This is a genomic window from Acinetobacter sp. C32I, assembly GCF_023702715.1.
Classification (GTDB): domain Bacteria; phylum Pseudomonadota; class Gammaproteobacteria; order Pseudomonadales; family Moraxellaceae; genus Acinetobacter.
In genome coordinates this window covers 3,170,703-3,227,654 of record NZ_CP098480.1, presented here as the reverse complement: position 1 = coordinate 3,227,654, position 56,952 = coordinate 3,170,703, and the positions used below count along the sequence as shown (strand labels likewise).

64 protein-coding genes, 2 tRNA genes and 1 pseudogene (2 of these 67 running past the window's edge) are annotated in these 56,952 nt (G+C 43.5%); 21 read left to right on the top strand and 46 right to left on the bottom strand.

Annotated elements, in window-relative coordinates; all coding sequences use genetic code 11:
* Nucleotides 1-132, top strand: the end of a protein-coding gene (locus NDN13_RS15415; RefSeq protein ID WP_251116090.1) for a hypothetical protein. 630 nt of this gene lie to the left of the window's left edge; 132 of the gene's 762 nt are visible here — the last part of the coding sequence; its start codon lies beyond the left edge, outside the window; the stop codon is at nt 130-132.
* A gap of 47 nt (nt 133-179) precedes the next feature.
* Here NDN13_RS15415 and NDN13_RS15410 read toward each other — a convergent pair whose 3' ends face one another.
* The 4 genes from NDN13_RS15410 to def all read right to left on the bottom strand — a co-directional run bounded on the left by NDN13_RS15410 (nt 180) and on the right by def (nt 4,599).
* On the bottom strand, nt 180-1,367 hold the full coding sequence (locus NDN13_RS15410) for a hypothetical protein (RefSeq protein WP_251116089.1): 1,188 nt from the start codon (nt 1,365-1,367) through the stop codon (nt 180-182).
* Nucleotides 1,368-1,433: 66 nt separating this feature from the next.
* The gene (locus tag NDN13_RS15405) at nt 1,434-3,536 is read right to left on the bottom strand and encodes a TonB-dependent copper receptor (RefSeq protein WP_251116088.1); all 2,103 of its coding nucleotides are present in this window, start codon (nt 3,534-3,536) and stop codon (nt 1,434-1,436) included.
* Between the two features lie 75 nt (nt 3,537-3,611).
* Nucleotides 3,612-4,049, bottom strand: a complete 438-nt coding sequence (locus NDN13_RS15400; RefSeq protein WP_171552425.1) for a DUF2946 family protein — start codon at nt 4,047-4,049, stop codon at nt 3,612-3,614.
* A gap of 19 nt (nt 4,050-4,068) precedes the next feature.
* Complete coding sequence (gene def, locus NDN13_RS15395) at nt 4,069-4,599, bottom strand: peptide deformylase (protein WP_005319693.1); 531 nt, start codon at nt 4,597-4,599, stop codon at nt 4,069-4,071.
* A gap of 122 nt (nt 4,600-4,721) precedes the next feature.
* Between def and NDN13_RS15390 the strand changes: the two genes are divergently transcribed.
* From NDN13_RS15390 to tsaC, 3 genes are read left to right on the top strand one after another with little or no spacing between them, the layout of a single operon-like run.
* On the top strand, nt 4,722-5,873 hold the full coding sequence (locus tag NDN13_RS15390; protein WP_251116087.1) for a LysM peptidoglycan-binding domain-containing protein: 1,152 nt from the start codon (nt 4,722-4,724) through the stop codon (nt 5,871-5,873).
* Between the two features lie 10 nt (nt 5,874-5,883).
* Complete coding sequence (gene dprA, locus NDN13_RS15385) at nt 5,884-7,017, top strand: DNA-processing protein DprA (RefSeq protein ID WP_251116086.1); 1,134 nt, start codon at nt 5,884-5,886, stop codon at nt 7,015-7,017.
* A 36-nt stretch (nt 7,018-7,053) separates the two neighbouring features.
* Nucleotides 7,054-7,623, top strand: coding sequence for an L-threonylcarbamoyladenylate synthase type 1 TsaC (gene tsaC / locus NDN13_RS15380; RefSeq protein ID WP_251116085.1), 570 nt, complete (start codon nt 7,054-7,056; stop codon nt 7,621-7,623).
* 393 nt (nt 7,624-8,016) lie between these two features.
* On the opposite strand, the gene NDN13_RS15375 is transcribed toward tsaC, so the two are convergent.
* A complete protein-coding gene (locus NDN13_RS15375) occupies nt 8,017-8,937 on the bottom strand; it encodes a DMT family transporter (protein WP_251118247.1) in 921 nt (306 codons plus the stop codon).
* 103 nt (nt 8,938-9,040) lie between these two features.
* On the bottom strand, nt 9,041-9,694 hold the full coding sequence (locus tag NDN13_RS15370; RefSeq protein ID WP_416201943.1) for a TetR/AcrR family transcriptional regulator: 654 nt from the start codon (nt 9,692-9,694) through the stop codon (nt 9,041-9,043).
* Between the two features lie 138 nt (nt 9,695-9,832).
* Between NDN13_RS15370 and NDN13_RS15365 the strand changes: the two genes are divergently transcribed.
* The 6 genes from NDN13_RS15365 (at nt 9,833) to NDN13_RS15340 (ending at nt 15,306) form a co-directional block, all read left to right on the top strand.
* Nucleotides 9,833-11,056, top strand: coding sequence for an MFS transporter (locus NDN13_RS15365; protein ID WP_251116084.1), 1,224 nt, complete (start codon nt 9,833-9,835; stop codon nt 11,054-11,056).
* 303 nt (nt 11,057-11,359) lie between these two features.
* The gene (locus NDN13_RS15360; protein WP_251116083.1) at nt 11,360-12,574 is read left to right on the top strand and encodes an MFS transporter; all 1,215 of its coding nucleotides are present in this window, start codon (nt 11,360-11,362) and stop codon (nt 12,572-12,574) included.
* Between the two features lie 14 nt (nt 12,575-12,588).
* Nucleotides 12,589-13,362, top strand: a complete 774-nt coding sequence (locus tag NDN13_RS15355) for an AraC family transcriptional regulator (protein ID WP_065344155.1) — start codon at nt 12,589-12,591, stop codon at nt 13,360-13,362.
* Nucleotides 13,363-13,480: 118 nt separating this feature from the next.
* The gene (locus NDN13_RS15350; protein WP_251116082.1) at nt 13,481-14,026 is read left to right on the top strand and encodes a glutathione peroxidase; all 546 of its coding nucleotides are present in this window, start codon (nt 13,481-13,483) and stop codon (nt 14,024-14,026) included.
* A 177-nt stretch (nt 14,027-14,203) separates the two neighbouring features.
* Nucleotides 14,204-14,560: an RcnB family protein gene (locus NDN13_RS15345; RefSeq protein ID WP_251116081.1), complete on the top strand. Its 357-nt coding sequence runs from the start codon at nt 14,204-14,206 to the stop codon at nt 14,558-14,560.
* A gap of 149 nt (nt 14,561-14,709) precedes the next feature.
* Complete coding sequence (locus NDN13_RS15340) at nt 14,710-15,306, top strand: PM1805 family lipoprotein (protein ID WP_251116080.1); 597 nt, start codon at nt 14,710-14,712, stop codon at nt 15,304-15,306.
* Nucleotides 15,307-15,372: 66 nt separating this feature from the next.
* On the opposite strand, the gene NDN13_RS15335 is transcribed toward NDN13_RS15340, so the two are convergent.
* From NDN13_RS15335 to NDN13_RS15280, 12 genes are all read right to left on the bottom strand, one after another.
* Nucleotides 15,373-15,849, bottom strand: a complete 477-nt coding sequence (locus NDN13_RS15335; RefSeq protein WP_228704203.1) for a hypothetical protein — start codon at nt 15,847-15,849, stop codon at nt 15,373-15,375.
* Nucleotides 15,833-16,426: a hypothetical protein gene (locus NDN13_RS15330; protein ID WP_251116079.1), complete on the bottom strand. Its 594-nt coding sequence runs from the start codon at nt 16,424-16,426 to the stop codon at nt 15,833-15,835. The genes NDN13_RS15335 and NDN13_RS15330 overlap by 17 nt, the downstream gene beginning before the upstream one ends.
* Before the next feature lie 203 nt (nt 16,427-16,629).
* Nucleotides 16,630-17,049 carry a F0F1 ATP synthase subunit epsilon gene (locus tag NDN13_RS15325; protein ID WP_004656515.1) on the bottom strand — a complete coding sequence of 140 codons (420 nt, stop codon included), beginning with the start codon at nt 17,047-17,049 and terminating at the stop codon, nt 16,630-16,632.
* 28 nt (nt 17,050-17,077) lie between these two features.
* The gene (atpD, locus tag NDN13_RS15320; protein ID WP_004656517.1) at nt 17,078-18,472 is read right to left on the bottom strand and encodes a F0F1 ATP synthase subunit beta; all 1,395 of its coding nucleotides are present in this window, start codon (nt 18,470-18,472) and stop codon (nt 17,078-17,080) included.
* Between the two features lie 30 nt (nt 18,473-18,502).
* The gene (gene atpG, locus NDN13_RS15315; protein WP_005240419.1) at nt 18,503-19,372 is read right to left on the bottom strand and encodes a F0F1 ATP synthase subunit gamma; all 870 of its coding nucleotides are present in this window, start codon (nt 19,370-19,372) and stop codon (nt 18,503-18,505) included.
* 77 nt (nt 19,373-19,449) lie between these two features.
* Nucleotides 19,450-20,994, bottom strand: coding sequence for a F0F1 ATP synthase subunit alpha (gene atpA, locus NDN13_RS15310; RefSeq protein ID WP_004656522.1), 1,545 nt, complete (start codon nt 20,992-20,994; stop codon nt 19,450-19,452).
* Between the two features lie 42 nt (nt 20,995-21,036).
* Entirely contained in the window at nt 21,037-21,573 is a 537-nt protein-coding gene (locus NDN13_RS15305; RefSeq protein WP_005240421.1) for a F0F1 ATP synthase subunit delta, read from the bottom strand.
* Nucleotides 21,574-21,584: 11 nt separating this feature from the next.
* Complete coding sequence (locus NDN13_RS15300; RefSeq protein ID WP_004656525.1) at nt 21,585-22,055, bottom strand: F0F1 ATP synthase subunit B; 471 nt, start codon at nt 22,053-22,055, stop codon at nt 21,585-21,587.
* A 39-nt stretch (nt 22,056-22,094) separates the two neighbouring features.
* Complete coding sequence (gene atpE, locus NDN13_RS15295; protein WP_000424060.1) at nt 22,095-22,340, bottom strand: F0F1 ATP synthase subunit C; 246 nt, start codon at nt 22,338-22,340, stop codon at nt 22,095-22,097.
* 82 nt (nt 22,341-22,422) lie between these two features.
* Nucleotides 22,423-23,298: a F0F1 ATP synthase subunit A gene (gene atpB / locus NDN13_RS15290; protein ID WP_016542587.1), complete on the bottom strand. Its 876-nt coding sequence runs from the start codon at nt 23,296-23,298 to the stop codon at nt 22,423-22,425.
* Nucleotides 23,299-23,398: 100 nt separating this feature from the next.
* Entirely contained in the window at nt 23,399-23,797 is a 399-nt protein-coding gene (locus NDN13_RS15285) for an ATP synthase subunit I (protein WP_016660529.1), read from the bottom strand.
* A 170-nt stretch (nt 23,798-23,967) separates the two neighbouring features.
* Entirely contained in the window at nt 23,968-24,807 is an 840-nt protein-coding gene (locus NDN13_RS15280; protein WP_065344151.1) for a metal ABC transporter substrate-binding protein, read from the bottom strand.
* A 221-nt stretch (nt 24,808-25,028) separates the two neighbouring features.
* On the opposite strand from NDN13_RS15280, the gene NDN13_RS15275 reads away from it, so the two are divergent.
* The 3 genes from NDN13_RS15275 to znuB are packed head-to-tail and all read left to right on the top strand — an operon-like array spanning nt 25,029 to nt 27,100.
* Complete coding sequence (locus tag NDN13_RS15275) at nt 25,029-25,526, top strand: transcriptional repressor (RefSeq protein WP_023271000.1); 498 nt, start codon at nt 25,029-25,031, stop codon at nt 25,524-25,526.
* A complete protein-coding gene (gene znuC / locus NDN13_RS15270) occupies nt 25,499-26,287 on the top strand; it encodes a zinc ABC transporter ATP-binding protein ZnuC (protein WP_023271001.1) in 789 nt (262 codons plus the stop codon). Before NDN13_RS15275 ends, znuC begins: the two co-directional genes overlap by 28 nt.
* Before the next feature lie 3 nt (nt 26,288-26,290).
* Nucleotides 26,291-27,100 (top strand): zinc ABC transporter permease subunit ZnuB, encoded by an 810-nt coding sequence (gene znuB / locus NDN13_RS15265; RefSeq protein ID WP_016542582.1) that lies wholly within the window; start codon nt 26,291-26,293, stop codon nt 27,098-27,100.
* A 6-nt stretch (nt 27,101-27,106) separates the two neighbouring features.
* On the opposite strand, the gene NDN13_RS15260 is transcribed toward znuB, so the two are convergent.
* Nucleotides 27,107-27,733 (bottom strand): LysE family transporter, encoded by a 627-nt coding sequence (locus NDN13_RS15260; RefSeq protein ID WP_251116078.1) that lies wholly within the window; start codon nt 27,731-27,733, stop codon nt 27,107-27,109.
* A 157-nt stretch (nt 27,734-27,890) separates the two neighbouring features.
* Between NDN13_RS15260 and NDN13_RS15255 the strand changes: the two genes are divergently transcribed.
* From NDN13_RS15255 to NDN13_RS15245, 3 genes are all read left to right on the top strand, one after another.
* Nucleotides 27,891-28,811: a Dyp-type peroxidase gene (locus NDN13_RS15255; protein ID WP_251116077.1), complete on the top strand. Its 921-nt coding sequence runs from the start codon at nt 27,891-27,893 to the stop codon at nt 28,809-28,811.
* A 172-nt stretch (nt 28,812-28,983) separates the two neighbouring features.
* The gene (gene argS, locus NDN13_RS15250; protein WP_251116076.1) at nt 28,984-30,774 is read left to right on the top strand and encodes an arginine--tRNA ligase; all 1,791 of its coding nucleotides are present in this window, start codon (nt 28,984-28,986) and stop codon (nt 30,772-30,774) included.
* A 277-nt stretch (nt 30,775-31,051) separates the two neighbouring features.
* A complete protein-coding gene (locus NDN13_RS15245) occupies nt 31,052-31,663 on the top strand; it encodes an SPOR domain-containing protein (RefSeq protein ID WP_251116075.1) in 612 nt (203 codons plus the stop codon).
* A 57-nt stretch (nt 31,664-31,720) separates the two neighbouring features.
* Here NDN13_RS15245 and NDN13_RS15240 read toward each other — a convergent pair whose 3' ends face one another.
* From NDN13_RS15240 to guaA, 11 genes and pseudogenes are all read right to left on the bottom strand, one after another.
* Nucleotides 31,721-32,374, bottom strand: a complete 654-nt coding sequence (locus tag NDN13_RS15240; protein ID WP_251116074.1) for a glutathione S-transferase family protein — start codon at nt 32,372-32,374, stop codon at nt 31,721-31,723.
* Nucleotides 32,375-32,471: 97 nt separating this feature from the next.
* Nucleotides 32,472-32,870: an OsmC family protein gene (locus NDN13_RS15235; protein ID WP_251116073.1), complete on the bottom strand. Its 399-nt coding sequence runs from the start codon at nt 32,868-32,870 to the stop codon at nt 32,472-32,474.
* On the bottom strand, nt 32,867-33,814 hold the full coding sequence (locus tag NDN13_RS15230; protein WP_251116072.1) for a pirin family protein: 948 nt from the start codon (nt 33,812-33,814) through the stop codon (nt 32,867-32,869). The genes NDN13_RS15235 and NDN13_RS15230 overlap by 4 nt, the downstream gene beginning before the upstream one ends.
* Nucleotides 33,815-33,974: 160 nt before the next feature.
* On the bottom strand, nt 33,975-34,214 hold the full coding sequence (locus NDN13_RS15225) for a DUF2798 domain-containing protein (RefSeq protein WP_251116071.1): 240 nt from the start codon (nt 34,212-34,214) through the stop codon (nt 33,975-33,977).
* A gap of 44 nt (nt 34,215-34,258) precedes the next feature.
* Nucleotides 34,259-34,555: a DUF3861 domain-containing protein gene (locus tag NDN13_RS15220; RefSeq protein WP_251116070.1), complete on the bottom strand. Its 297-nt coding sequence runs from the start codon at nt 34,553-34,555 to the stop codon at nt 34,259-34,261.
* Nucleotides 34,556-34,574: 19 nt separating this feature from the next.
* Nucleotides 34,575-34,964 carry a Fur family transcriptional regulator gene (locus tag NDN13_RS15215; RefSeq protein WP_251116069.1) on the bottom strand — a complete coding sequence of 130 codons (390 nt, stop codon included), beginning with the start codon at nt 34,962-34,964 and terminating at the stop codon, nt 34,575-34,577.
* A gap of 14 nt (nt 34,965-34,978) precedes the next feature.
* Nucleotides 34,979-35,506: a PadR family transcriptional regulator gene (locus tag NDN13_RS15210; protein WP_251116068.1), complete on the bottom strand. Its 528-nt coding sequence runs from the start codon at nt 35,504-35,506 to the stop codon at nt 34,979-34,981.
* Nucleotides 35,507-35,809: 303 nt separating this feature from the next.
* Nucleotides 35,810-36,151 carry a hypothetical protein gene (locus NDN13_RS15205; RefSeq protein WP_251116067.1) on the bottom strand — a complete coding sequence of 114 codons (342 nt, stop codon included), beginning with the start codon at nt 36,149-36,151 and terminating at the stop codon, nt 35,810-35,812.
* Nucleotides 36,152-36,311: 160 nt separating this feature from the next.
* Nucleotides 36,312-36,398: pseudogene (locus tag NDN13_RS19905) on the bottom strand (OprD family outer membrane porin); the annotation flags it as partial.
* A 9-nt stretch (nt 36,399-36,407) separates the two neighbouring features.
* Nucleotides 36,408-37,190 carry an ANT(3'')-II family aminoglycoside nucleotidyltransferase gene (locus NDN13_RS15200; protein ID WP_251116066.1) on the bottom strand — a complete coding sequence of 261 codons (783 nt, stop codon included), beginning with the start codon at nt 37,188-37,190 and terminating at the stop codon, nt 36,408-36,410.
* A gap of 57 nt (nt 37,191-37,247) precedes the next feature.
* A complete protein-coding gene (gene guaA / locus NDN13_RS15195; RefSeq protein ID WP_251116065.1) occupies nt 37,248-38,816 on the bottom strand; it encodes a glutamine-hydrolyzing GMP synthase in 1,569 nt (522 codons plus the stop codon).
* A gap of 445 nt (nt 38,817-39,261) precedes the next feature.
* On the opposite strand from guaA, the gene NDN13_RS15190 reads away from it, so the two are divergent.
* Nucleotides 39,262-40,488 carry a DUF445 family protein gene (locus NDN13_RS15190; protein WP_171061146.1) on the top strand — a complete coding sequence of 409 codons (1,227 nt, stop codon included), beginning with the start codon at nt 39,262-39,264 and terminating at the stop codon, nt 40,486-40,488.
* A 52-nt stretch (nt 40,489-40,540) separates the two neighbouring features.
* On the opposite strand, the gene NDN13_RS15185 is transcribed toward NDN13_RS15190, so the two are convergent.
* Both NDN13_RS15185 and NDN13_RS15180 read right to left on the bottom strand, forming a co-directional pair.
* The gene (locus NDN13_RS15185; RefSeq protein WP_251116064.1) at nt 40,541-40,912 is read right to left on the bottom strand and encodes a NirD/YgiW/YdeI family stress tolerance protein; all 372 of its coding nucleotides are present in this window, start codon (nt 40,910-40,912) and stop codon (nt 40,541-40,543) included.
* A 145-nt stretch (nt 40,913-41,057) separates the two neighbouring features.
* On the bottom strand, nt 41,058-41,474 hold the full coding sequence (locus NDN13_RS15180; protein ID WP_251116063.1) for a DoxX family protein: 417 nt from the start codon (nt 41,472-41,474) through the stop codon (nt 41,058-41,060).
* 237 nt (nt 41,475-41,711) lie between these two features.
* Here NDN13_RS15180 and NDN13_RS15175 point away from each other — a divergent pair, with 237 nt between their 5' ends.
* On the top strand, nt 41,712-42,347 hold the full coding sequence (locus NDN13_RS15175) for a DedA family protein (RefSeq protein ID WP_251116062.1): 636 nt from the start codon (nt 41,712-41,714) through the stop codon (nt 42,345-42,347).
* 16 nt (nt 42,348-42,363) lie between these two features.
* On the opposite strand, the gene NDN13_RS15170 is transcribed toward NDN13_RS15175, so the two are convergent.
* From NDN13_RS15170 to NDN13_RS15150, 5 genes are all read right to left on the bottom strand, one after another.
* Nucleotides 42,364-42,954, bottom strand: a complete 591-nt coding sequence (locus NDN13_RS15170; protein WP_251116061.1) for a LysE family translocator — start codon at nt 42,952-42,954, stop codon at nt 42,364-42,366.
* Between the two features lie 210 nt (nt 42,955-43,164).
* Nucleotides 43,165-43,554 carry a hypothetical protein gene (locus NDN13_RS15165; RefSeq protein WP_251116060.1) on the bottom strand — a complete coding sequence of 130 codons (390 nt, stop codon included), beginning with the start codon at nt 43,552-43,554 and terminating at the stop codon, nt 43,165-43,167.
* A gap of 9 nt (nt 43,555-43,563) precedes the next feature.
* The gene (locus NDN13_RS15160) at nt 43,564-44,406 is read right to left on the bottom strand and encodes a ParA family protein (RefSeq protein WP_251116059.1); all 843 of its coding nucleotides are present in this window, start codon (nt 44,404-44,406) and stop codon (nt 43,564-43,566) included.
* An 84-nt stretch (nt 44,407-44,490) separates the two neighbouring features.
* Nucleotides 44,491-44,883 (bottom strand): SirB2 family protein, encoded by a 393-nt coding sequence (locus tag NDN13_RS15155; protein WP_251116058.1) that lies wholly within the window; start codon nt 44,881-44,883, stop codon nt 44,491-44,493.
* 8 nt (nt 44,884-44,891) lie between these two features.
* Nucleotides 44,892-45,200 (bottom strand): BolA family protein, encoded by a 309-nt coding sequence (locus NDN13_RS15150; protein ID WP_016542554.1) that lies wholly within the window; start codon nt 45,198-45,200, stop codon nt 44,892-44,894.
* Nucleotides 45,201-45,390: 190 nt separating this feature from the next.
* Here NDN13_RS15150 and NDN13_RS15145 point away from each other — a divergent pair.
* A tRNA-Gly gene (locus NDN13_RS15145) sits at nt 45,391-45,463 on the top strand.
* Between the two features lie 41 nt (nt 45,464-45,504).
* Nucleotides 45,505-45,580: transfer RNA gene (locus tag NDN13_RS15140), tRNA-Gly, on the top strand.
* A 65-nt stretch (nt 45,581-45,645) separates the two neighbouring features.
* Here the strand turns inward: NDN13_RS15140 and NDN13_RS15135 are convergent.
* The 8 genes from NDN13_RS15135 to NDN13_RS15100 form a co-directional block, all read right to left on the bottom strand.
* Entirely contained in the window at nt 45,646-46,017 is a 372-nt protein-coding gene (locus NDN13_RS15135; RefSeq protein ID WP_251116057.1) for a rhodanese-like domain-containing protein, read from the bottom strand.
* Between the two features lie 214 nt (nt 46,018-46,231).
* Complete coding sequence (locus tag NDN13_RS15130; protein ID WP_251116056.1) at nt 46,232-47,590, bottom strand: MFS transporter; 1,359 nt, start codon at nt 47,588-47,590, stop codon at nt 46,232-46,234.
* A 117-nt stretch (nt 47,591-47,707) separates the two neighbouring features.
* Nucleotides 47,708-48,733, bottom strand: coding sequence for an enoyl-CoA hydratase/isomerase family protein (locus tag NDN13_RS15125; RefSeq protein WP_251116055.1), 1,026 nt, complete (start codon nt 48,731-48,733; stop codon nt 47,708-47,710).
* Between the two features lie 13 nt (nt 48,734-48,746).
* Nucleotides 48,747-49,520 carry an enoyl-CoA hydratase gene (locus tag NDN13_RS15120; protein WP_251118246.1) on the bottom strand — a complete coding sequence of 258 codons (774 nt, stop codon included), beginning with the start codon at nt 49,518-49,520 and terminating at the stop codon, nt 48,747-48,749.
* Nucleotides 49,521-49,541: 21 nt separating this feature from the next.
* On the bottom strand, nt 49,542-50,669 hold the full coding sequence (locus NDN13_RS15115; protein WP_251116054.1) for an acyl-CoA dehydrogenase family protein: 1,128 nt from the start codon (nt 50,667-50,669) through the stop codon (nt 49,542-49,544).
* A 10-nt stretch (nt 50,670-50,679) separates the two neighbouring features.
* Complete coding sequence (locus NDN13_RS15110) at nt 50,680-52,329, bottom strand: AMP-binding protein (RefSeq protein ID WP_251116053.1); 1,650 nt, start codon at nt 52,327-52,329, stop codon at nt 50,680-50,682.
* Between the two features lie 78 nt (nt 52,330-52,407).
* On the bottom strand, nt 52,408-53,298 hold the full coding sequence (gene mmsB, locus NDN13_RS15105; RefSeq protein WP_251116052.1) for a 3-hydroxyisobutyrate dehydrogenase: 891 nt from the start codon (nt 53,296-53,298) through the stop codon (nt 52,408-52,410).
* A gap of 14 nt (nt 53,299-53,312) precedes the next feature.
* Nucleotides 53,313-54,830 carry a CoA-acylating methylmalonate-semialdehyde dehydrogenase gene (locus tag NDN13_RS15100; RefSeq protein WP_251116051.1) on the bottom strand — a complete coding sequence of 506 codons (1,518 nt, stop codon included), beginning with the start codon at nt 54,828-54,830 and terminating at the stop codon, nt 53,313-53,315.
* 165 nt (nt 54,831-54,995) lie between these two features.
* Here NDN13_RS15100 and NDN13_RS15095 point away from each other — a divergent pair, with 165 nt between their 5' ends.
* Nucleotides 54,996-55,877, top strand: coding sequence for a LysR family transcriptional regulator (locus NDN13_RS15095; protein WP_251116050.1), 882 nt, complete (start codon nt 54,996-54,998; stop codon nt 55,875-55,877).
* Nucleotides 55,878-55,941: 64 nt separating this feature from the next.
* Here the strand turns inward: NDN13_RS15095 and NDN13_RS15090 are convergent, their stop codons facing one another.
* Nucleotides 55,942-56,952: the 3' portion of an amino acid permease gene (locus tag NDN13_RS15090; RefSeq protein WP_033133740.1), read on the bottom strand. Its footprint extends 426 nt past the window's final position; the window shows 1,011 of its 1,437 coding nt (coding positions 427-1,437); its start codon lies beyond the right edge, outside the window; its stop codon occupies nt 55,942-55,944.

Genomic DNA, 56,952 nt, shown 5'->3' with positions numbered 1-56,952 from the left:
CGTGATGACCGTGTTGCGGAATACCTCAAAGCTAAAGGCTATGTGACCCAAGAGCAGATTGATGACTTGCAATGCGCATTGAATCCATTGTACTGCGATAGCTTAATGCCAAAACAGGACTGCTTGGCTTAACGAGCCGAAGCCACAATCAAGATTGTGGCTTCACTTTGATTTTTAGTTCAAGAAAGATCTTTTTCTAAACGCTGTTTATGAATCTGCATCACCACATCACTAAACTCATTTAAGACATAATTGACCCATAAACGGCTATACCAGTTATATTCAGTGGATAAACGATAATCAATGCTCAGAATCAACTTGGTGGTGTGCGCATCGATTTGTTCCAGTTGATAATCTGTTTTCAGCAAATCGAAATACTTTCCACCCATTTCCAGATGGTCATCCAATGACCCCTTCGGAAAAGAATCTGAAGCAAACTGGTATTTCCAAGACAGTAGATACGGCGCATGCGATGCGGTCACCTTTTCTTCAAACTTGATCCCACGTTCCCACTGGATGGTACGTATCAGCTCACCCCCATGCTGCTCAGTCATGCCAAAAACAGGTTTGGGAAAGCCCATGCTAAAAATAAAACTGTCTTTGACTTCCTCTGGTTGAATCTTGCCAATCTGGTTAATGGCCTGAAATACTTGCTGTGCTGGCGCACGAATCACGACCGAGCGCTGGGTTTGCCCATATTCAGTCTGGCTAAAATCAGGTAATAACAACCATAAAATTAGAGGCAGGAGTGCAAAAGAATAAATTTTGGCGCTAGGCTTCCATAGATAATGACAAATCAATCGCATGAAACCTGCACCCAACAGTAAACCAATCAGTAGAATGGGTAAGAGCATGATCAGACAGATAATACCTTCTCTTAACACGATCACGCAGAACACAATCACGATCACAAAAACAAGCGGTTGAATTTTGAAAAGCTTAGAGAGGAAAATGGGCTTGGGCTGTTGCCGAATCATAAAATATTCGAATAATGCTCCGAGTATTGCGGGAATAATCAAAACAATAACAAAGGACATCAGATCTTGAGAATAACTGCTGAAAAGGACTGTCACCGCAATCAGGCTCACTGCCAAAATTAAAGGTAACACCTTTAAAAAAGAAGTTCTGGGGGAATAGTCTTTTTCCAACTGATAAGGAAGCTTAGAAGCGCTCCCTTTGAGTACAATCAGATAATCGTGTGGCTCATTCTTGATTTTATGAAACTGATAATCTTGAACACCTGCCTGCAACAACATTTTGACCAGACTGTCACGGGTCTGTTCCGTCCATTCTATGACTTGGATACGGGCATAACCCTGTTGTTGTAATTCCTGAATAATTGTTTTTTGGTCCTGAAGATGATGCATGCTGGCCTCGATTCAAATCTCAATCAGCCCAATGCAGGTCATTGAGCTGATTGATTCTAACTCAGCTTAGAACTTCATGCTCATACGCATCCAGTAATTGCGGCCGGTATTATTGAATTGCTCTTCACTGGCAAAACCAAAACCTGAACTGCCGGCTTTATTCAGATGTTCGGTATAGGTCTTATCCAAGACGTTATCAACCCCTACAGAAAGATCGACATCTTGATTCAGACTATAGCTACCATTCAATGAAACCGTTGAGAAACCTGCACTTGGTTTCAAGTCATAGCCCACGATGTTACCTTGATGCAAGCTAATACGATTTTGCTGATCCACCACGCGCCACAACATACCCAGTGTATATTTATCAGCAACATAGCGCAGGTTAACCCGCCCTTCTAAAGGTGCAATTTGTGGCAACGGCGTATTGTCACTGGTATTTTTACCCCAGGCATACATCGCACTTACATCCGCTTGAATGTGATCGCTAAACTGATACCCGATTCCAGCCTCAGCCCCTGCAATGGTGGCATCCACATTCTTCGCGCCCGCAGTAATGCCACTGCTGCCATGCCCGCCGGCATGCATATGGCTATGATCGTGATAATTCATCAGAATATAGTCATCAATCAACCCTGCATATGCCGACACCCATGAGTTAAATGCCCCCTGTTGTTGGGTAAAACCAAGATCTAACTGCAAGGTTTTCTCTGGACGTACCCCATTAAAGGTATTGCTCGAACCTGCATTGCCATGTTCAGGACTGAATAACTCCCAATAATCAGGCATACGTTCCACATAGCCCAAACCCACATAACTGTTCACGCCATGCTCGGCATTTTGATTTTCCAAACGCACAAAAGCACTTGGTAAAGTTTTTTCAAGCTGGGTATTGAAGCCCTTGCTTTTAGAATCAGCACGCTCATCATCAACAGTGACTTGGTCTACACGAGCACCTGTCACGATTTTATTCTGCGAGTTCAATTGATACGTCAACTCACCAAAGGCACCATAAGACTGGAAGCGCATATCCTGACGAAAGGGTACATTCATTGATGGCATAGTCGGCGATGACATACTGCCACCATGTTTATTGAACTGAGAGTCGATCCCAGTGATTAAGCTCCATTGATTCCATTCCGAGGTCATCGCCAAACGTGAGTTCAAGGTACGGCGTGTCACTTGCATGGCCATCGGGTTTGGCATCAACATGCTGTGTTCACCATGTTGCATTTCAACCAATGGTGGTGTGCGCAGGCTATAATTATCCATGATATGGTCGTTATAGCTATAGTTGACCTGAGCTTCAATTTTCTTGATTACATCAGTGATATTTTTCTTTTCAAAACGTAGACCTAAGCTTTCACGAGCGAATTGTGCCCCATCCATACCACGACCCGCATATTCAGCCTCACCATCAGCCTTGCCACCTGTCAACTCAAGCCAAGTGTTTTCATCTGGTGTCCAACCCAATGCAACATCAGCATTCCAACGTTCCCATGAAGACGGGATAGTTTTGCCATCTCCATCTTGATAACTATTCGATTCAGAACGATTGGCATTTAAACGGATATATTTTTTTTCATCACCAATCGCCGCTTCAACATTCTGATCTAAACGTCCAAACGAACCCCACAATACACTCGCCTGCCCACGATAAGGTTTGTCTTGGGTGAGTTTTTCAGGTTCACGCTCAAAGATCACCGTTGCCGCTGAACCAGTATTGGCATATTGAACCGTTTGTGGCCCTTTAATCACTGAAATACGGTCATAACTTTCAGGTGAAATATACGAGGTCGGTGCATCCATACGACTCGGACATGCACCGAGATTCTCCGTACCATCGGTTAAAATCTTGATGCGGGAGCCAAACATGCCACGGAAAGTGACATCGCCATTGGTGCCACCACTTTGTATTGAATTAAACCCCATAATACTTTGTAGATAGTCGGCACCATCTGTCGCTGGGATGGGTTGAATCGGTTTCTTAGGATCGGCTTGCACCACCAAACCATTGCTCTCATTCGGTTGTTGTGCAGTGACCACAATCGGTGCCATTGAGACATGTGCCTGCTCATGCTGAACAGGTTCTGCCCACGCCATTGCGGTATTTGAAGCAGTCAAGATCGCAACCGTCAGCGGTTGTAATAAAAATTTAGGTTGAGCCATTATCGGTCTCTCTTAAAACATAGATAAAACAGAGTCAGAGTTCCAAAAAAACCCTAACGAAAAGAAAGTTTTAATTTATGCAAAGAGTGGCGGAGCCCGCCCTTGAGGCAACAAGAACAACCGTTGCAGTGCAAAATAAACATGCTTAAAGGCTTGTTGATACGCAACTAAACGGATTTGGATACGGACCAGAACCTCTTTCACCCCCAATTCAGGCGGCAATACTAGATTGGCATAGACCGTACAATACTGACATTGGTGGTTAGGATCGTGATGATCATGTTGTGGCATCGACACTTGAACATGTTCAAGCTGATGCTCGTGATGCTGAGATGCATGGACCGAATGGCTATGCGAAGCTTGTAGCTTCGGTAATAACAACGCCTGAGTAATGGTTTCACAGACAGGCGCGATTTGATATTGCTTCGGAAGTAGCGGCTGCAAGAAAACCGCAATCTGTAAACAGACCGCGGTTAAAGCCAGCAGCAAGCCACAACGAAACAAAGAAAACATCTTAAATAATGTCTAGCGCTTAACGTTTGACAGTGACTTTTTCTTTTTCACGTTGGCGAACCACTTTTTCCACTTTCTCACGTGCACGTTGACGCTTTAATGGCGATAAATAATCGACAAAAAGTTTGCCATTTAAGTGATCCATTTCATGTTGGATACAAACAGCGAGAAGTTCGTCAGCTTCTAACACAAATGCTTGACCTTCAAGGTTAATTGCCTCGATTTTTACGCGTGACGGACGCTCAACTTTGTCGTATATTTGAGGCACAGAGAGACAGCCTTCTTCATAAGGCTGAGTATCTTCGGTCAGTGGAATGACTTTGGGGTTAATGAACACCATCGGTTGGTTTTTCTCTTCAGAGATGTCCATAACAATAAGCTGAATATGATGATCAACCTGAGTTGCCGCTAAACCTATACCCGGTGCCTCGTACATGGTTTCAAACATATCTGCTGCAAGCTGACGAATATCATCAGTGACTTCTTCGACTGGTTTGGCAATGGTACGAAGGCGGGGATCAGGAAAACTTAGAATAGGTAATAAGGCCATACAGTCGTCCTCACTTATGCCATTGATCAAAAAACCAACTAAAGGGAATACTTGATCAAAAAATTGTGTGTAAAGTCGTTATTATAACGCAACTACACACATAATTTTTAGGAATTATGATAATGAAAAAGGTTTTAAACGGCATACACTCATTTCATGCCTTGGGGTTAAAAAAACAACTGATTGCTGCAGCAATTTGTGCAGGTTTGGGGATGAGCGTGAATTTCGCCCATGCAGCCAGCCCAAATGTCAGTCCACCTTCGGTCAAAGTGGGGGCACCGCATGTTTATGTGGTGAAAAAAGGCGATACACTTTGGGATATCTCAGGGAAGTTTTTAAGTAAGCCTTGGCGTTGGCCAGAAATTTGGGCAAGCAATAAGCATGTGAAAAATCCGCATTGGATTTATCCAGGCGATCGCTTACTGCTATGCAGTTTGAACGGTAAACCCTTAATCGGTAAGGATGAGGGGGATGGCTGTGACGGGATTATTCGCCGCTATACAGGTAATACCTCAAACCTACGTCCGCAAGTCCGTGTTGAAGCCTTGAATAATAGTGTTCCTGTTATTCCTTTGGCACATATTCAGCAATGGTTAGAGCGTACTTCGGTCCTGCCAGCAGAGGCGATTGCCAATACCCCTTATATCTTGGGTACAGCAGACAACCGCGTACTTGCAGGTAAAGGCCAAAGTGTATATGTGCGTGGTAAAGGCCTTGAAAACGGTCAACGTTATGGTGTATTCCGTGAAGGTGAACCGTACATCGTATTAGACCAAAATGGCAAGAAACAGAATCTTGGGGTTGAGCTGACACAAGTGGCTTCGGCTGTTGCCATTCGCAATGAAAATGACATCACCACAGTTGAACTTACCGATAGTTATAACGGTGAAGTTCGTCGTGGCGATCGGGTTATGGCTGAACAGGATGCCATGCTACCAACCTTATTTTACCCAATTGATGCCAATCAGGTAAAAGACGGCGGCAAAATCATCCGTGTGATGGGTTCAATTGGTACAGCTGCCAAAAATGGCGTGGTCACCGTTGATCGTGGCACTACTGATGGCGTTGAAATTGGTCAAGTGTTCAGTGTCTATCAAGATGGTGAAGTAGTCCGAGATCCGAAAACTAAAGAAAAAGTGAAACTCCCTGGACAATATCTAGGTAGCGCCATGATCTTTAAGAGTTTTGATCGTATCAGCTATGCCTATATCCTTGAGAGCGAGCTACCGATCAAGCTTGGCTCGGATATTAAGCCACCTCGTTTAGATGACTAAGTAAACGCCTATGTTGAATCAATTATCACCTCATCACTATCACACTGTGTTGGTGTGGTACTTGGTTCAGCATTCGCTGTCGAGTTTCAGCAAAATTCAGCAGCACTTTGGTGGTTGTGAACAAGCAACACAACCGCATCGTTTCTCAGAATGGTCACAACTGGGCTTACACGCCAATCACTTAAAACGTTTAGCCGAATTTCAGAGCCCTCAGGGTCAGCAACAATTCCAACAACTACTTGATCTGGTTTGCAAATATAGCGATTTTATTTTAACGCCTGATGATATTGGCTACCCAACGCAACTACTACCTTATGTAGATCGTCCCCCCATTTTATTTGGACAAGGTCAGGCACAAGCCTTATTACAACCACAGATTGCCATGGTCGGCAGCCGAAAACCGAGTCCACATGGACGCCAAGTCGCTTATGATTTTGCCTATTATTTAAGTGAAAAAGGCTTTTATATCAGCAGTGGTTTGGCCCATGGGATTGATCAAGCCGCACATCAAGGTGGATTAGCCCATCAACGGACCATTGCAGTGACGGGTACAGGCCTCGATAGCGTCTACCCCGCTCAGCACAAACAACTGGCACAACAAATTACCCAATCTGGGGCCATCGTGACGGAGTTTCTACCAACGACAATGCCCTTACAACAGCACTTCCCAAGACGTAACCGGATCGTCAGTGGTCTGAGTTTGGGTGTCTTAGTGGTGGAGGCTGCACTGAAAAGTGGCTCTCTCATCACTGCAAATGAAGCAGCCAATCAAGGTAAAATGGTATTTGCGATTCCAGGACATATTTACAGTGAACATCATCAAGGTTGCCATCAACTGATTCGAGAAGGTGCCATTCTGGTCGATCATCCCGAACAGGTTATCGAGGATTTAGCACTACCGACGCAATGGCAAGCCCAGCAACACCCAATTGATGAAGCCAGTACCACTCCTCCGCCAAGCTTACCCGCACATTTGATTGCGTTGTATCAGAGTCTGGACTGGATTGGACAAGATTTGGATCAACTGGCGCTACGCCATCCAATCACGATTGCAGAACTAACTGCCCAATTAATGGAATTGGAATTACTGGGTTTATGCCTACAACAAGCAGGACGCTATTTACGTTGTCGCCCAATGCATTAAACTAATGCCTATTCTCCCTTTTGTTTTATACACGCCATGATTACCTCCTCTATTGCTGAAGCAGCCCATCTTTTAAAACAAGGACAGGTTCTGGCTTACCCAACTGAAGCAGTTTGGGGCTTAGGCTGTGACCCCTTCAATGAACAGGCATTTCAGGAAATTCTTGAACTGAAACATCGCCCTGTTGAAAAAGGTGTGATCTTATTGGCCGGGCATTTAGACCAAGTCGAACATTTATTGCAGGACTTGAACACTAATCTGCGTCAGCAAGTGATCGCCAGTTGGTCGAATCGCCTTGAGACAGAACGTGCCACAACCTGGCTACTTCCTGCTGATCAAAGTATTCCAGCATGGATCAAAGGCCAACATCCTTTGGTCGCAGTCCGGGTCACGACACATCCGTTGTGCATGCAGCTATGCCAGCAATTTGGCGGCTTTATTGTCTCGACCAGCGCCAACCCTGCTGGTCTCACACCCGCACAAAGCTTAGAAGAAGCGCAACTTTACTTCAGCACTTCATTACATTATCTCGAAGGTGATTTAGGGTTGAGCCGAGAACCGAGTCGCATTTTGAATGCACTGACAGGTGAAGTTGTTCGCGCTTAATTAGGTGAATAGCGGACAAAAAAAAGCTCAGTTATATAGGGATAACTGAGCATAAAAAGGATGTGTATAATCACATCCAGAGGGTTCGCAAATTTGATAAGCAACTTATTCATTCTCAAATGAATCATCTTGCTGTGTTGGTTATTATGGGGGAATCGTCTCATTTATACAAATATATTATTTATCTAACAAAAAGTGTGAAAAGCGTACCAATTTTGTCACTTCCGCATTTTCAATAAAATTATATTTATATTTTTATTCAGCTTTTTTTTGATCATAAATTTAATAATTCTTAAAAATATATTTGCAAATCATATAGAAAGCACAGTCATCAAAAAAATAATTTGGTGCGTTTGTTGTTATTTTGATCAAACACACCAAACCATTTCACATTTATGCTGCAGGTTCTGCCAATTGTGCAGGTGCTTTCACGGTTTTCTTCTGTGCCATGACAATACCGATGAGGATCATCACACCACCGATGGTATGGTAAATCGTCCAGTGCTCTGACAACCAGAAACTGGCAATAATCGCAGTGAATACCGGCATTAAATTCATGAAAATACTGGTCCGGTTTGGGCCAATCGCCTGTACGGCCACCATCCATAATAACGGGGCAATCAGCGACGGGAACATCCCAGCATACAGCACACTTGCTGCATTTTCAGCATTAATCCCATCTAGGCCAAGCCAGAGTAAAAATGGGATGTGGTACAACAATGCAAACGCAATTTGTACGTATAGACTGGTCATCAATGGCAACTGTAGCTGCCATTTTTTCAAGAATACGCCATAAAACGCATAGAAACCAACAGCCAGTACCATCACCGCATCGCCCCAGTGTCCACCCTGCTCAAACAAACTAGAAAGATGGCCTTGGCTCATGACATAGATCAAACCCGCAAAGGACAAGAGGCTGCCAAAAATCGCAAAACGGTTTGGTACATCTTTTAAAATGAAATAAGAGATAAAGATCGTAAAGATCGGGACAAAGGCATTCACAATGCCCATATTGGTTGCTGTAGTATAGTGCGCTGCGGTATAAGAAAGACCTTGATACAACACCATGCCAAAGGCGCTCAACACCGCTAATTTAGGAAGATACGGCGCAATTAAAGCACGTTGTTTCCATACTTTTGGCAACATAAACGGTGTCAAAATAATAAAGGCAACAAACCAACGATAAAAACTAATACTCACAGGCGAAATATAGTCCGCCACATAGCGTGTCACGGCAATATTCAACGACCAAATCAAAACCGCAATCAAGGGCAAGACAAAAGCCCATTTTTGGTACTTACTTAACCGACCCATCATTTTCTCACCCTATCTCAGCAATGAGAGTATTGTGAAAGATGTCCAAAATAATTGAAATATCGTATTTCAGACATTTATATCGCAGTCACGACATGGGGGTTTAGAACAACTCCCATCCGCGCATCGCGTGTTCAACCACCTTATGCAGTTGTTCAACAGTCGCCCCATCTCGTGCTTGAATGGTCAGGCCCTGTACAACCGTTGCATAGAAGTCGGTCATTTCCTGTAAAGGCGCTGTTGCTGGCAAATCACCGTTGGCAACGCCCTGCTCTAAACGCTCAAACAGTTTTTGCTTGGTCTGCAAACGTTTTTCCAGAATATTGTGTTGCACTGCCTGTGCATTATCCGAGCAGTTCATGGTGGCAACTACCAACATACAACCTGCTGGTTTATTGGGTTGAGCCAAACGCTTGACGTTGTCATATAAATAAAGTTCAAAGGCAACTTTGGCGGTTTTGGCTTCTAAAAAAATAGGAACAATCGGACAAGCTTCATGGGCTAAATAATAGTCGATGCATTTATAAAACAGACCCGCTTTATCACCAAAGCTACTATATAAGCTCGGTGCAGTCAGCTCTAGCGCTTGCGTTAAATCACTGATCGATGTGGCTTCATAACCATGCTCCCAAAATAACAACATGGCTTTTTCCAAAGCCTGCTGCTCGTCAAAACACTTCGGACGACCACGCTTTTTTTTCAAGCTGTCATCACAGGGTGTTGGCAGAGGATCAGGTGCATTTGTCATAACAGTCACAGGTATTTTCATAACGATCACTATCAAATTAATTGACGCAGCAACATTAATCAACTATTTTATTTTATATCGATCGTTATAAAAAATTACTCTTTTTTAAAGTTTATTGTTATCTCACTAACAATAAAGGGGATTTTTATGGAAAACCCATCTGCCACTGACATCAGTTCACTGCAATCAAATCCTTCGCAAGGGAACTGGCTCGCATTACTCTCTGTTACATTCAGCGCTTTTGCCTTAGTCACAGGTGAGTTCCTTGCGATTGGTGTACTCAATGAGATTGCGCGGGACTTTCAAGTCTCTGTAGGAACAGCAGGTCTAACCGTTTCATTGACCGCAATCGTCGGTATGTTTGCTGCAGTGCTGATTCCCATTTCGGCGAAAACACTGGATCGACGTACTCTGCTATTGATGCTTACCCTATTAATGATTGTCGCCAATCTCCTTACAGCATTTGCGCCTAACTTTATCCTGCTGCTAGTCGGACGTATCATTCTGGGCATTGCTGTTGGCGGATTCTGGGCCACTGCGGTTGCTTTAAGCGGTCGCCTTGCACCGCCCCATTTACCGATTGCCAAAGCAACGGCTTGGGTGGCTTTCGGAGTGACCTTGGCCAGCGTATTGGGCGTGCCGATGGGCACATGGTTGGCTCAATATAATGGTTGGCAAACTTCTTTCACGGCGATTTCATTGATAGGGGTACTTCTATTTATCTTCCAGTATCTGTATCTGCCTCAACTCAAACCGGCTTCTTCGCTACGTTGGAATGAGCTCCCGATTCTGTTGCAACATCCTGCTGCACGTAAAGGCTTAATCATCTTTATTTTTATGGGCTTTGCACATTTTGCGGCTTATAGTTATTTTTCTGCCTTTTTTAAGCATCAATTGGACTTCTCTGATGGCTTGATTAGCCGTTTACTGCTGGTCTATGGGATTGCTGGGATTTTTGGCAATATTTTTGCAGGCTATCTGGGTCAGAAGAATATCCGTTATACCTTCGCAGTCAGTGGTATCACCTTCTTCTTTGCCTTTCTGTGTCTGCCGCTGTCTGGAGCACAGGTCAGCTCTGCAATCATATTGACGGCTTTATGGGGCTTCGCTTATGGCATCATCCCAACCGCAGTCAACATCTGGATGTTTACCCATGCCCCTGAAGCCGTTGAAAAAGGCATGCCAATGGTGACATTAACCTTCTTAATTCTGATTGCGCTTGGCAGTATGTTTGGCGGTATCATCGTGGATTATTTTAATGGCACGATCTTATTTTTTGCCATGTTGCCATTGGTCCTCTGTTCTCTGGTATTGATCTTTACGCTGGCACGCGGCCTGAACAACCCCCAAATTCATTATCAAAAACAATGATACAAGCTGAGGTCAGCAATATGAGTGTTCTAGCTTGAGCTGAGATCCTGTGTTTAATCCATAATCAATGGTCGCTTTTGCAACGATACATTAAAGCGACCCTATTGATTGCGTTCCACTTCAGTCGCAATTGTCCTAACCATTCAAATTTCTCATAAGCCTTACAGATATTTTTATAATGATCACTATAAAAATATTTGACGATACTCTATTTATCTACTATTTTATTTCATAGCGATCGTTATAAAAAATTAATTTATTCTCCACCCTTTTGTCATCCAACTGACAAATAAGGAAATTCTCATGGAACAATCCACCTCTTCAGAGGCACGACCCACTGAAACCACACAAGGAAGCTGGTATGCAATTTTAGCAGTCGCTGTTGCTGCCTTTGCACTGGTCACCAGTGAATTCTTACCTGTGGGCGTCCTCAATAGTGTCGCGACCGACTTAAATATTTCGGTGGGTACGGCTGGATTAATCATTACCTTACCTGGGGTGATGGCTGCAATTGCTGCACCATTACTCCCAATTTCCGTGAAACAACTAGATCGTCGTTATGTGTTGATCCTGTTGACTGCGATTATGGTGATTGCCAACACCATTACTGCCTTTGCAGAGAGCTTTAATGTGTTGTTGCTCAGCCGTTTGGTCCTCGGTATTTCAATTGGTGGCTTCTGGGCCACCGCCATTGCGCTCAGTGGCAAACTTGCACCAGCGCACCTCCCTATTGCCAAAGCCACTGCCATTGTGATGGCGGGTGTTACTTTTGCAACTGTCCTTGGTGTTCCAATCGGGACATGGCTGAGTGAATTCTATGGTTGGCGCAGTGCCTTTGGGATTACCGCAGCAATCGGCTTGGTGGTGTTGGTGCTACAACTCATTTTCTTACCGGCGCTGAAACCTGAATCTGCCATTCATTTACGTGACCTACCTGCCTTACTCCGTACGCCGAAGGCACGTAGTGGTATGTTGATCGTGTTACTGATTGGTCTCGCTCACTTCTGTGCCTACAGTTATTTAGCGCCTTTCTTTAAAAATATTGCGGGCTTTGATGGCACCACCATCAGTTCATTGTTATTGCTCTACGGCATTGCAGGAATTTTTGGCAATGCATTTGCTGGCTATAGTGGCAATTTAAATGTGCGCTATACCCTCGCCTTTGTCGGGATCTGTTTTGCCATCGTATTCTTCGGCTTCCCGATTTTCGCGACCCACCAGTTTGGGGCAATTGTATTGACTGCTTTATGGGGCTTCGCTTTCGGTGCTTTCCCGACCTCAGCCAATATCTGGATGTTTGTGCATGCCCCTCACGCGGTTGAAAAAGGCATGCCTCTATTTGTGGGTATGTTCCAAGTGATGATTGCCACAGGTTCACTACTCGGTGGTTATGTAGTTGATCATTTCAATGAAAATATCTTAATTTATGGTGTAATCAGTTTTGTTGCCTTGGCATTGATTAGTATCTTCACTTTAGCCAAAGGCTTGAATAACCCGAAAGTGACTTTCGAAAACTAAAATGAGATCCTCAAATGAAGCATGCTGTTGCTGAACAATTCCCCTTTTTACACGGTATAGAAGTACATGAATTTCTATATCAAAAAGATGATATTGTCACACCGCATTCTTCACTTTGGGGCGATTTCAATTTCAGTTTGAATGGAACTTTAGAGTTTGATATTGAAGGAAAATACTACCTATCACCACCCAGTTATGGGTTGTGGTTACCACCACGCACCGAACACCAATCATTGCCCGTTGAGCACGAAATTCACTATATCTGTATTCGTCTGCACCCCAAGTTTGGTGATTTTTTAGGGGATAGCTGTCGTTGTTTCAGTATTGAACCTTTTTTTCGGGCATTGGTCGTGCAAATCCTTGAACAGCAAAAACAGGCTGCCGCGCCTGAATATCTAGAACATCTGCTACAAGTGCTGTTCGATCAGCTCAAGCAAGCGCCGGCCTATTCACATTATCTCCCGCAAAGCAGTCATCCAGTTTTAGCACCGATTCTGGAACAGCTTGCCGACCCCAATCTGTTTCATAACAGTCTGCAACAAGTGTTACAACGCTTTACAGTCAGTGAGCGACACCTGTTACGTCTCAGCCAGCAAGAACTGCAACTGTCACTGTCGGAGTGGCGTAATCGTGCCAAAATTATTTATGCGATCAATCAGATCCGCCAAGGCATGACCATCAAACAGCTCACTTTTGCTTTAGGTTATCAACACAGTTCCAGTTTCATTGAGTTTTTTAAACGCTATACGGGACAGACTCCGATTCAACTCAAAAATGCAGTACTTTAAAACAAAGGCTTGGTTTTACACATTATTTGTATGGAATAATCTCAAGAGCATTGCACTCAGTAGCAATAGCAGTTAAAACAAATAGGTTTTGTCACAACAACAAATTAGGACGTATCCCATGAGCCAGTCGGTTTATCACATTCCCGTTAAGGACATCAAAGGCCAAGACGTTGATCTCGATCAATATCAAGGCAAAGTTCTGCTGATCGTTAACGTGGCATCAAAGTGTGGTTTAACACCACAATATGAAGGTTTAGAAAAACTGTATCAGGCCAAGAAAGACCAAGGCCTAGAAATCCTAGGCTTCCCAGCGAATAATTTCTTAGAACAAGAACCAGGAACCAATGATGAAATTCAGCAGTTTTGTTCATTGAATTATGATGTGCATTTCCCGCTTTTCGCCAAAATCTCGGTTGCAGGTGATGACAAACATACCTTGTATCAAACCCTGACCCAAGCGATTCCGGAACGTCAAGGCGAAGGGCCATGGTGGAAAGACTTGGTTGATTATGGTTTAACGCCAAACAACCCACCTGAAGTGTTATGGAATTTTGAAAAATTCTTGGTGAATAAGCAGGGTGAAATTGTTGCTCGCTTTGCACCTGATATCACTGCCGATGATGAGCGTATTGTCAGTGCAATTGAAGCTGAATTAGCAAAATAACTCAGTTTTTAAAGCCACAAATATTAAAAAAAGCATGGAGATCATGCTTTTTTTACAGCTGTTATTCATGGTTCACACACAATTTTTATCAATCTACAACACTATCTTCACTCTGTTTGAACAAGCTTAAAGTTAAATGATGACATCGACATTCAACTCCCAAATTACAGGTGAACAATGAAAACTATAGCCAAAGCATTGATTTTATCTTTATCTACGGTGGTTGCAATTCCAGCTTTTGCAGCACCACATGAGCCACAACATTCACCACAAAAAGCTGAACAGCAAAAACATGATCACAGACAGGCAGCTCATCATCCTCAAGAGCAAAAAAGAAAGATTCAGCCTGCACATGATTGGAAACCAGGTCAAAAAGTCCCGAGCGACTATCGTGGACAAGGTTACAAAGTAGATTATGCAAAGCACAAAAATTTGTATAAACCAAGTAAAAATCAGCAATGGATCAAGGTAAACGGTGATTATGTTTTGGTTAATGTGATTAATCATTCAGTTATCAAAATCATCAAAGGCTAACTCTCCCTGCCTCTGAGATAGAACTTAGAGAGCGCTTTCTGCACTCTCTTTTTAATTGAAAAATTTGTTTGTTCTTTGCAACAACTCCTATTCTCTCCATACTTTTTTATTATAGTGACGGTCTTCTCATATTTTGGTGCAGTTCAGCCATGATGGAACATTTCTCTATCAAAGCCATTCTCTCAGTAACCACTTTGGTTAGCCTCTTAACGCTGGCAGGTTGCGATCAGGTTCCTCATGACAATGAGCAAGCTGAGCAAAACACTGAGATTGAACAATCGAATACGACTTCGGAAAATACAGAACGCGATACAAGCATCGCTCAAGATACTCAAAACCTAAGCCGTGGCAATATGTTAAATATCGCCCGTGATATTGCCAAATTACAGATTGAAACTGATGACTATGTCAGCTTGCTCAAGCAATCGCAAAGTAATTTGGAACAAGCCATCCAAGATAAAAATGTGCAACAGCTACAAAGCACCACGGGTGAGTTGAATCAAGAATTGCATAAGCTGCATGATGCCTTATTATCACTGAATTTAAAAAGTAATGAAGTCGATCAAATCCGTCAAAACTTATTGGCCGCCAATCAACAATTGTTAAATATGCCCTTATTACATGGTCAAACGGATTTCTCAAAAATTGATTTTGCCAAAATCGAGAAACAGTTCAATAGCATTCAAATGGATATGGTCAAGCTGGCAACCTTGGTATTGGGAGATAAAGCGGATTCAAATACTTAGAGATAAAAAATCAAAAGACTGAGCTAAACTATTTGTTTGCTGCTCAGTCTTTTTTATCATCTATTGCTAATTACACTTAGGATCATTACCTAAGGCTCTTAATTGTTCTTGTTCAAATCTCTTCTGTGATAATTCAGCATTTTTATTTTCGGTCAAAAGCTTACTTTTTGAAAGATATAAGGTTAATAGAGTCTTTCCATTTGGTATCTCTTTCAGATTCACCTTAGAAACATAGGTTCCATAGTTTGCTTTTGCTTCAATTGTAGCTTGATGCTTATCACGCTCAAGCTGACCGTCTACAGCAATATAACTCATATCATTAGGCACAGGACTTTTATATGCGACGCACTTATCATATGCTCGTTTTAAATTTGCATATACTTGAATATAATCCATGTTGAGTTCAGTGCTATATCCACCACCTACAGATTGCTGAATAAGTTGTGACTCAGAAGTGGGCAACATCATTCGTACACAGCCACTAGAGACTAAGATCGAAAACAATAAACCAAATTTAAATACGGATTTAGTAAATTTTGACATGTTTCAAATTTCCTTGTTCAATACCTTCAACAATTTTTTTCTTAATCACAATGTATTCTGGCTCATTAGCCTTAAATCTTTGATCTACTTCATATTCTGCAATATAAAGCCGAGATCCAGTTTCCTTACTATAATCCGTACCCATGACATAATTTTTATCTTTCTCAAAATTCACATTTTTTATTTCTGTATAATAACTTGTACTTTTAAAGCCATTAATAATCACTAAATCATGCACACCAACAGGCACTTTTAAATCTTGCTGTGCCAACTCTGTTAACAATACATTTTTTGATCCAAACATTATAAATTCAGCTACTTTGACCTGATGACCATCGATTGTATTAATCATATAAGGACGAGGGGTAAGAGAATCATAGGATTGATAAGCACGGTATGGAAAAGTACGGATAAATGTAAAATCCTGATTCGGGTACTTTTCAATTAATTGATCACGATACATCTGAATTTTGTCAGCTTTACTCGCACTGCTGTCTATATTCAGATAACGCTCGTGTTTAGGTACTGATTTTATTGGCAACATGCCAATAGATTTCCCCTCAGGGGTTTTAGTCACAGTACAACCAACACATAAGATAAATAAAGGAGCTAGAAGTAAGATTTTGGACTGCACTTTTAATTTCTCATTTTTTAAGTTCACAAATGATAACAAGAATTAATATTAAAATGATAATTATCTATAAAAATACAACTTCTTATTTTAATGTATAAAAAAAAGCCACCTGACGGTGGCTTTTTTCAATCTCGAACCTGCAATAATTAAAGTGCGCGGTTTTTGATTTTACGAATCGTTTCAAGCTGAGCTGCAGTTTCTGCAAGCGAAGCAAGCGCGGCTGCAGAATCCAGATCACTCTTTTGATTTGCGAGCAATTGTTCAGCTTGTTTACGAGCTTCCATAATTGCCACTTCATCTAAGTTGTCAGCACGGATTGCAGTATCTGCAAGCACGGTCACAACATGAGGCTGAACTTCTAACACACCGCCAGATACATACACGATTTCTTCTGTACCATTTTCCAACTGAACACGGATCGGGCCCGGTTGGAGTAAAGTTACGAGTGGCGCATGTCCTGGTAAAATACCAAGCTCACCGCCCGCACCTTTTGCGATTAACATCGTAACTTGTCCAGAGTAAATCGACTCTTTCACACTTACAACGTCACATTGCATAGTCGCCATGAGAATCTCCTTAAATTAGAGTTGCTAATTAAAGTTTCTCGGCTTTAGCAATCACTTCGTCAATACCACCAACCATATAGAACGCTTGTTCTGGGATGTGGTCGTATTCACCAGCTAATAGACCTTTAAAGCCACGAATCGTTTCTTTAAGTGGTACTAATTTACCAGGCGCGCCAGTAAATACTTCAGCTACGTGGAACGGTTGAGAGAAGAAACGTTGGATTTTACGCGCACGGTAAACAACCAATTTATCTTCTTCAGCTAACTCGTCCATACCCAAGATTGCAATGATGTCTTTAAGCTCTTTATAACGTTGCAATACGTTCTGTACAGAACGTGCAATTTCATAATGCTCAGCACCAACAACCAATGGATCTAACTGACGTGAAGTTGAGTCAAGTGGATCGATCGCTGGATAAATACCAGAAGATGCGATGTCACGGCTCAATACAACAGTAGCATCTAAGTGAGCAAACGTTGTTGCAGGCGATGGATCTGTTAAGTCATCGGCAGGTACGTATACTGCTTGGATCGATGTGATCGAACCAGATTTAGTCGACGTAATACGCTCTTGAAGAACACCCATTTCCTCTGCAAGTGTCGGTTGGTAACCTACTGCAGATGGCATACGACCTAACAATGCTGATACTTCAGTACCCGCAAGTGTATAACGGTAGATGTTGTCGACGAATAATAATACGTCACGACCTTTACCATTTTCGTCTTTTTGATCACGGAAGTATTCAGCCATGGTCAAACCAGTTAACGCTACGCGTAAACGGTTACCTGGTGGCTCGTTCATCTGACCGTAGACCATTGCTACTTTGTCAAGAACGTTAGAATCTTTCATTTCGTGATAGAAGTCGTTACCTTCACGAGTACGCTCACCAACACCAGCAAACACAGATAAACCTGAGTGAGCTTTCGCGATGTTGTTGATTAACTCCATCATGTTAACGGTTTTACCAACACCGGCACCACCGAATAGACCAACTTTACCACCTTTCGCGAACGGGCAAAGTAAGTCGATGACTTTAATACCAGTTTCTAAAAGATCAGTCGAAGCTGCTTGTTCAGCATAAGAAGGTGCTTGACGGTGAATCGGCAAACGCTCTTCAGTCGCTACAGGACCTGCTTCATCAATTGGGCGACCCAATACGTCCATGATACGACCAAGTGTCGCTGGACCTACTGGAACAGAAATCGGTGCATTTGTGCTGGTTACATTTAGGCCACGTTTAAGACCTTCTGTAGAACCCATTGCGATGGTACGAACAACACCATCGCCAAGCTGTTGCTGAACTTCTAATGTAGTTTCAGTACCGTCAACTTGGAGAGCGTCATAGATCTTAGGAACGCTATTGCGCTCAAACTCGACGTCGATAACCGCGCCGATGATCTGAATGATACGACCGCTACTCATTGCTGTCTCCTCAATTCAAACTTAATAATGTTAAACGGCAGCGGCACCGCCAACGATCTCGGAAATTTCCTGAGTAATCGCGGCTTGACGCAGCTTGTTGTAAATGAGCTGTAGGTCTTTAATCAATTGTCCTGCGTTGTCTGTCGCTGCTTTCATCGCGACCATACGAGCTGACTGCTCACATGCAACGTTTTCAATCACACCTTGATAAACCATAGACTCGATATAGCGAACCAACAAACCATTTAACAATTCTTCTGCTTCTGGTTCGTAGAGATAGTCCCAACCATAAGTACGGTTGAGGTCATCGCCTTCTTCTGCCGGTGCTAAAGGAACAAGTTGTTCAACTTTAGGCTGCTGAGTCATCGCATTGACGAAGCCATTTGATACGAGGTAGATACGATCTAATTCGCCCTTATCAAATGCATCAAGCATAACCTGTACTGAGCCAGTCAACTGTTCCAAACTCGGCGCATCGCCAAGTTGGGTCGTTGCACCAAGCACTTTACCGCCGTAATTCTTAAAAAACGAAACCGCTTTTTGACCAATCAAAGCAAATTCAACTTCAATTGACTGCTGTTGTTGTGCTTTGACATGCTGCACAACTTTCTTGAACAAGTTAATGTTCAAGCCACCTGCCAAACCACGATCTGAAGACACAACGATATAGCCAACGCGCTTAACTGGGCGTTCAACCATATAACGGTGTTTATATTCAGGGTTTGCTTGTACCAAGTGAGCAATTACACGGCGCATATTATCGGCATACGGACGGCCCTGAGCCATGCGCTCTTGCGCACGACGCATTTTCGAAGCAGCTACCATTTGCATCGCGCGAGTAATCTTTTGCGTGCTCTTGATACTAGCTACTTTGGCGCGAATTTCTTTTAAATTTGCCATACGCTTAACCTAGTATTCGAAAGCTCTTTCGAGCTTCCGAAGGTTGATCCGTGAACCAAACTTAACTAAAGATAAACTTAGTAAGTTTGAGTCGCTTTGAAGCTCTCAATACCTGCTTTGAACGCTGCTTCGATGTCTTTGTTGTAATCACCAGTTTCATCGATCTGTTGCATTAACGCAGCATGTTCAGAACGGAAGTAAGAGATTAACGCAGCATCAAAGTCTACGATTTTCTTCACTTCTACGTCAGCCATGTAGCCTTCGTTAGATGCATATACAGAAACAGCTTGGTCAGCAATTGAGTATGGAGCATATTGTTTTTGCTTCATTAACTCAGTTACACGTTGACCATGCTCAAGTTGCTTACGCGTTGCTTCATCAAGATCAGAAGCGAACTGAGCAAACGCAGCCAATTCACGGTATTGCGCTAGAGCGGTACGGATACCACCAGACAATTTTTTGATGATCTTAGTTTGAGCTGAACCACCAACACGTGATACCGAAATACCCGCGTTCACAGCAGGACGAATACCTGCGTTGAATAATGATGTTTCTAAGAAGATCTGACCGTCAGTAATCGAAATTACGTTGGTTGGTACGAATGCAGATACGTCACCAGCTTGAGTTTCAATGATCGGTAATGCAGTTAAAGAACCAGTTTGACCTGTTACTGCACCGTTCGTGAATTTCTCAACATAATCAGCTGAAACGCGCGAAGCACGTTCAAGAAGACGCGAGTGAAGATAGAATACGTCACCTGGATACGCTTCACGACCTGGTGGACGACGTAACAATAATGAAATTTGACGGTAAGCAACAGCTTGCTTAGACAAATCATCATAAATGATTAATGCATCTTCACCGCGGTCACGGAAGTATTCACCCATTGTACAGCCAGAGTACGGAGCTAAATACTGCATTGCTGCAGGATCAGCGGCCGCAGCTGCGACAACAGTTGTATACGCCATAGCGCCAGTTTCTTCTAGCTTACGTACCACGTTTGCAATTGTTGATTGTTTTTGACCAATCGCAACGTATACACATTTAATGCCAGAGTTTTTCTGAGCGATGATCGCATCGATCGCCATTGCTGTTTTACCAGTTTGACGGTCACCAATAATCAACTCACGCTGACCACGACCTACAGGGATCATGGTATCAACTGATTTATAACCAGTTTGAACAGGTTCGTCGACAGACTGACGCCAAATTACACCTGGTGCTACTTTTTCAACAGCATCAGTTAATTTTGCATCAATCGGGCCTTTACCATCAATTGGGTTACCCAAAGCGTCTACGACACGGCCAAGAAGTTCAGGACCAACCGGAACTTCTAATACACGACCTGTGCAACGAGCTTTTTGACCTTCTTGCAGGCTTAGGTAGTTACCTAAAACAACGGCACCCACTGAATCCTGTTCTAGGTTCAGTGCCATACCAAATAAGCCGCCGTCGAATTCGATCATTTCACCGTACATTGCATCTGCAAGACCGTGAATACGCACGATACCGTCAGATACCATGACGATGGTACCTTCATTCTTCGCGGTCGCGCTGGTGTCCAGATCGCCGATACGCTGTTTAATGAGCGCACTGATCTCGGATGGATTCAGTTGTTGCATTGCGCTATTCCTCAATCTTTTTTAAGTTCAGTCTTTTTGCTGTTAGGCAAGAAGACGAGTCCGCATTTTTTCAAGCTTGTTAAGCGCAGAGTCATCTATCACTTGGTCGCCTGCACGAATCACAACACCTGCGATTAACGCTGGATTAACGTTAACAGTGACATGAACTGTTCTGTTAAAACGTTTTTCAAGCGCGTGAGCTAAAATATGCTCTTGTGTCGCATCCATTGGGAAAGCAGATTCAATCTCTACTTCCAATGTGTTGTTGTTCTGCGATTTAAGTAATTCGTATTCTGCTGCGATTTCAGGTAATAAAACCAAACGATCGTTGTCTGCAAGCAAGGTCAAGAAATTTGACACTGATTGAGACTGATCTTCACCTAAAACCTTGGCAAAAAGACCTACTTGTTCCGCAGGAGTCAGCTCAGGGCGATTTAAATAAGCGGAAAATGCTTCGTCTTGCACCGCAGCACCGAGCAGTTGTAACGCATTTGACCAAGCGTCAGTTGCATTCTGCTCAGATGCATAAGCAAATGCTGCTTTGGCGTACGGGCGTGCTAACGTCAAGAGTTCAGCCATATTCGCCTCGCTTAAAGTTTAGCAGCCAGCTGATTCAGCATGGCATTATGAGCTTCTGCGTCAACTTGTTGGTTCAGAATTTTTTCTGCGCCAGCAACTGCCAAAGCAGCAACTTGTTGACGTAATTCTTCGCGAGCAGAATTGATGTCTTGATCAACAGTTTCTTTCGCCTGTTGACGAATACGCTCGCCCTCAGCAGATGCTTGGGTACGCGCTTCTTCGATCAATTGTGCTGCACGACGGTTCGCTTGTTCGATCAATTGAGCCGCTTGTGCTTTTGCTGCGTCTAATTCTGCCTTAACTTGTGCTTGCGCATCAGCAAGGTCAGCTTTTGCTTTTTCAGCAGCATTTAAGCCATCAGCGATTTTACGCTGACGCTCACTAATCGCATTGATTAGTGGAGGCCATACAAACTTCATGCAGAATGCGACAAAGATCGCAAATGCAATTGCTTGGCCAATCAATGTGAGGTTGATATTCATTTCGCTATTCCTCAATATGTGGATTTAGGAATTAAGCTATTAACCTACAAATGGATTAGCGAAGATGAAGAACAAGCCAATACCAACACCGATCATAGGCACAGCATCAAGAAGACCCGCGATTAAGAACATACGAGTTTGAAGTTGTGGAGCCAATTCTGGTTGACGAGCAACAGCTTCTAAGAAGCGACCGCCTAAAAGACCGAAACCAATCGCAGTACCTAAAGCACCGAAAGCGATCAAGATAGCAGATGCAATTGCAACTAGACCTAAAGTGAGTTCCATGAAAAATTCCTCAGAGGTTAGGTTATTACCAAATTAAACTAAAATTTAAGCCCAACTGTCAGGTGACAATCAGGCAATACCATTAATGCTTTTCGCTTGCCATGCTCAAGTAAACGATGGTCAGCATCATAAAGATAAATGCTTGCAGCGTGATTACGAGAATGTGGAAGATAGCCCAAGGCACAGATAACGCCCACTGGATCCAGAACGGCAATAATGCGATCAAGATGAAGATCAACTCACCCGCATACATGTTACCGAACAGTCGTAGAGCTAACGAAACTGGACGAGCAAGGAAAGTTACTAATTCCAAAATTAAGTTCACTGGAATCAATAACGCTTTTGCAACTGGGTTACTTGGGTTGAATGGGTTAAGTGCCAATTCACCGACGAAACCGCCGATCCCTTTCTCACGAATACTATAGAACAAGATTAAAACAAATACAGACAACGACATACCAAGGGTAATGTTCGGGTCAGTAGAAGGAACAACCTTGAAGTAAACGTGGTGAGGGTCCATGCCAAATACGTTTGCACCAATCAATTGAGCTGTATACGGAATCCAGTCAACTGGGATTAAGTCCATTGCGTTCATGAGGAAAATCCACACGAAAATGGTTAATGCCAAGGGTGCAATTAAGCGTGATTTGCCGTGGAAAGTATCACGAACACTTGAGTCAACAAACTCGATAATCATTTCAATTGCTGATTGGAATTTAGTTGGAACACCTGCATTCGCAGCTCTCGCAACTGTCCAAAACAACAAACAGAAAATCACACCAAGTCCGATAGACCAACCCATTGAATCCAAGTGAATTGCAGTGAACCCCATCGAATGAGCTTCTTCAGCAGTCTCAGCCAATTTCCATGTACCGTCAGGCATTTTGCCATAGGTCATATTGGTCAAGTGATGCTTGATATACTCGGTCGAAGTCAGGGCATGTTCTTCAGCAGCCATAAATCACACCTGGTCAATGTCAATCATTAAAAAGAAGTAGAAACGAATCAAGCGGATGGCAAAGATCCCGTCTCTACTTCCAAAAATCTCAAAATGTGCCTTACCCTCGTTTTTGTAGACGTGCCACCCAAAATGGCGCGACCCACGACATCGCTTGTACGAGAATAAATCCACAAAACAATGCAACCGGTGACAGCGGTTTAACATTGCTCAAAATTAATATAAAACCCACAATCACAATCGCAAACTTACCGAGCATTCCTCGGTACATATTCAGCATGACTTGTTTTGATGCTCTTGCGCCTGCCGTTCTAAACGACTGCCAAGCAAAATAACAATGTGCCAACCAACATACCAAAGCCCCAAGCGCAGCACTCAAAGCAGCAGTTGTATCTTTGATTGCCCATGCCAGTAAAGCGGCAACAGGAATCATACACGCTTGTAAGAAGACCAAAGCTTTTGCTAATCGTCGGTCAATCATGCGACTAGTTTGGCTCATTTTTTACCCACTTACAGCAGAACTGCTTGACAAGTTTTAATCATGATCGTTTCGAATCGCAGGCATTATAGAGTTACACCCCTGAACATGCAATCTTTTCTCGACTTAAGTCTGCTTTTTTCGTTACCATATTTTTTGACGATAGAGTCAATTGATTTTTATTTTTTTGATCAATTTTGTGCACTTATTACGCATTTATCGGTTTTTGAAGCCAATTTTTGCCACGCTGTTACAAAATTGTCTTCGCCGCGCATGCTTTCATCGACTGACTGGAAAACTACTGGGTTCATTTTTTGGTACTGACTGGCACTTGCTGTCGTTTCGGCCAATAGACACATTTTATTTTGCGGACGATTGTCTCTTAAGTACTTAATTTGAGCTGCCGTTGGGGCAATATGTGGATCATCGGTCAATGCACCCGCAAATTTTAAGTTCAAAGCACGTTCTAGATACTGATAGGCATCATGATAAGACCAATAGTTTTTGGCTTTATTCGAGCTTTCATATTGTTGTGAAGCTTGCAGCATCTGCTGAGAGAATTCTTTGGCATTGGCCATGTATTTGGCTTTATTTTCTGGGTATTGCTGAGAACGTAAAGTTGCAATAAAGAAAGCGATCCGAACCGCATTATTCGGATCTAACCACACATGACTATCTACGGTATTGGCCATAGATACACCACGTAAATTACGTAACGGCAAAGCGGTTAAAATGCCTGAGTCTAATAAAGCAATTGCTTTACGGTTTTGGTTCAGCATTTTTTCCAGTGGCGCTTCATGGGCTTTACCCAGCCAAATCACCAAGGAAGCATCTTGAATCGCTTTACGATGGGCGGGTGTGAGTTGCACATCATGGCCACTTTGATCTTTCAATAACAGGATCGGCTCTTCTACTCCGTCTGTCACTTGTTTAGCAATCAAATAAATTGGGTGTGTTGAAACCACCAAGCTTTGTGTCCAGCCCCATGTGCTTAACATCGAAAACAAGACCAAAACAATTAGGCGAGACATCACAGCATTACTCAATTTAGCGAAGCATGTTATAATATAACAAAAGTTAAAAAATGCCTATGTCTATTTTCGAGATTCATCACCTGAACAGACTTGGCTTTAACTATATATAGATAGTTATCCTAAATTGCGTGTTATGATATTGAATCTATTGTAAGGTCATCAGCCTTTATGGCGCTGTAACAGATCAATAGGTTCTACAAAAACAATGAGGTCAATCTATGAGTTCTTGTTCACATGAACATGACAATGCATTACATGGTGTTCATGGTCATCACGATATTAAAGCGCGACTTGCTGAAGCAGAATTGTTATGCACTGCGACTGGCGCTCGCCTGACCCCTTTGCGTAAAGAAGTGCTTGAACTCATTTTGAATGCCTCTGGCCCAATGGGTGCTTATGACTTATTGGCAAAAATTAAAGGCCAAGCAGACCGCCCTGCTGCCCCACCGACAGTGTATCGCAGTTTAGACTTTTTATTAGAAAAAGGCCTCATTCACAGACTGACCTCAATCAATGCCTATATACCTTGTTGCCATCCACGTGAAGGACACCAAGCTGCTTTCCTGATTTGTACCGAATGCCATTCTGTCAAAGAGGCTTCTGCGCAAGGCTTGATTCAACAACTCGACCAACTTGCCGCCTCAGACCAGTTTTTAGCGCAACACAGCATTATTGAAATTTCTGGAAAATGTCATCAGTGCAGCATACGCCAGTAAACACTCCGCTTATACAGTTGGAGAAAGTCTCGGTTCGACGTGACGAACGGGATATTTTGAGAAATGTCGATTTTGCTTTGCAGTCAAAAGAGATTGTGACGCTGATTGGTCCCAATGGCGCAGGCAAATCAACCTTAATCAAAGTACTCCTTGGCATCATGTCACCCAATAAAGGCAAGGTGCGCTTTTCAAAAAAATTAAAACTGGCTTATGTGCCGCAGAAGTTTAATCCGTCTGCCAGCCTGCCTTTACGGGTACAAGATTTACTTGATCTTGAAATCTGCAGCGCTGATTTACGTGCAGAGATTGTCCGCGACACCGGCATCCAAAAATTACAAGCATCCAAAGTACAGCAGCTATCAGGCGGTGAACGGCAACGCGTTTTACTGGCTCGAGCCTTACTGCGGCAGCCTGATATCTTAGTCTTGGATGAACCGATGCAAGGTCTGGACATCCAGTCTGAAGCTGAACTGTATGAATATGTACGCAGCTTACCCGAACGCTATGGTTGTGCCGTCCTGATGGTGTCGCATGATTTGCAATGGGTCATGCAAGGTACGCATCGTGTGGTCTGCCTCAATAAACACATCTGTTGCAGCGGTTTGCCTGAAAATATTCAACAGCATCCAGAATATCAAGCCATTTTTGGCACACAACGAATGTTCTATCAGCATCACCATAATCACTGTGGGCATAGTGATCATGCCGAACCGTGTTCTCACGATCCACGTCCACACATTCACCCAGAGCCAAAGGTCTAAGCCATGATGGAATGGTTACAACTCCTCCTACCTGCTTGGATCATGGGGTCATTGCTGGTTTTTCTGACCGCTCCACTCGGTTGCCTAATGCTGTGGCGCAGAATGTCTTTTTTTGCCGATACCATGGCTCACGGCACCCTACTAGGGGTCGCAGTTGCAGGTATTTTAAATTTACCTTTCTGGTTGGGTGTTGCCTGTCTGGCGCTGTTACTGGTTGCATTGCTGTGGGTGCTGCATGACTCTCGCCTACCCAATGATGCCTTGCTCGCTTTAAGCTCTGCGACCCTACTCTGCTCAGGCTTACTCTTGATTCAGCAAGTGCCAAGCCTACGCCCTGAATTGCTCAGCTATTTATTCGGTGATTTACTCAGTATCGAATGGTCTGATTTACCGATGTTTGCCGTGGTCATCATCGCCGCATTGATCGTACTGTATCGCTCTTGGTCAGCACAAATTCAAATTGCGATTGATCCTGATATTGCTATGAGTGAAGGCGTCAGTGCCAATTGGCAACGCCTGATCTTTATGTTGTTATTGGCATTGTTTACGGTACTGGCTTTACGTGCAGTGGGTTCATTATTAATGGGTGCACTGTTGGTGATTCCAGCACTTAGCGCACGCTTACTGGCGCACTCTCCCAAACAGATGGTGGTCTGGGCCTTTATTCTGGCACAGCTTGGCGTCACAGTTGGCCTATGGTCAAGTGCTGCCTTAAATATTTCAACAGGCCTGAGCATTGTGTTGTGCATGGCACTGTGTTTTGCTGCCATTTTTATCGTACAGAAACTCAAAAGCCAGTCTCAATCGGCCTAACAAGGTTTAGCTAGATTGCTGAATGGCGCTCAATAATAAGGCTGCACAACTAAACATCACCGCAAAACCACGATTTAAGTATTTTTGCTGTGTCGGCGAACGAAGCAGTCTTAATACTTTCGATGCCAGTCCGGTATAGCCTGCCATGACAATCAAATCAATCGTCACCATCGTGACCGCCATAATGAGGTATTGCAGCCACTGTGGTCGATTCAAGTCCAAAAATTGTGGCAAAACAGCCAATAAAAACACGATTGCTTTGGGGTTGCTCATATTCACCACAAAGCCTTTAAATACTAAAGCTAAAGCAGATTTATCATTCTGTTCGTGCTGAATTTCGATGCTCTGAATCGGTGCTTTCCACTGTGTATAAGCCAAGTACAATAAATAGATCACCCCGAACCATTTTACCACCTGAAAAGCCCAAGGCGTGGTCGCAAATAGGACACCGACACCTGCCGCAACAATCAGGATTTGAATAATCAATGCGACTTGCAAACCAATCGCATTCCAATAACCATGTCGAAAGCCATAGTTCAGCCCACTCGACATTGAGGCAATTGCGCCAGCACCCGGTGAGACACTAATCACCCAGCACGCCAACATAAAAGCAAACCAAACCTGCACAGACATAGCAACAGCGTTGAACAATAAAAGTTGAATTATACCGTTTTATCAACGCATCGTGATGATATTTTAGGCAAGAAAATTTAACAAACCAGCTACTCAGTCCTCATAACATCAGGCACAATTATTCTTTTGCCCCTTAAAAATAACTAAGGAGATTTTAATGACTGCGCAATCTGTCATTCTTCCATTACCTTCTGATCATGCCCGCTTTATTGTTTTACGTTTAAAAGATTTAAGCATTGCTGAATTAAAACAACAGATTGAAGCGCTACTTTCGACGCGTGACCGCTTGATCACGCAACACCCGAATGACCAAATCAAAACAGCGATCGCTTTTGGCCCTGAACTGTGGGCAAAACTTTATGCCCAAACGCCTGAAGGTTTTAAGCAACTTGACCCACAACAGGGTGCGTTTCAGATGCCTGTGGTACCCGCTGATGTATTTATTCATATTGCCAGTGCCCGTGCTGATATTTGCTTTGCCATGAGCCAAGCCTTCTTTAGTGGTATTCAGGATAAAGTCGAAGTCTTGGAGGAACGCGCATGTTTCCGCTTCTTTGATGGTCGTGACATGACTGGCTTTATTGACGGAACGGAGAATCCGCAATTCCCGGATGACCGCGCTGAAGCGGCCCTACTTCCTGAGGAGGCAGAGGCATTTGCTGATGGTAGCTTTATCTTTGCACAACGCTATATCCATGACCTAGCAAAATGGCAACAACTGAAAGTTGATGCGCAAGAGCATGTGTTTGGTCGGACCAAACTCGAGTCAATTGAACTGGATGATGACATCAAACCACAGAACTCGCATGTCGCACGTACCGTCGTGGAAGATGACGAGGGGGAAGAAATGGAAATCTTGCGCCACAGCTTGCCTTATGGTGATGGCAAAGGTGAGCAAGGCTTGTTCTTTGTCGCTTACACCAACAATTTAAGCATTATTGACGAGATGCTGAAACGTATGTTTGGGACAACAGGTGATGGCATTCATGATCGCTTATTGCATTTTACCACTGCGATTGATGGTGCTTATTACTTCGCGCCAAGCGATGAATTATTAGAACAGATTTTAGAAGACTAAAAGACCAAGATGCTATATCTATCAAAGGTATAGCATCTTCAACACACAACTTAAAAACATGAACTTAAAAAGTTTTATAGGAATATGTTAATTCCAGATCAATCCCACTCCCCCTAAGCCGATAAAGTTTGCTATATTGTTCGTTTTTCCGCGACATTTATTTTCGGTAACTATGAATACGGCAATACAAGCAGCTCTTGATCATGCGGTACAAACCCTGCAACAGCAAGGTGTACTTCCTTCCGATTGGACCAACACGAGCCATTTAACCCGTACCAAAGACCGAAGTCACGGAGACTTTGCTTCAAATATCGCCATGATCGGCTCCAAAGCTGCTGGCATGAAACCACGTGATCTTGCTGAAAAAATCTTGGCAGCCCTGCCTGAAGTGGCTGACATTACCAAAGCAGAAATTGCAGGTCCGGGTTTTATTAACTTCTTTTTAAATGCAGACCAACGCTATGCCGTGCTTGATCAAATCCAAGCACAAAAAAATGACTATGGTCGTAGTCAAGCCAATGCAGCTAAAAAGATCCAAGTCGAGTTTGTCTCTGCCAACCCAACCTCTAGTCTGCATGTCGGACATGGGCGTGGCGCAGCATATGGTATGACCGTTGCAAACCTATTAGAAGCAACAGGTGCAACCGTTGATCGTGAATACTATGTCAATGATGCAGGCCGTCAAATGGACATTTTGGCGACTTCAACTTATTTACGTTATTTAGAATTGACGGGACAAACTTTAGTTTTCCCTAAAAATGCCTACCAAGGCGACTACGTTAAAGAAATCGCTCAAGAAATTATTGATAAAGATGGCAATGCACATGTTCGTACTGTTGCTGACATTTATAAAGATGTACCAGAAGATGTTCAATACGCTGAAGAACTCGATGCAGAAGGCAACAAAGTTGTCCTTTCTGGCGACAAAGAAAAGCACATTGATGGTTTGATCGCAAACTCACAACAACACTTGGGTGCAGACTACCGTGTTTTCCATCAAGCAGCTTTGCACGCCATCTTAGATGACATCAAAGATGACTTGGCTGACTTTGGCGTGACCTTTGACAAATGGTTCAGTGAAGACTCTTTAACTGACAAAATTGATGAGGCACTGGAGACATTAGACCAACGTGGTTACCTCTATGAAAAAGACGGTAACATCTGGTTTAAATCAACTGAGTTCGGTGATGAAAAAGACCGTGTGGTGAAACGTCGTAATGGTCAAACCACTTACTTTGCTTCTGACATTGCTTATCACTTGAATAAACTACAACGCGGCTATACCGACCTGATTGATATTTGGGGTTCTGACCACCACGGTTATATCTCACGTGTCAAAGCAGCGATTGATGCCATGGGCTATGACTCGAAGAAACTGACTGTACTTTTGGTTCAGTTCGTGAGCTTATGGCGTGGTGGCGAGATGGTACAAATGTCATCGCGTTCGGGTCAGTTCGTGACTTTACGTGATCTACGTAAAGAAGTGGGTAACGATGCTGCACGTTTCTACTATGTGATGCGTAAGTCTGAACAACACATCGACTTTGACCTTGACCTTGCTGTTTCACAAAGCAAAGACAATGCGGTGTATTACATTCAATATGCCCATGCACGTATTTGCCGTATGTTAGAAAAAGCAGCTTCTACGGGGATCAGTTTTGATGCTGTTGCGGCACGTGAACAAGCCAATCGTTTAGAACTTGATGCTGAAACTGAGATCTTATCTAAGCTTGCTGCTTATCCAGATATCTTAGTCCGTGCAGCCAATGCCTATGAACCACACCAAATTGGTAACTATCTGAAAGAGCTCGCAGCCCTATTCCACGCTTGGTACAACGAACATAAAGTATTGGGTGATGATGTGGCACTGACACAAGCACGTTTATTACTTTCAATCAACGTACAACAAGTTTTGCGTAATGGCTTAGAATTACTCGGTGTATCCGCTCCTGAGACCATGTAAAAAAGTGAAGCGAAAGCTTCACACATGGTCGCAAGACGGAGGGCTGTGCCCGAAGTAACCATGTAAACAGCAAAGCAACGCTTCACACATGGCTGCAAGACCGAAGGCTATGCCTGAGGTAAAACGACAACCCGTAAATCAAAGCTTAAACACATGTAAACTTAAGCCATCATTGTTAGACAATATGGTAAACAAAGCATTATTTTTAAACATAATGCTTTGTTTTTAAGCAGATTCAAGTTACAAATAACCTAATAGGATCAAGAGGAATTTTCCGGTGTTTGGAAAAACGCAACGTGGTGTATCTGAACGACCAAACAAGCCTAAAAAACCGCTCATTCCAAAGTGGTTGGGAATGCTTGTCGCAATTCTCGCGATCCTATGCGCTGCCGTAATGTTAATGCTTTGGCAACCGTGGCAGCCAGTCCCTGCAAAAAATCAGGTGACCTCTGAACATTATGAAGAAGAAAACACCAATAAAGACTACCGTTTTTATGACTTACTTCCTCAGCAACAAGTGACCCCGATTCCAGAACAAGCCGTACCTGAGACCAAACCTCAAGGCAATGTGGTCATTATTGAGTCACCAAAACCTGAGACCACCACAACCGAAGATCCAAGTGGCATCACCCCAAGTGAACAAGCTGCCGCACCTGCACATGCAACTTATATTTTACAAGTACGCAGCTACCCTGACCCAGACAGTGCCGACGCACGTCGTGCAGAGATCATCTTGAATGGTTTATCTGCAGATGTGGTGAAAAGCGTTGAAAATGGTCAAACGTGGTATCGTGTATTCTCTGGCCCTTATGACAGTCAAGAGTCCGCTTTGGCAGCACAACAAACCCTGCAACACAGCGGTATTGATTCAATTGTGATTAAGCGCTAAACCAATTCATAATAAAAAAGGGGAACAATCTGCTCCCCCTTTTTTATGCTTAAAAATTTATGCACATTGAGAATGTAAGGTTCTTTGCTCAGCACGTTGAAAGGCTGAGCGTTGTTGAACCCGTTGCACAAAGGCTTGAATATTTGGATATTTACCGTGTAAACGGTTTTGGATGGCAATCAGCGGAAAGGCCATTTGAATATCGGCAAAAGAAAAATCACCTGCAAAATAATCATGTTTTGCCAGATAATCTTCAAGATACAAAATATGTTCTTTCACCCGTGGACGCACAAAGCCAGCTTTGACACCATCACTAATTTTTTCAGCAATCGGACGAATGACCCATGGAACATGTTTGCTGACATTGTTCATCACCAAGGTCATGACCAATAAAGGCATCAATGAACCTTCGGCATAATGCATCCAATACGAATATTGGCGCTGCTCAGCGGGTTGTTGCGGTTTAAATTGATGTTGAAGGTCATACTGTTGTTGCAAGTAATCGAGGATTACCGCAGATTCAACAATGACATCTTCACCATCCACCAAAATCGGCGCTTTACCGAGTGGGTGAATCTGTTTGAGGCTGTCTGGTGCTGAGAAATTGGCTAACCTTTGATAATACTCAACTTGGCAATCCACACCAAGTTCTTCTAATGCCCACAAGATACGGAACGAACGTGAACATTGTAGGTAATGTAAGGTAATCATTTTTGTGCCTGCTTTTTAGCTGCGTAACTATGGTTTTAGTCCCTCTCATAGCTACGCTTAGAATTATGTTTTGCCCAAGCACAATAGCACTTTAGTCTTAAAGAATCGTGGTCTGAATGTCTAAACTACGTAACAAAGTTTTAGTAACAGGGGTTTTGCTACAGACATTGAGAAGCTTTTCTTTTAAATCTTGTGAAACAGGTTGTTCAAATATTACACGGCGTTCAATTCGCTCCTGTTGTTCGCGATTGGTATGGAAATCCACTTCAACCGAAAACGCACCCAAATCCATTTCCTTATGCTGTGCATACATGCGCAAGGTAATCATGGTGCAGGAGGCCAAGCTTGTGGTCAAGAAATCATAAGGTGCTGGCCCTGTATCATGTCCACCAAACTGTTCTGGTTTATCGGTAAGAAATTGATGTGTACCACTCTTCACCTCGCCTTTCCAAGGTTCTGGTAACGTCTGGACTGCTGCACTGGCAATAATACTCATTTTGATGCCCTCATTTGATCGGGTAACACAGGTGCTTCTAGGCGTTTACCTTGGTAATCTGGAATTTCCCCAAAACGAGCATCGTGATTAATCCAGTCTTCGCGCGCTTGCTTTAACTCTTCCATTGTACGCCCGACAAAATTCCACCACAGTAAAATCGGCGATTCAAACGGTTCACCCCCAATCAATAACAGACGGTGACCTTGAGTTAACTCGACTTCAATTTCCGTTAAACCCGTTTCCAGAACCACCATATTATCAGCAGTCAGCTCATGCCCATTGACGCGAGCCGTGCCTTCTAAGGCCATAAAGGCATATTCAAACTTTGGATTCAACGGAATACGGGTTTTGGTATCGGCTTGTGCCGTCAGATCCACACCCACCAAAGGGGTATGCACCTGTACAGGTGAAGTTGTGTCGAGGAAATCCCCAACCAGTACCGTAAATTCAACCTGATCTTTATTCACGATTGGTAAATCTGGATAGTGCTCAAACTTAGGCGACATATTCAGCTTATCATCTGGTAAAGCAATCCAAAGCTGCGCAGCATGCATTTTGGTTTCGGAATCGGGTGCAACTTCAGTATGTGAAATTCCGTGACCTGCCGTCATCAAATTGACCTGCTTCGGACGAATTAATTGTTTTGAACCCAGACTATCGGTATGCATCATGGTGCCTTCAATCATCCATGTAAACGTCTGCAAACCAATATGCGGATGCGGTCCCACATCCAGACCATCGCCCGCTGGAAAACTCACAGGCCCAGCATGATCGAGAAAACACCACGCCCCGACCAAACGTTTTTGTCGGCTCGGCAAAGCCCGTTTGATCACAGTTCCCTTGCCAATTTCAGCAGAACGAATAGTAAATTCTTGAATGAATTTATTGATATATGTTTCGCAGTCTTTTGAATCAGAAATATCGTAGTCGTTATTATTGCTCATGATATTGCTCTCTTTTACCTATGCTATTGCAATGAGTTGATAGCTTGATCTTAACAATACAATCATTCAGCAATATAGTCTTTTAGTAATACACAGAGTGTTATTCATGAGACAATCTCTATTCCCCCTTATTGATCCCCCATTCATCCTCCGAAGTTCATCAATGAGCTTGCATATCAACGATCAAACCGGTTAAACGACGTACAATGGGTAATAGAAACATGACCAATGGATACGCAATCAACCAAGAGAACATCCATGTTGCTGACCATTTACTGAAAAACTCGGGAATGAAGCCAATACTCATCCACATATTGGCCAATGACAAAACCCCACTCATAAAAAAAGATAAAATTAAGGGCAATATCCACGCCGCATATTTTGCAGGTAGTTTTTTCATAGACCACTTTTTAGCTGCTAACTCCATTTCGTTGAAATTTTTCACTATTTCTTTACCTGTTGCTTTAAATTTTTCATAAATTGACCAAATTGCGGAAGAAACTCCTCAAATAAAGGATGATTTTTATTTTCCAACATCACTTCACTAAACAGCTTTAAACCCACTGCAAATGATTTGGTGGTTTGATCATCAAAAAAATCAGCCTTCTTCAAACGCTCGACGATCTCAAAGATATCGTCATGATTACCCGTATAAAACTCTAAACGCTCGGTATAGGTCGAGACTTGCCCTTTTGCATCCTTTAAATGCTGTACCGTGACATGGTATTGATGTTGTTTCATGCTTCTGCTCCAAGAGGCTTTAAGCACTCTCTTTAATTTCAACCTGCATCAGGTCGACTTGAAATTGATGAAATACCGCAGCCAACGACTGTAAAAATGCGGTCTGTTTGGCTGTGGTTAAATCGGCACAACGGATATGCAGCATTTGACTGTTAGGGATTGAAGGTAAATTAAACTTGGTCTCTGCCCGATGAAACTGATAACTGGCAATCAACCCGACCTGCACCAAATCACTGACCACCCGATACACCGTTGCCAGACTTAACTGCTGTTGTTGCATGTTAAGTTTTTGATAAATCTGCTTTACCGTAAGCTCCTCTGATTGTTGTGCCAACACAGATAGTACCGCCATACGTGGATGCGTGACTCGCAGCCCTGCCTGTTTGATTTTCTGTTGTAGCTCTAACATGTTTCGCTCCCAACTTATAAACGTCCGATTGCGATGGCAGCCTGATCAATTTGTTCTGCAATTTGATGGATCTGATCTTGTTGCAAATCTGCAATATTCAGCTTTAAACGCAATGCGGTTTTCAGATTTTCCATCGCGCGATGGATATCAATCAGCTGATCATTATTGTGAATTTCACGTCTTAGTCGCAGCTTTTGTAGAAGCGCCAACAGCATGTCTTGCTGCTCTTTTAAATAGCTGTCGCCATAGTCAGTAATCTGATATTGCTTACGTTCAGCATCCAGCACGTGAATCAAATTCATTTCTTCCAACGCAGTTAGTGTTGGATAAATCGTGCCTGCACTTGGGGTATATCCATCTCCCACCAAGTCGCTGATTTCTTTAATAATTTCATAACCATGTTTAGGACTTTGCTGAATCAAATGCAACACCAACAGCTTCATGCGACCTGATTCAAATAAGCGGCCACGGCGGCCTGCTCGGTAATGTTCTCGATGCTGGATATCATGTTCTTTTTCATGATGATCTGATGAATGGTTCATCTTTGTTTTTCTCTTATTTGTTTAATTTACGCATATTAAGATATATCTTAATATATCTTTTATCAAGTTAAGATATATCTTAAATTTTTAACCATTTGATATTTATTAGGTTATTTATTCTAAAAAGAAATTTTGGACGCTAAAGCAATAAAAAAGAGTGCGTAGGCACTCTTTTTTGGTAACAAGCATCAAATTTCATTTCAAAACAACCGAATCATTTTAAATGTAATCTTTACATCTAGGTTACTGATTTAAAAACTAAAATAATTGCTTTAAATATTATTTAAAATAATGTTTGTTGTGTTAAACAAAGGGATTTTCACTTTCCCATGGTTGGTTTTTAAAAACAATCTGACCATTTTCAACACAAAGAATCCATGTATAGAAATATTCATCCCCAAGCCCTCGACATTCAAAATTTTTTCCAGAAAATAGCGTTGATATTTTTTCTATTAACTCTAAACAATAAACAGGATCAATATTGATGCTTTCCTCACCATGATTAAAGGCATTAACTAGGTCACTATAGACATCTTCATGAATTCCATCATTCGCTAATATTTCTAAAATTTTATTCTTTTGAAATGAAAGATCAACTTCATCAAAATCAGTATATCTAACTTGTAGTTTTGTGAAAAAACTCATTTTACACCTCTATATTATTTTCAATAATATGTTCATATTATAAATATCAATTTAATTATCACAGAATAAACCTTATTCGAAATTAATATTTAAAAGAACATATCATCATAAAGAAATAAAAAGAGTGCTCAGGCACTCTTTTTTACGACCTTGAATACGATTAAAACCGCTTCGTATAGTTCGCAAATAAACGGTCTTCACCAAAGTCATTACCATGTTTGATCTTGTAATCAGCACGCAGATATTGAAATGTTTATTATCTATGTACTTTTTGCTGTATAAGCACTTCTATTTTCATACTAAGGAAGTCAACAACAGGGGCTAAAGCCTGACGCTGTTGTTGCCAATTTTGCTTGCCTATCTCACCTTTATATTCTTGGATCATATGCTGCAAAACAGGCTGATGTTGCGGTGGTAACTGAACCATCACCCAGTGTGCGGCCTGATCTTTAGGTGCAATCTCATTCGTCATCAAGCTAAAATAAATACGGCATAAGGCCAAAATCTGATTACGTTCATCGGCATCCTCATCCCAATGCGCCACAATCGATGGATAGGTGTCTGCCATCGCCTGCCAGAGGTGCTGTACAGGAATCTCAGCTGACCACTGTGTCAAGCTTGGCCCGAACAAAGTACGATGATGCATTTGTGCTTTCTTCAGCAAAATACTCAGATCTGGGTCTGCATGTTCGCTAAGTATATCACCTTGGCTTAATTCCTCCCGTAACCACTCCCCGAACTGTAGTTCGTAACTGAGTGGATAACTGCCTGAAAGAATTTGATCTTTGCGTACGATGGTGACTTCAAGTGCACGTTGTGCAGCACCAATCGGATGCGAAATGTGTAATAAGGTTTCTGCCAGTTGTTGTCGTTGCTGGAGTGTCAGTGCTTGACTCACCACAACCAAAATATCCAGATCACTTTCTGGACCTAGCCCGCCATCAACAGCTGATCCATACAGATAAATGGCAAACAGGGATTCGCCCAAAAGCTGCTGTAGAGATGCTGTTAACTGTTCGAGTTGCAAGGTTTCGGACATGCTTGACCTCTTTTCAACCGCATAAAAAAAGGCAGGATTTTCATCCTGCCTTTGGTCTTATTCCCACTCAATCGTTGCTGGTGGTTTAGATGACACATCGTACACAACGCGTGAAACATCTTTAATTTCGTTCATGATACGGGTTGAGATTTTATCAACCAAGTCATACGGTAAGTGCGCAAAACGTGCTGTCATAAAGTCAACAGTTTCAACAGCACGCAGTGCAATCACCCATGCATAACGGCGACCATCACCAACAACACCCACTGATTTTACAGGTTGGAATACCGCAAACGCCTGAGCAGTTTTGTCATACCAACCGCTGTCACGGAGTTCTTGCATAAAGATGTCGTCAGCAAGACGAAGAATATCAGCATATTCTTTTTTCACTTCACCCAAGATACGCACGCCCAAACCAGGACCTGGGAATGGATGACGGTAAATCATGCTATGCGGTAAACCAATTGTTGTACCTAATTTACGTACTTCGTCTTTAAACAAGTCACGTAGCGGTTCAACCAATTCAAACTCTAGGTCATCAGGTAAACCACCCACATTGTGGTGTGATTTAATCACGTGTGCTTTACCTTGTTTGCTTGCAGCAGATTCAATTACGTCTGGATAAATCGTACCTTGTGCCAAGAATTTCACGCCATCAAGTTTACGTGCTTCTTCTGCAAATACTTCAATAAACTCACGACCAATGATTTTGCGTTTTTTCTCAGGATCAACTTCACCTGCCAATGCAGACAAGAAACGCTGTTCAGCATCGGCACGAATCACACGGATCCCCATGTTTTCCGCAAACATTTGCATCACTTGATCACCTTCGTTTAAACGAAGTAAACCATTGTCTACAAATACGCAGGTCAACTGATCACCAATGGCTTTATGCAATAATGCAGCAACCACAGATGAATCCACACCGCCAGACAAACCTAATAGAACTTTTTCATCACCAATTTGTGCACGTAACTGTTCTACACGTAAGTCGATGATGTGTTCTGGTGTCCAAAGACCACGGCAACCACAAATCTTGTGTACGAAATTCGACAGTAATTCAGCACCTTTAGCTGTGTGCGTCACTTCTGGATGGAACTGTACGCCATAGAAACGACGCGTCTCATCACTCACCGCAGCAAATGGGCAGCTTGGTGTGCTTGCAGTCACTTGGAAACCTTCTGGAATCGCACTGACTTTATCGCCATGACTCATCCATACGTGAAGCTGGTTCTCGCGATCTTGCAAGTTACCAATCAAATGATCACGTACTAGAATATCTACTTCTGCATAACCAAATTCATGTACTGTACCTGGCTCTACTTTACCGCCAAGTTGTTCAGACATGGTTTGTAAACCATAGCAAATACCCAACACTGGTACGCCTAATTCAAATACAACTTGCGGCGCGCGTGGGCTGCCTTCTTCATGTACGCTCTCAGGGCCACCTGACAAAATAATCCCGTTCGGATTAAACGCACGAATGTCTTCTTCAGACATATCGAATGCATACATTTCAGAATAGACACCCGCTTCACGCACACGACGTGCAATGAGCTGGCTATATTGAGAGCCGAAATCCAGAATAAGGATACGATCTTCAGTAATTTGAGTATTGGTCGTCATGGTTCATCTTAAAGGCAAATGAATTAAGCGCCACATTCTAACATTTTTCACGCTTTGACGCATCGCAATTCATCATCTATCTTGTTTTTTCATTGGATTGAGCAATCGACACTGATATTTAAACTAAATTTAAACAACAAAAGCTAAAATAAGGAGAGTTAAATCAACAATTCTTGCCTATTCTGCTCAACATAAAGCAAAAATTGGTGCTAAGATGACGAGTCAAGATATGTACTACCACGGAAAGGTATTCAATCGACAGCATCGTTGCCTTTTTATACGATTGTGATGTCCTGATTCAAAGGAAAAATAAAAGGGTAACTCAAAAAAATTAAGGGTCGTGGTGTTTCACCAATGGCCGAAAATATTTCACTATCATCTAGCGCTTGCCCGACCACGAGCAACAATTAGGACTTGAAGGACCAATAAAATAATGTTTCAAGAAATGATTGCGGATTTTCAACAGAATTTCTGGTTATATATTTCAATCCCCTTTATCAGTGGCTTTATTGGCTATGTGACCAAAGTCATTGCCATTCAAATGATGTTTTCGCCACTTGAATTTAAAGGATTGCGATTATTTGGTCTTCCACTCGGATGGCAAGGGATTGTTCCCCGTAAAGCAGAGAAGATGGCCACCACAGCAGTGGAGTTGATGACCTCCAAGCTGATTAAACCCGAAGAAATTTTTGCCCGTCTTGATCCCAAACGGATTGCCCAAGAAATTGAAAAACCATTGATGGCAGCGGCTGAGGACATTACCCGAGAAGTGGCACAACAATACCAACCTGGCCTATGGGAAGGCATGCCTGAGTTTGCACGACAAAAACTGATTAAACGTGTTCAAGCCAAAGCGCCAGAAATTGTTGAACATATTATGAGTGAAGTACAGAAAGATGTTGCCAAGTACTTCGACATCAAACATATGGTGGTCAACAACCTACTCAAAGACAAACGCCTGCTCAATGAAATCTTTAAGAAAGTGGGCAAACAGGAATTCAAATTCTTTAGTAACGTCGGTTTCGTGTTTGGTTTTGCGATTGGTGTGGTACAAATGCTGTGCTGGATCGTGACCCAAGGCAAATATCCATGGATGCTGCCGATGTTTGGTGGTTTTGTCGGCTTCTTTAGCGACTGGATGGCTTTACAAATGATGTTCCGACCACTGTATCCAAAAAAGATTATGGGTTACACATGGCAAGGTTTATTCATTAAACGCCAAAATGAAGTGGCTGCGGATTATGCCGCACTCATTTCCAAACAGTTGCTGACTTCACGCAATATGATGGAAGAGCTATTCTCAGGCACACATTCAGATAAAGTCATTGAATTGGTCAGCCGCCAAGTCAAACAGGAAATTGATTTACAGGCCGGTATTGTGCGTCCATTGGTGGTTTATGCAATTGGCGGTGAAAAATACCAAAACCTGAAAGCCGAAGTGGCAGAGCGTATTCTCAAGCAACTTCCAGACACCATGCGTTATGTGGAGTCTTATGCTGAAGATGCGATGAATGTGCGGAATACCTTGGTTGAGCGTATGCAGAAACTCAGCCCTGAAGAATTTGAAGGCATGCTCCGCCCTGCCTTCAAAGAAGATGAATGGTCTTTGATTATTGTCGGTGCTGTACTGGGTTTCCTCGTCGGGGAAATGCAGATTCATTTCATGCTCTAACACTTTCATCTAGAAAAGAAAAAAGGAAGCATCTGCTTCCTTTTTTATGCACTTATCGATGCGCATATTTTTCAATTTTGATCACTTCGATATCGGTTGGCTTATAGCGATGGGTATCCACCTCACCCACCAAACGCACATGATCACCCACTTTTAGTCCTGCTTGACGCCAAATATCATCATCAATTTCGACGCTGATGCTACCGCTCGAATCTTTAAACTCATAATGGTCGCTTTGCAGATGTTTGCTAATCTGACCAGTTAAGGTGACACCAGTTTCATCGGCCAATTTCGCGACTTGGCTTACGGTCACCACATTCTTTGCCGCTTGCTGTAGCAACACATGATCATCCTTACCTGCCCATGCGAGGCTCGATAAGCCTGTAACGACCACTAACCCACAGCCCATCAACATTTTTTTCATTTTCATGTCCTATTTGTTTTAACCTTTTATGATCTAAACAGAAATAAGCCACAATGTCGGCTTCAGTTTGTAAGTAAGCATCATTAATATAATAGATATATACGCTTAACCCCGCTGATTAAAGCGGGGTATCTTCTTGTCATTGTTATTTTTCAATCAGCTGATCGAGGCTAATACGACCTGCACCATAGAGCATTAACATAAAGAAGCCACCTGCCATCGCAAAGTTCTTCATAAAGTTAATCGCATCTTCTGCACCGCTATGGAAGATAAAGGCCGTGATAATACTAAAAAGACCTAGGCCTAAAGATGCGAATCGTGTTTGGAAACCAAACAATAAAGCCAAGCCACCGCCAAACTCAACCAAAATCACTAACGGTAATAATGCACCCGGAACCCCCATCGATTCCATATAGCCCACTGTACCTGCATAGCCTACGATCTTGCCCCAGCCTGCAACAAGGAAAATATAAGCCAATAACAAACGCGCAATCAAAGTAACGACATTGGCCACGCCAGACTGTGTTACGATATTTTTTACAACAACATTCGGATTAAACATAATCAATTTCCACACTGTTTGTTTTTTAACATGCTAGCAGTTTATGTATGTTTATTTTTGCAATAAATACCAATTTAGTTAACATATCGTTCCTTATTTGCAACAATAGGGCTCTTTTTCTCACGGTATAGACCACACGATCTGTTCTTAAAAGTTACCAATTAATTTGCTTTTTATACTGACATTCTACAGAGGCACTGCTAGGATTTAGTCCACATTCATAGTGTTAACCCCTCCATGGAACTCATTGATTTTATTCTGCACGTTGACGAACATCTTTTAGAATTTATTACCAATTATGGCGTATGGATTTATGCCATTTTATTCCTGATTATTTTTGTTGAAACCGGTTTGGTGGTGATGCCATTTTTACCAGGTGACAGTTTATTGTTTGCTGCTGGTGCCTTGGCGGCATCTACAGGTGCAATGGATCCATGGGTGCTCGGTGTTTTGTTGTTTATCGCGGCCGTACTCGGTGATACCTTGAATTATCATATTGGTCGTTATGTGGGTCCACGCGTATTTGAAACCAATTCACGCTTCATCAATAAACAGCATTTGCTTAAAACCCAAGCGTTCTTTCAACGTCACGGCGGTAAAACCATTATTTTCGCCCGCTTTGTGCCTTTTGCACGGACCTTCGCTCCCTTTGTAGCGGGTGCTGGCAGTATGAACTATAAGTACTTCTTGACCTATAACGTGGTGGGTGCATTTTGCTGGATTACATCGTTCATTACGCTTGGCTACTTATTCGGTAATATGCCAATCGTGAAAGATAATTTTACCCATCTCATTTTCGGTATCATTATTATCAGTGTATTACCGGGTGTGATTGGCTTTATTCGCCAGAAAATGAAGGGCACCAAAGCGTAATAAATTGAAGTTTGATTTAAAACAAACGAAAGATCATTGGCAACATACAAATCAGTAACAGCATGGCCGATCCTTTATATAAATGATCGGCTTTGATTCCAACTAAACTTCCCGCCAGTAAAGCCCGCCCAAACAGCATCCAGAAAATACTAACTGGAATCAGGATAAGACTAAAAATCGTAAATACCAACGCAGCTTGTTCAATCGAATTCCAAGTTTCAGCTGGAAAAATCCCTGAAGCCAGCAATACTGTTTTCGGATTTTTGAGGGTTGAAAGAAATAACTGTCTTTTACGAATATGTTGGTGGTGCTGATCTAGTTTTTGTAGGTGTGAGCCTTTCCACAGATGAAATGCCATCCACAACACATAGAGCAAACTGAGCGTATGTAGAATCGCGCCAATTGCTGGCCAAATCGGATCAAATAAATGAATAAAAAGTGCCCATAGACTAATGCCATAGAGATAACCCAACCACTCAATTGGAATAAAAGTCATGGTTTTAGGAACACCGTGTTGGTGTGTTGCACTGGCAAGCAAAGCATTGGTCGGACCCGGTATCAGTAATACCGCCAACATCGCCAAAACAAAAAACCAACTCTCAATCATACACATACCGAACGGCTAGACATGGGCGCCACCTTAAACGAATTTAGGGCAAAAACACAAATTTTCAGGGCATCCTCGAATAAAATAAATCAATGAATTAGCTGGGTTAATAATTTTAATCATTTGATTTTTATCATTATATTTTGAAACATTTTGCTATAATTTAGTTACTGACCGCCAGCTTAAGCGATGACGATCAGTTCTCAAAATTTACGATTTTGGGCGTTGTTTTACAATGATTGGGCAACCTTTAAATTTTGCTGCCTGCACAATTGCATCTTGCTGTCCCATGACATTGGCAAGTTCGGTATTTTTGGTATTCATCGACTGCCCCATATTCACCGAGATCGATGGGCCAAAGCCCCAGCCACCTCTGCCCCAGCCGCCGCCAAGCCCAAGCCCCACACCGACACCCGTACGTTTTGGTGTTTGCACACCATTTTCGATATAAAGCTGAATACGGTTGTACTCGGCTTGCAACTGTTGGCAATTCAGTGCTTGATATTGTGTCGGCGATACATACGCAGGCTTTACCGTTGATGCACAAGCACCCAATAACAGACTTGCTGCCAAAACTGGCATCCAATATAAGCGTTTCATAAGATTCTCTTATTTCTTTGATTCAATCTCATTGAACAGGGTCACATAGGCGACGGTCAATTTATGGTCAGATGCCAAATGAATCAAGGGTAAATTCTTTTGATGTGATTCTTTCATCAAAATCGATGGCGGCAACATGCTATCCAGCACAGGCAAGCCTTCATCTTTGAGTTGTTGAACCACTTCTCGGGGTAATTTTGCCTGAGATTGGAACTGATTGACCACAATTCCCTCAATCTCCAAGCGATCATTATGATCATCTTGGGTTTCGAGCACATTTTCAATCAAAGTTTGTAACGCACGTTTCGAGAACACATCACAATCGAAAGGAATCAGCACACGATCTGCAGAAATCAAAGCAGATAAGGTAAAGAAATTAAATGCAGGCGGGGTATCAATAAAAATCCGGTCATAACGTGCACTGAGGGATTGAATTGAGTCACGCAATTTATAGATTTTGTGTTTACTTTCCAGTGCATGTTCTAAGGCACCAAGGCTTGGGCTGGCAGGAATCACATCCAAATTTTCAAAAGTAGTTCGGTGTACATAGCTGTCCAGTCCTTTGCCACGCGGTGCTTTCAGGATTGAACCAATGGCATTGCCAATTAAGCCCTTTTGCTGTGTGCTACCTAAAACATCTTCGAAAAAGTTTTCAATGTTTGGCTCTAATGCGGCTTTATCCGCAGAATAGGTTGCATCTTCACCCAAAAGGTATTGGCTTGAGTTTGCTTGTGGATCAAGGTCAATCACTAAGGTTCTGAGGCCTTGTTTAGCACTAATCGCAGCTAAATTCACCGTAATACTTGATTTCCCCACGCCACCTTTCTGGTTAAACACAACACGCGTTAACATTGATTTCCCTCTAGCATATTTTTTGTAAACTGCACGCAGTTTAACCTAGTGCAAAAACAATTACTCAAACAATGTGTCGAACAATCAGGCAAAAACCGGCTTAATCATGACAAGGCCTAAAATTCCCACCATCGCCACCGTTCCGATCAATAACCCTGCACGACGTTGTTGCAGCAAAATATCACGGTCCTTTTTATAGGTTTTGATCAAAGACGACCACAACACAAAAAACAAAATCACTTTGGCATAGAACCAAGGCTGCACCTCAAAGTTATTCATGAACAGTAAAACCGCACCCGTCACGATAATCAAACTTAAAGACAGATGTTGCAAACCCACCAAGCCTTTACGGGCTTTGGGATTGGGTTGTTGATCTTGGACACCAACAAATAAAGTCGAAGCACGCAACACAAATGCAATGATCAATAAGCTCACTGCAGACATATGCACAATTTTAGTGAGTAAATGGATATCCATATTCATCCTTAGCTTTTTGGCGCATGTGCGCATTCAGGACTTGCAGGTGCTTCACCCTGCCACTCACTCGGCACATAGGCATGAATCGCCAGCGCATGGATGCGACCTGGGCTCATTAACTCAGCGGCAACCGCATAAATTTTTTGATGACGTTGTACCAGACGCAGGCCTTGAAATTCATCACTGACCACAATCACTTTAAAATGTGACTCTTTACCTGGGAAATAACCACCATGTCCTGCCGACTCATTGATGACGTCAAGATGGATCGGTGCGAGCGTGTTTAAACGTTCAATCAACTGTTGTTCTAAGTTCATCAGTCACTCTGTAAGGTCAGATTGAGATAGCTCATTAGTATACATGAGCGTAATCTGAGGGAAACTTTTGTACAAAAATTTGCTATACCCTGCTTTTTTTGCATGAAAATGCTTTAATTTTATGCAAATAATCAATTTCTTTGCATAAAATTATTGACCCTATTTTTGCTTAATGTATTATACACGGCATGCGGGAATAGCTCAGTTGGTAGAGCATAACCTTGCCAAGGTTGGGGTCGGGAGTTCGAGTCTCCTTTCCCGCTCAAATTTTTTAGTGTAAGTTTTCGTAAAAACTGCTCAATAAGCGGGAATAGCTCAGTTGGTAGAGCATAACCTTGCCAAGGTTGGGGTCGGGAGTTCGAGTCTCCTTTCCCGCTCCAGATTCAAAAAAGCCCTAGTCGAAAGATTAGGGCTTTTTTCTTGTGTTTTAGTTTCATATCTAATTTTAAAACACGGGTTTGTTTGCCTCGACCCATGCTTTAAAGCCGCCCTCTAAATGCGCTACATTGTGATAACCCAAAGCCTGTAAAGTCTTCACCGCTAAGGCCGAACGTCCACCACCTGCACAATGTAGAATGGTTCTACTATTCGGTTGTAATTCAGACCGATACATCGGACTACTCGGATCAGCAGCGAATTCTAAAGTGCCACGAGAGATATGCAACGCGCTTGGTATTGTTCCAGCAACACGCTCTTCTGCGTCTCGCACATCAACCAGAATTGCCTGTCCTGAGGCCAACTCTTGTTCAACTTGATCTGGGCTTAGATTTTCAATCTCTGATTTTGCCTGTTTAACCCATTCAGCAACGGTATTCATTCTGATCATCCTTTCTGTGTTATGGACTCACTCAAAATACTAGCGCATTTCAATTTAAATAAGCCCCAATAAATACACTTTGCAACAAAGCTTAAAAATCAACCCGCTTCTTATACCGAAATATTTGATGCTCCACGTGGAACCTTTTAAATCCTTCAAACAAAAAGGTGCTTCCAAAGACGAGCAAGCACCTTTTCAGATTCATTTCTTTTCACTAAGACGATTCTGTGGCCTTGGTTGGCACATTCACAGTCTGATTGCGCTCGGTTTGCATCCCAGCCAGCAGTCCATCCCGTGGCATAAAAGTGGTCGAGATAATCGCAATCACCGCCATACTGCCAATATACATCATAATCAGATGAGGACTGCCGCCACCAACACTGAGTAGCTTCGTTGCAATCAACGGCGCTAGTCCACCACCCAATACCCCCGCCAACTGTACCGAAATCGAAATGCCGCTATAACGGATTTCTGCGGGGAACTGCCGCGCAAACAGTTGTGCTTGCGGTGCATACATAATTGGGAATACTACGCCAATCGCAAATACAATTGCAGTCCAGACCAACACAGGGTCTTTGGTATTGAGCATGCTAAAGAATGGGTAGCTATACAGCGCCAGTACACATAGGCCGAACATAAACATGTTGCGCTGCCCCACTTTATCGGACAAATGTCCACATAATGGGGTCATAAACATAATCACAATGGCCCCACAAATGGTAGCAAATAGGATCTCTTGTCTGGCAATCCCCAACTGTGTGGTGGTGTAGGCCAAAGTAAAGGTTGAAGCAATATAAAACCACGCATTCTCGGCTGCACGCGCCACAATAATGGTGATCAGTTGCTTCGGATGCTTTTTAAAGACCTGTAAAGCAGGGACTTTAACTTGTTCCGCCTGCTGCTTCACTTTTTCAAAATCGGGCGACTCTGGCACTTTGACTCGAATGTACCAACCGACTGCCAGTAACACGATGCTGGCAAGAAACGGAATCCGCCAACCCCAACTAAACAGAGCCTGCTCAGGCAATAAAGACACCAATCCTAGTGCAATTGAGGCAAGCATTAAGCCACCGCCAGTACTGGCTTGAGGCAAACTGCCCCAAAAGCCCTTTTTACCTTCTGGCGCATGTTCAACCGCCATTAACACGGCACCGCCCCACTCGCCGCCCATAGCCATACCTTGGATAAATCTCAGGATCACCAAGCAGATGGCAGCCCAGTAGCCAATCGACTCATAAGTGGGTAACAGACCAATCAGTACTGTTGGAATCCCCATCAACATCAAGGTGAGCAATAACATCGATTTACGCCCGATCTTGTCACCAAAATGCCCAAATACCAGACCACCCAACGGCCGCCCAATGAATCCCACCGCATAGGTGGCGAATGCGGCAAGCACACCCGTCAACGGATCAAGGTTAGGGAAAAACAATTTATTAAAAATTAAAGCTGCTGCCGCACCGTAGATAAAAAAGTCATACCACTCTATGGTGGTGCCTACCATACTTGAGATACCCGCCAAGCGATGAGAGGACTTTTTAGCAGATGAACCGTTTCCATGTATTGTTTGCATCATCATGTTCCTTTCTTGGATCTTCTTGTTTTAGGTTTTTTGCTGATCATCAATCCTGATCATCAGCATGTCAGACGTTTTACTACTCCTTCGATGAGTCAATATGCATGATTGGATTTAGCTGAGTTTTTCCAGAATCTGTTCCAGCTCGGGGTTACGTTGTTGCCATTGTGGCTGTTTATCCTTATCGACAATCAGGGCACGTACCCCTTCAATAAAATCACCGTGTTCAAACCAGATATCTTGTAGGTCTCGCTCCAGTTGCATGCATTGTGGCAAGGAAAGACCACGGCCTAAATGTTGTAGTTTCAAACTGGTTTGTTTGGCAATGAATGAGCGTTGCTGCAAGATGCTGAGCATTTTTTCTGCCCAAGGCTGCAATTGCTCATCTTTCTCATTCGCAAGGCTTTGCTCAATTTCGTCCAAATGCTGAAAACCGAAATGTCTGCGAATACCATCTGCCAACTGTTTAAGTTCACTTTCAGCAGGTCGGGTAATAAAGCACGCAACAATATGCTCAATATTCTGTTTGCTTAAATTCGGCTCATTGATCAATGCCTCTTGCAAAGCATCCAACTTGTCACTGGGTACGTGATAGTCGATCAAGTCTAAATAAAGCGCGTCACTGCTACTGATCTGCTCGCCCGTAATGGCCAGATAAACGCCGATATCATCCAGTCGAGACAGGAAATGGGTCGCACCCACATCAGGGAAAAAGCCAATTGCTGTTTCAGGCATGGCAAATCGAGATTTTTCACTGCTCACCACAATATGACAGGCTTGTGCCAAGCCAAAACCACCGCCCAGCACATAACCATCAAGCACCACCACCACAGGCTTTGCATAGTCACGCAGCAGATTCAGCATTTTATATTCGGCACTAAAATAGCCTTTATAATCAGCCGTATCATTTTTATAGCTATCATATAGATAACGGATATCCCCACCGGCACAGAAAGCTTTGGGGCTATTCGATTTAATCAGGACCGCCTGAATTGCTGCATCATAACGCCACAGTTCCAGTTGGCTACAGATGCCCTCAATCATCTCCAGTGACAAGGCATTTAAATGTTTGACCCGATCTAAGCTGATCAGGCCAAGACCACCCTTTTGCTCAATCATTAACTGATGTTCGATATTCATGGTTGTTGATCTCTTATCGATTTTTAAATTTGGCCTGACGTTTTTCCACAAAGGCCTGCATGCCTTCTTTCTGATCCGATGTGGCAAAAATGGAGTGGAACATCCGTCTTTCAAAACGTAAGCCTTCTGTGAGATTCACTTCAAAGGCGCGATTAATGCTTTCTTTCAGCATCATGTTGGCCGTTAAAGAGCGCGCAGCAATGTTCTCTGCGGCTTGCAGGGTTTGTTCAAGTAATTGTTCTTTACTAAACATACGTGCCACCAGCCCGCTTTGTTCAGCTTCGACTGCGCCCATTTGCCGTGCGGTAAAGCACATCTCCATGGCTTTGGCTTTACCAATTGCGTGGGTTAAACGTTGTGTGCCGCCAATCCCAGGGATTACACCTAAAGTCACTTCAGGCAGACCAAACTTGGCATTGTCTGCACAATAGATAAAATCACACATCAGTGCCAATTCACAGCCGCCGCCAAGCGCATAGCCACTAACCGCAGCAATCAAAGGTTTACGGCGTTGGGCGATACGATCGGCAAGATGGAAAAAATCATCAAAATAAATGTCAGGAAAGTTTAGTGCAGCCATTTCCTTAATGTCAGCACCTGCGGCAAAGGCCTTTTCTGAGCCTGCCAACACCATGCAGCCAATCTCACGATCTTTTTCTAATTCATCTAAAGCTTGATTCACTTCGCTAATCAATTCACTATTCAGCGCATTCAAGGCGTGCGGGCGATTCAGCGTAATCAAGCCTACGCCATTGTGTTTTTCTAATAAAATGGTTTGCCACTGCATCATCGATTCCTTGTTCTCTGGTTATAAGCTACGGGCGATCACTAAACGTTGAATATCACTGGTGCCTTCATAAATCTGACAAATTCGAGCATCACGATAGATGCGTTCAATCGGAAAATCTTTCAGATAACCATAGCCACCAAACACCTGTAACGCAGCCGAGCAGACACGTTCAGTCATTTCTGAAGCGAACAGCTTGGCCATGGAAGCTTCGTTTAGACAAGGTTGCCCTGCTTCTTTAAGACATGCAGCGTAGTGCACTAGTTGTCGAGCTGCTTCAATCTCGGTCGCCATACTGGCAAGTCGGAATGCCAGTGCTTGATGCTCAAAAATTGGTTTGCCAAAGGTCAGCCGCTCTTTGGCATAGCGCGTGGCTTCTTCCAATGCTGCACGTGCCAACCCGACCGCCTGTGCCGCAATACCAATACGACCACCTTCCAGATTGGCAAGCGCGATTTTCAGCCCCTCACCTTCCGCACCCAACATCAGACTTTTATGAATACGCACATCAGTCAGCGCAATTTGGCAGGTATCGGAGGCATGTAAACCGAGTTTTTCTTCGACCCGAATCACCTCATACCCCGCTGCATCACGTGGCACGAGGAAGGCACTGATGCCCTTTTTACCTGCACTTGGATCAGTCACAGCAAATACAATAATCACCCCCGCGTTGTCGCCCGAGGTAATAAACTGCTTAGCGCCATTGAGAATATAGTCATCGCCATCTTTCACCGCGCGGGTTTTAATCGCTGCCGCATCCGAACCGGTATGCGGTTCAGTCAAGGCAAAAGCACCGATCATTTCACCTTGTGCCAAGGGTTTTAAAAAGCGTTGTTTCTGTTCATCGCTACCAAATTTTAAAATCGGCACACAGCCCACCGAGTTATGTACACTCATGATGGTTGAAGTGGCACCATCGGCTGCGGCCACTTCCTCAAGCGCCAAGACATAAGCAAGATTACCTGTATCAGAACCACCCCATTGCTCAGGAATCAGCATGCCCATAAAGCCGAGCTGTCCCATCTGTGCCAGTGCAGCTTTTGGAAAAGTGCTGTGTCGGTCCCAATCACTGGCATTGGGCTTGATTTGTTCTTGGGCGAAGCTTTTCGCCATATCTCGAATTAAGCTTTGTTCTTCCGTTAATTGCATCTTGTGTTCCTTACCCTGCTTTCGCTTGCTGTTTGGCAATTTCCTGATTACGTAATAAAAAGCGCTGAATTTTGCCACTTGGGGTTTTTGGCAGTTCGGTAACGAACTCGACTAAACGTGGATAGGCATGTGCAGACAGGCGTTTTTTCACAAATTGACTCAGTTCCTCAGCCAGTTGTGCTAAGGGTTGAACGCCTGCCGATAAGATCACAAAGGCTTTCACCACCTCGGTACGTTCTGGGTCAGGTACCCCAATGACCGCTGCTTCAACCACCGCATCATGTTCCAGCAAGGCACTTTCCACATCAAACGGTCCAATCCGATAGCCCGAGGTGGTGATCACATCATCACTGCGCCCAACAAAACTCATGCTGCCATCGGCATGCAACTCGGCAGTATCGCCAGTCAAATAGTACTGACCAATAAAAGGCGATTTACGCGTTTCATGATAGCCACCAAACCACATCATCGGTGATTGGCTGATATCGACCGCTAAAATCCCGGGGGTATCTGCAGGCAATTCTTCGCCTTGTTCATTCACGACAGCAACACGATAGCCTGCACTGGCAAAACCCGCTGAACCAGCACGAACCTCATGGCTTAAACCATGGTGATTACACACCACCATGCCCACTTCAGTTTGCCCATAATGATCATAAATCGGCGCATCCAACACCTGTTTAAACCAGCGAATCACTTCTGGATTCAATGGCTCTCCTGCACTGCTGACTACACGGAACTGACCTTTTAACTCGGCCATTTGAGTAGGGTCTGCCGCCATCATCATGCGGTAAGCCGTAGGTGCACCCGCCAGATTGGTAATCTGATAATCCTTCACAATCTGACACAGGCTGTCCGTGCTAAAACCACCGTCATAGAACAAGATGGCATGCCCTAAAAATAAGGGGCCAGTAATACCGAAGTACAGGCCATATGCCCATCCTGGATCGGCAATATTCCAGAATGAATCCTCTTCTCTTAGACCAACCGCATCTTGCATATAGCGCGCAAAGGCCAGTAAGGCTTTTAACGGCACTTCTAAAGGTTTTGCAGGTCCTGTGGTTCCTGACGTAAACATCAATAAAAATGGATCTTGAAGGCTTCGCATGACCAAGTCACAGTGCTCAGGTTGCTGCTGTACTTCATTCCAGAAATTAAAGTCTTCTGGATTTAACGGCGTCGCTTGCTGATCTGCAACCGTGACAATTGCGGGGCAACGCTCAACTTCATCGAGTTTGCTGCGGTTACCTGTATCCGTCACCACCAGCTTACTTTGTGCCAGTTGCAGACGATGCTCGATCGCCTTCGGGCCAAATGCAGTAAACAAAGGTTGATATACCGCACCAATTCGCCAAGCGGCGAAAATCGTCACCAGCAACTCCGGTGTTCTCGGCAGTAATCCTGAAATACGATCACCTGCTTTTACACCCTGCGATTTTAAGAAATTGGCAAATTGACTCGACCATTGCTGTAACTGGCGAAAAGTGTATTGTTCTTTTCGACCATCTTTGCCTTGCCAATACAATGCGATCTTGTCGCTTTGTGCGTGGCGATCACAACATTCATAACAGGCATTCAATGCATCGACTGAACCTGACAGCATCTGTGTTGCTGTACTTTGCAGATCAAAAGCCTGTACCGTCTCTTTATAATTCAACATCTGTGTTCCCTCAGTCTGCTTTGATTGTTATTCATGACAGGGTTTAATTTTTTGATAGCCATCCTTTGGCTTGAGCTGTTATGCCTCTGGCGGTAGGTATTGCTGAATAATGCTGGAAAAATCGAGATGCGCATTGCCACGCATACACATTTGCTGATACAGCTGCTGTACCATACCACCCAACACAATCGGTTGTTTGACTTGCCCTGCCGCTTCTACCGCAAGACCCAAGTCTTTCAACATCAACTGCGTGGCAAAACCATCTTGATAGCCACGCGAAGCGGGGGCATTTTCATTAATCTGTGGCCATGGATTACAGACTTCCGAACTCCAGCAACGACCACTTGAGGTGTTAATCACCCCAGCCAAGGCTTTTGGATCAATGCCTAGTTTGGCACCGAGTGCCATGCCCTCTGCCACGGCAGCCATAGAAATTCCGAGAATCAGGTTATTGCAGATTTTGGCAATTTGACCTGCACCCACCTCACCGCAATGCACCACGTTTTTGCCCATGTGGCTGAGTACGGGTTTGACTTCGTCAAAAGTCTGATCATTGGCACCCACCATAAAGGTCAAGGTCCCCGCCTGTGCACCGATGGTGCCACCCGACACAGGTGCATCACAAATATGGATTTTTTTACTCTGCGCAATCGCGGCAATGTCCTTGATGGTTTGCGGGTCAATGGTACTACTATCAATACATAAGCTGCCTGCTTTCAGTACTTCAAGTACCCCCTCTTCACCAAGATAGACTTCTTTGACATCTTTGGCCGCAGGTAACATGCTGATCAGCACATCGGCTTGTTTGGCCGCTGCTTGAGGGTTGTCACACACCACACCACCCGCCTCGGCAAAGTGCTGAATCGCCACTTCGCTGAGGTCATAACCATAGACGGTAAGTCCGGCTTTAAGTAGGTTGTGGGCCATTCTGCCGCCCATATTGCCTAGACCGATAAAGGCGATATTCATCCTTGATCCCCTTGTTAACGTAAACTGATAGTGGTGTTGACACCGCCCACTTCATGACTGTCTTCAAACCAGCGACTGGTAATGGTTTTGGTTTGGGTATAGAACTGCACAGCCTGTTTGCCATAAGGGCCTAAATCACCGAGTTTTGAACCACGAGAACCGGTAAAGCTAAAGAACGGTACAGGGACAGGAATTGGAATATTGATGCCGACTTGACCGATATCAATCAGGTTCTGGAAAGTACGCGCAATTGCACCACTTTGCGTGAATAATCCCACACCATTACCAAATGGATTGGCATTGATCAGCGCAATCGCCTCTTCAAGCGTATCGACACAAATAATCGCCAGCACAGGGCCGAAGATTTCTTCTTTATAAATACGCATATCCGTACTTACACCACTGAAAATTGTGGCTCCGACAAAGTTGCCTGACTCATAGCCGTGTACCTGAACATCGCGGCCATCAAGCAATAGTTCTGCACCTTGTTCAACACCACTATTGATCAAATCCAGTACCCGGGCTTTGGCACGTTTTGAAATCACAGGGCCAATATCAGTATTCGGTTCATGCCCTGCATTAACAGTTAATGTTTTGGCCTTTTCGACTAACTCTGCAATCCAATGTTTACTGTCTCCGACCATCACCGCAACTGACAACGCCATACAACGCTGCCCTGCCGCACCAAATGCGGCACCGACTAAAGCATTCAGCGTTTGTTCTTTATTGGCATCAGGCATTACCGCGACATGGTTTTTCGCACCCATCATCGACTGCACACGTTTACCATGTTGTCCTGCAAGGTTATACACATGCGTGCCCACTGCGGTCGAACCGACAAAGGAAATCGCTTTAATATCTGGATGCGTACACAGACGATCAACCACCTCTTTACCGCCATGCACCACATTCAACACCCCTGCTGGAATGCCTGCCTGAATCGCCAATTCGACCAGCATCATGGTCGAGAGTGGGTCTTGCTCAGAAGGCTTCAATACAAAGGTATTGCCACAGACGATCGCCATTGGGAACATCCAGAGCGGGATCATGGCGGGGAAATTAAATGGGGTAATGCCTGCACAGACACCCAAAGGCTGCTGTAAGGTATAGGTATCCACACCACGCGCGACACCTTCAACATATTCCCCCATTTGCAAGGTGCCAACTGAACAGGCATGCTCAACCACTTCCAGACCGCGTTGAATGTCGCCTTCGGCATCGGCCAAAGTCTTGCCTTGTTCCGCAGTCAGTACCTGGGCAATCTCCTTCATGTTGGCACGAATCAGATCTTGAAGTTTCAGCATGATACGCATACGCGCCTGAATCGGCGTTTGGCGCCAAGACGCAAATGCTGCTTGTGCAGACTGAATTGCCGCATCGACTTCCTGCACCGTAGCAAATGGCACACGACCAATCACCTCCTGCGTTGCAGGATTAATAATGTCTTGCCATTGTTGGGTTTCAGATTCGATAAAACGGCCATTAATGAGTAACTTGGCTGTTTCCAATTGAATAGTTTGGATTGTGTTCATAACCTCTCCATAGGCCGTATTTTTATTGTGATCAGTGTTCAGAAAATATCGATCGTCGTATTTTCTTTATTCAGGTTTTATTCGAGACTAGCAAAGAAAGCTTTGACCACCAACGCAAATTAATGCACGATCGTTGTGCAAATATGCACATGGACGACAATAACAATGAAAGTGGATTGGGATCATCTACAGTTTTTTTTAGTGTTGGCACGGACTAAAACCTTGACCAATGCGGCACGGATCATCGGCGTGGAACACAGTACCGTGGCACGGCGGATTCAGGCATTGGAGCAAGCTTTAGGGGTGACCTTATTTAAACGTGAGGCCTCTGGTTATGAGCTGACGCTGGAAGGAATGGCATTGGTGCCACGGGTTGAGCAAATGGAATATGCCTTTCTACAAATTGAAAAGCCTGATCAACCTTTGCAAGGCCGTGTGCGAATTGGCACACCTGAAGGTTTTGGTACTGCCTTTCTGGCGCGCTTGTTAGCGGAGTTTTCCATACAGTATCCCTCGCTCACTATTGACCTGATTCCAGTGCCGAAAATGATCAAGTTGTCGCATCGTGAAGCCGATATTGTGGTTTCAATTGAACGACCCACCTCTGGCCCCTATATCATTACGCGACTCTCAGATTATTGTTTAAAAATTTATAGCAGCAAAAGCTATCTGTCTCAGCATCCCCCGATTCGGCATTTACAGGATTTAACCCCACATCGCTTCGTCAATTATATTGATGATTTGGTCTATAGCCCCGAGCTGTACTGTCTGGAACGATTACCTTTAAAACTCAGCGCTAATTTCCGCAGTAGTAGTATTTTAGCGCAGCAGATTGCAGTGAGTGCGGGTGCAGGATTGGCGATTTTGCCCAAGTTTTTGGCCGATGATAAGCCCGAGCTTGAAGCCGTATTGGAGCAACAGGTGCGCTATACCCATACCTTTTGGATGCTGACCTTTGTCGATCTACAGCATGAACCCCGTATTAAACTGGTCTGGGATTATCTACGCAAACAGGCTGATCAATATCAGCACTTATTGGTGGATTAAACACAATGGCTAGACCATAAAAAACCGATCAATCTAGATCGGTTTTTTACTGAATAGACATGAACTATTGTGCCAATTCACGACCCAGTTTTTTCATGCGTGGTTTATACATCAACTGATAGGTTACAGCCAAAATGACCACCCACAACGGGCTAACATACAGGGCTTTTAAGGTATCTGGTTCAAGTGCCAAAATCACCAACGCAAATAACAAGAAGGCAATCACGATATAAGACATGAATACGCCACCCGGCATTTTAAACTTGGATTGCGCATGCAATTCTGGACGTAATTTACGGTAGCGCAGATAGCACACCATGATCAGACTCCAGACACTAATGAATAGAATCACACACAGTGAACTCGCCAGCGTAAAGGCCTCAAGCGTATTCGGTACAAAGTATTGTAGTACCGCACCGCCCATGATGAAGACGCAAGAGAAAATCAAACCATTGGCTGGCACGGCACTTTTCGATAAACGACCAAAGGCATTCGGCGCCTGACCATCTTTAGATAAACCAAACAGCATCCGACTGGTGGAGAATACCCCACTGTTCATCGAAGACATCACTGAAGACAGGACCACCAGATTCATGATGATGGCTGAGGTGACAATCCCTGCATTCAGGAACAATTCGACAAATGGGCTCTTATCCGCACGGATAATATTCCACGGTGTCACGGACATCACCACCAATAAAGCCAACACATAGAATAAGATAATCCGAATCGGAATCGCATTAATGGCCTTAGGCAAATTCTTATGTGGGTCTTTGGTTTCAGCAGCTGTGGTTCCAATCAGTTCTACCCCGACAAAGGCAAATACCGCGATCTGGAAACCGGCCAAGAAACCATCCAGACCTTTTGGAAACATACCACCATGCGACCAGACATTACTGAGCGAAGCGACAGTGCCATGCGGTGCCTGAAAATGGCTAAAGATCATATAGCCACCGACACCAATCAAGCCAATAATCGCTAAAATCTTGATCAGCGCAAACCAGAACTCAATTTCACCAAACAGACGCACGGTGAGCAAATTCAAGAACAGTACAAACAGCACACAGCCTGCACT

Coding starts and splice junctions, on each gene's coding strand:
- NDN13_RS15410 (WP_251116089.1), bottom strand. CDS start 1,367: ATGCATCATCTTCAGGACCAAAAAACAATTATTCAGGAATTACAACAA.
- NDN13_RS15405 (WP_251116088.1), bottom strand. CDS start 3,536: ATGGCTCAACCTAAATTTTTATTACAACCGCTGACGGTTGCGATCTTG.
- NDN13_RS15400 (WP_171552425.1), bottom strand. CDS start 4,049: ATGTTTTCTTTGTTTCGTTGTGGCTTGCTGCTGGCTTTAACCGCGGTC.
- def (WP_005319693.1), bottom strand. CDS start 4,599: ATGGCCTTATTACCTATTCTAAGTTTTCCTGATCCCCGCCTTCGTACC.
- NDN13_RS15390 (WP_251116087.1), top strand. CDS start 4,722: ATGAAAAAGGTTTTAAACGGCATACACTCATTTCATGCCTTGGGGTTA.
- dprA (WP_251116086.1), top strand. CDS start 5,884: ATGTTGAATCAATTATCACCTCATCACTATCACACTGTGTTGGTGTGG.
- tsaC (WP_251116085.1), top strand. CDS start 7,054: ATGATTACCTCCTCTATTGCTGAAGCAGCCCATCTTTTAAAACAAGGA.
- NDN13_RS15375 (WP_251118247.1), bottom strand. CDS start 8,937: ATGGGTCGGTTAAGTAAGTACCAAAAATGGGCTTTTGTCTTGCCCTTG.
- NDN13_RS15365 (WP_251116084.1), top strand. CDS start 9,833: ATGGAAAACCCATCTGCCACTGACATCAGTTCACTGCAATCAAATCCT.
- NDN13_RS15360 (WP_251116083.1), top strand. CDS start 11,360: ATGGAACAATCCACCTCTTCAGAGGCACGACCCACTGAAACCACACAA.
- NDN13_RS15355 (WP_065344155.1), top strand. CDS start 12,589: ATGAAGCATGCTGTTGCTGAACAATTCCCCTTTTTACACGGTATAGAA.
- NDN13_RS15350 (WP_251116082.1), top strand. CDS start 13,481: ATGAGCCAGTCGGTTTATCACATTCCCGTTAAGGACATCAAAGGCCAA.
- NDN13_RS15345 (WP_251116081.1), top strand. CDS start 14,204: ATGAAAACTATAGCCAAAGCATTGATTTTATCTTTATCTACGGTGGTT.
- NDN13_RS15340 (WP_251116080.1), top strand. CDS start 14,710: ATGATGGAACATTTCTCTATCAAAGCCATTCTCTCAGTAACCACTTTG.
- NDN13_RS15335 (WP_228704203.1), bottom strand. CDS start 15,849: ATGTCAAAATTTACTAAATCCGTATTTAAATTTGGTTTATTGTTTTCG.
- NDN13_RS15325 (WP_004656515.1), bottom strand. CDS start 17,049: ATGGCGACTATGCAATGTGACGTTGTAAGTGTGAAAGAGTCGATTTAC.
- atpD (WP_004656517.1), bottom strand. CDS start 18,472: ATGAGTAGCGGTCGTATCATTCAGATCATCGGCGCGGTTATCGACGTC.
- atpG (WP_005240419.1), bottom strand. CDS start 19,372: ATGGCAAATTTAAAAGAAATTCGCGCCAAAGTAGCTAGTATCAAGAGC.
- atpA (WP_004656522.1), bottom strand. CDS start 20,994: ATGCAACAACTGAATCCATCCGAGATCAGTGCGCTCATTAAACAGCGT.
- NDN13_RS15305 (WP_005240421.1), bottom strand. CDS start 21,573: ATGGCTGAACTCTTGACGTTAGCACGCCCGTACGCCAAAGCAGCATTT.
- NDN13_RS15300 (WP_004656525.1), bottom strand. CDS start 22,055: ATGAATATCAACCTCACATTGATTGGCCAAGCAATTGCATTTGCGATC.
- atpE (WP_000424060.1), bottom strand. CDS start 22,340: ATGGAACTCACTTTAGGTCTAGTTGCAATTGCATCTGCTATCTTGATC.
- atpB (WP_016542587.1), bottom strand. CDS start 23,298: ATGGCTGCTGAAGAACATGCCCTGACTTCGACCGAGTATATCAAGCAT.
- NDN13_RS15285 (WP_016660529.1), bottom strand. CDS start 23,797: ATGAGCCAAACTAGTCGCATGATTGACCGACGATTAGCAAAAGCTTTG.
- NDN13_RS15280 (WP_065344151.1), bottom strand. CDS start 24,807: ATGTCTCGCCTAATTGTTTTGGTCTTGTTTTCGATGTTAAGCACATGG.
- NDN13_RS15275 (WP_023271000.1), top strand. CDS start 25,029: ATGAGTTCTTGTTCACATGAACATGACAATGCATTACATGGTGTTCAT.
- znuC (WP_023271001.1), top strand. CDS start 25,499: ATGTCATCAGTGCAGCATACGCCAGTAAACACTCCGCTTATACAGTTG.
- znuB (WP_016542582.1), top strand. CDS start 26,291: ATGATGGAATGGTTACAACTCCTCCTACCTGCTTGGATCATGGGGTCA.
- NDN13_RS15260 (WP_251116078.1), bottom strand. CDS start 27,733: ATGTCTGTGCAGGTTTGGTTTGCTTTTATGTTGGCGTGCTGGGTGATT.
- NDN13_RS15255 (WP_251116077.1), top strand. CDS start 27,891: ATGACTGCGCAATCTGTCATTCTTCCATTACCTTCTGATCATGCCCGC.
- argS (WP_251116076.1), top strand. CDS start 28,984: ATGAATACGGCAATACAAGCAGCTCTTGATCATGCGGTACAAACCCTG.
- NDN13_RS15240 (WP_251116074.1), bottom strand. CDS start 32,374: ATGATTACCTTACATTACCTACAATGTTCACGTTCGTTCCGTATCTTG.
- NDN13_RS15235 (WP_251116073.1), bottom strand. CDS start 32,870: ATGAGTATTATTGCCAGTGCAGCAGTCCAGACGTTACCAGAACCTTGG.
- NDN13_RS15230 (WP_251116072.1), bottom strand. CDS start 33,814: ATGAGCAATAATAACGACTACGATATTTCTGATTCAAAAGACTGCGAA.
- NDN13_RS15225 (WP_251116071.1), bottom strand. CDS start 34,214: ATGAAAAAACTACCTGCAAAATATGCGGCGTGGATATTGCCCTTAATT.
- NDN13_RS15220 (WP_251116070.1), bottom strand. CDS start 34,555: ATGAAACAACATCAATACCATGTCACGGTACAGCATTTAAAGGATGCA.
- NDN13_RS15215 (WP_251116069.1), bottom strand. CDS start 34,964: ATGTTAGAGCTACAACAGAAAATCAAACAGGCAGGGCTGCGAGTCACG.
- NDN13_RS15210 (WP_251116068.1), bottom strand. CDS start 35,506: ATGAACCATTCATCAGATCATCATGAAAAAGAACATGATATCCAGCAT.
- NDN13_RS15205 (WP_251116067.1), bottom strand. CDS start 36,151: ATGAGTTTTTTCACAAAACTACAAGTTAGATATACTGATTTTGATGAA.
- NDN13_RS15200 (WP_251116066.1), bottom strand. CDS start 37,190: ATGTCCGAAACCTTGCAACTCGAACAGTTAACAGCATCTCTACAGCAG.
- guaA (WP_251116065.1), bottom strand. CDS start 38,816: ATGACGACCAATACTCAAATTACTGAAGATCGTATCCTTATTCTGGAT.
- NDN13_RS15190 (WP_171061146.1), top strand. CDS start 39,262: ATGATTGCGGATTTTCAACAGAATTTCTGGTTATATATTTCAATCCCC.
- NDN13_RS15185 (WP_251116064.1), bottom strand. CDS start 40,912: ATGAAAAAAATGTTGATGGGCTGTGGGTTAGTGGTCGTTACAGGCTTA.
- NDN13_RS15180 (WP_251116063.1), bottom strand. CDS start 41,474: ATGTTTAATCCGAATGTTGTTGTAAAAAATATCGTAACACAGTCTGGC.
- NDN13_RS15175 (WP_251116062.1), top strand. CDS start 41,712: ATGGAACTCATTGATTTTATTCTGCACGTTGACGAACATCTTTTAGAA.
- NDN13_RS15170 (WP_251116061.1), bottom strand. CDS start 42,954: ATGATTGAGAGTTGGTTTTTTGTTTTGGCGATGTTGGCGGTATTACTG.
- NDN13_RS15165 (WP_251116060.1), bottom strand. CDS start 43,554: ATGAAACGCTTATATTGGATGCCAGTTTTGGCAGCAAGTCTGTTATTG.
- NDN13_RS15160 (WP_251116059.1), bottom strand. CDS start 44,406: ATGTTAACGCGTGTTGTGTTTAACCAGAAAGGTGGCGTGGGGAAATCA.
- NDN13_RS15155 (WP_251116058.1), bottom strand. CDS start 44,883: ATGGATATCCATTTACTCACTAAAATTGTGCATATGTCTGCAGTGAGC.
- NDN13_RS15150 (WP_016542554.1), bottom strand. CDS start 45,200: ATGAACTTAGAACAACAGTTGATTGAACGTTTAAACACGCTCGCACCG.
- NDN13_RS15135 (WP_251116057.1), bottom strand. CDS start 46,017: ATGAATACCGTTGCTGAATGGGTTAAACAGGCAAAATCAGAGATTGAA.
- NDN13_RS15130 (WP_251116056.1), bottom strand. CDS start 47,590: ATGCAAACAATACATGGAAACGGTTCATCTGCTAAAAAGTCCTCTCAT.
- NDN13_RS15125 (WP_251116055.1), bottom strand. CDS start 48,733: ATGAATATCGAACATCAGTTAATGATTGAGCAAAAGGGTGGTCTTGGC.
- NDN13_RS15120 (WP_251118246.1), bottom strand. CDS start 49,520: ATGCAGTGGCAAACCATTTTATTAGAAAAACACAATGGCGTAGGCTTG.
- NDN13_RS15115 (WP_251116054.1), bottom strand. CDS start 50,669: ATGCAATTAACGGAAGAACAAAGCTTAATTCGAGATATGGCGAAAAGC.
- NDN13_RS15110 (WP_251116053.1), bottom strand. CDS start 52,329: ATGTTGAATTATAAAGAGACGGTACAGGCTTTTGATCTGCAAAGTACA.
- mmsB (WP_251116052.1), bottom strand. CDS start 53,298: ATGAATATCGCCTTTATCGGTCTAGGCAATATGGGCGGCAGAATGGCC.
- NDN13_RS15100 (WP_251116051.1), bottom strand. CDS start 54,830: ATGAACACAATCCAAACTATTCAATTGGAAACAGCCAAGTTACTCATT.
- NDN13_RS15095 (WP_251116050.1), top strand. CDS start 54,996: ATGAAAGTGGATTGGGATCATCTACAGTTTTTTTTAGTGTTGGCACGG.